This is a genomic window from Pseudoduganella rivuli, from assembly GCF_009674485.1.
Lineage (GTDB): Bacteria > Pseudomonadota > Gammaproteobacteria > Burkholderiales > Burkholderiaceae_D > Rugamonas > Rugamonas rivuli_B.
On sequence record NZ_WKJJ01000033.1, the window covers coordinates 1 to 57,671 of the forward strand.

A 57,671-nucleotide genomic window follows, 5' to 3' on the forward strand; every position below is an offset into this window, starting at 1 on the left:
TGCAAAACGTCAACGCCTACCACAGCCGTTTCCGGGCCTGGCTGCACCGTTTCCACGGCGTCGCCACGCGCTACCTGCCGAACTACCTGGGCTGGCGCTGCATCCTTGATGCACATCGCATCGATACCGCGGAATCTCTGCTCAAGGCGGCAATTGGACACTTTCCACGGTTTGCGGTGACATAGCCAAAAATAACGACTTCCGCAGCCGGCGGGTCGCGTCAATGCGCCGATGCCGGCCCTGCCGCCTTGTCGATGGCGTAACTTTCCATGAGTTGCCGGGTTTCGCCCGAGGCCGCCATCTTGCGCAATTGCCCATCGACCGCGTCGCGCAAGGCGGTCAGGTTGCGGCCCTTGGCGAATGCGATATGGGTTGGCACGTGGTCGATTGGCGTCGGCACGCGGTCGATTTGACCGGCTTCGGCGCGCAGTGCCGGCGTATCGAGGGTGCTGAGCGCCGTGTAGCCATTGCTGACCACCAGGTCGATGCGCCCGAGCGCAAGCTTCTTGAAGTTGAGTTCAAGGGTTGCCGCCGCTTCGGTGGCGAGGCTGGGCCGCATTTGTTCGAATTTCGGTCCATAGTTGACGCCCAGCGCGGTGCCGATCCGCATGCCCTTCACGGCTTCCAGGTCGCCGTCGAAATGGATCGCCCGTCCGCGCCGCGCATAAAAATAAATGGGCTGGAACAGCAGCGATTCGTTGCTGAAATCAAGGTAGCTGTCGCGTTCGGCGCTGCGGAAGATCGTGAAAATGCAGTCCGCCTCGCCCGCGCGGATCATCGCGTGCGCCCGGTTCCATGGATAGATTTCCACCGTCAGCGTGTGTCCCAGTTGCTGGAAGGCGCGCTGGACGATGCCATAGGCCACCCCCGCAGGCTGATGCTGGCTGTCGTGATAAATCAGCGGCGGGTAGTGCAGGGCGACGCATTTGTACGTGGCGGCACTGGCCGCCAAAGGAAGGAGCAAGCCAGCCAGCGCTGCCAACATCGGCACTGAAGCGGATTTCATGGAATTCCCGCGCGCAATCAATTGGATGAGCCATCTTAGCGGATTTGCATGGTGGAAAGGTGAAGACCTGTGTCGGCCGTGCCACATTACTATCCGGCAGGAATGATCGTTCGTCGCGCACGGGTGAAAATTACTTTGTAAATTGTCACGCCTTCGACTATGCTTCGCAGCTACGTGATATCGGGAGAGACTGCCCGCGTAACAGCAGGACAGCGCCGAAGGAGCAACCGCCCCGGAAACTCTCAGGCAAAAGGACCGATATCGCATGTGAACTCTGAAGAGCTGCCGGAATTCGTCACCCGGTGCACCGAAGGAGCAAGCATCGAACTGCCATCGGCAGGGGCATGCGAAATCTCTCAGGTCCAGAACAGAGGGGGTGTCCTTGCGTATCCGCGCAGGGACTCCCTTTATGACATCTGGAGTCTTGAGCATCATGAAAACTATTGCTGTTATCGGTGGCGGTGTCACCGGGATCACGACCGCCTATGCACTGGCGAAACGCGGCTTTGCCGTCACGGTCTTCGAGCGCCATCGCTATCCCGCCATGGAAACCTCGTTCGCCAACGGTGGCCAGCTGTCGGCCTCCAACGCCGAAGTCTGGAACCACTGGTCGACCATATTCAAAGGATTGAAGTGGATGCTGCGCAGCGATGCGCCGCTGCTGGTCAACCCCAAACCTTCATGGCACAAGCTGAGCTGGTTCGCTGAATTCATGGCGGCGATTCCCCGCTATCGCGACAACACCGTCACCACGGCCCGCATGGCCATCGCGGCGCGCGAACACCTGTTCGCCTGGGCAAAAGCCGAGCGCATCGATTTCGACGTCAAGCATGAAGGCATCCTGCACATTTACCGCGACCGCGCCGGCTTCGAGCACGCGCGCGCCGTGTCGGCCATGCTGGCCGAAGGCGGCCTGCAACGCCGGGCCGTGACGCCGCAAGAGATGCGCCAGATCGAGCCCACGCTGCAGGGCGACTATTACGGTGGGTTCTATACCGACAGCGACGCCACCGGCGATATCCACAAATTCACCACCGGGCTGTCCGAGGCTTGCGTGCGCCGGGGCGTCGCCATCCGGCTCGGCCAGGACGTGCGTGCCCTGGCCAGCAGCGGCGAATCGGTGCAGGTCGTGACGGCAGAGGGCGGTGGTGATGCCGTGCACACGTTCGACGGTGTCGTGGTCTGCGCCGGGACGGCCAGCCGCGCTTTTGCCCGCATGCTGGGCGACCGCATCAATATCTATCCGGTCAAGGGTTACTCCATCACCGTGCACCTCGACGACGAGCGCAGCCGCGCTGCCGCCCCCCAGGTCAGCCTGCTCGACGACGCCACCAAACTGGTCACCAGCCGCCTTGGCGCCGACCGCTTCCGCGTGGCCGGCACGGCGGAATTCAATGGTTTCAACCGCGACATCCGCGCCGACCGCATCCGCCCGTTGACGGACTGGGTGGCGCAATGCTTCCCCGACGTGAAAACCAGCCGCGTCGTGCCGTGGGCCGGCCTGCGTCCCATGATGCCGGACATGCTGCCGCGCGTGGGGCCGGGCCGTGCGCGCGGCGTGTTCTACAACACGGGACACGGCCACCTGGGCTGGACACTGTGCGCCGTGACGGCCGACATGGTCGCCGGCATGGTGGCGCAAGCACGGGAACAGCAACGTCCCGTGTCGCACTATATTCCGGGCCATGCCTGAAACATTCCGGCCGGCGGCACTACCCGCGCTGCCGGCTTTCACACCCCAACCTTATTGAAAGAATCCGGCTATGGACATGAGTGTGTTTGACCTCTTCAAAATCGGCATCGGGCCGTCCAGTTCCCACACCGTCGGACCGATGGTGGCCGCGCGCCGCTTCCTGATGGAATGCGGCTGCCTGGAAAAAGCCGTGGGCATCGAAGCGGCGCTGTATGGTTCGCTGGCGCTGACCGGCGTGGGGCACGCCACCGACAAGGCGGTAATCCTGGGCTTGCTGGGCGAAACGCCGCCGGGCGTGGATCCGGACGCGGTGGACGGCTTGCTGGCGCACATCGAAGCCGAGGGCCGGATTAATTTACTGGGCAAGTACCCGGTGCGTTTCACCGCCGGCAGCAACCTGCTGTTCCACAAAACCGAAAGCTTGCCGGAGCACCCGAACGGCATTCGTTTCACGCTGACCCTGGACGATGGCAGCTTCGTCGAGCGCACTTTTTTTTCCGTGGGCGGGGGCTTCATCCGTGAAGCCGGTGCACCGCCGGACCAGCTGAACGGCAGCAGCGACGCGGCGCCATTGCCATTCCCGTTCCAGACCATGGCCGAATTGCTGCAACACGGGCAACGCACCGGCTGGACGATTCCCCGCATGTTGCGGGCAAACGAATGCACCCGGATCGACGAGGCGGCGCTGGACGCGGGGCTGGACGGCATCTGGCAAGTCATGGCGGACTGCATCGCGCATGGCCTGGTGACGGAGGGGCCATTGCCCGGTGGCCTGAACGTCAAGCGCCGCGCCGCCAAACTGTGGAAGCAGGCTACGCAAGCCGCCAAAGCGGGCGAGGGCGGCAGCGCCCATGAACCGCCGCACGACGCAATGCACCAGGTCAGCCTGTATGCAATGGCGGTCAACGAGGAAAATGCGGCCGGCGGACGTGTCGTGACGGCGCCGACCAATGGCGCGGCCGGCATTATCCCGGCGGTGCTGCGCTATTACGTCGAATCGTGCAAGCCTTCCGACCCGGTGCAAGGCGTGCGGGTCTTCCTGCTGACAGCGGCCGCCATCGGCATGCTGTGCAAGCGCAACGCATCGATTTCCGGCGCGGAAATCGGTTGCCAGGGTGAAGTCGGCGTGGCTTGCGCCATGGCGGCGGCGGGGCTGGTGGCGGCACTGGGCGGCACCAACGAGCAAATTGAAAATGCCGCGGAAATCGGCATCGAACACCACTTGGGCATGACGTGCGATCCGATCGGCGGCCTGGTGCAGATTCCCTGCATCGAACGCAACGGCATGGGCGCGATCAAGGCCATCACGGCGGCATGCCTGGCGCTCAAGGGCGATGGCACGCACTTCGTCAGCCTGGACGACGTGATTGAAACCATGCGCCAGACCGGGGCGGACATGCACAACAAGTACAAGGAAACATCGCTGGGCGGACTGGCGATCCACGTGGTGACGGTGAACCACGCGGCTTGCTAGGTGCCCGGCGGGCCGCCGTACGGTTTAACCGGGGGCGGACAATGGCAGTTCAATGGCGAACGTTGCACCTTTGCCTGCCTCGCTGCGGCAGGTAATCCGCCCGCCCAGCAAGCCGGTCACGATATTGTGGGCGATATTCAAGCCCAGGCCGCAGCAGCCGCTGCCCAGTTTCGTCGTGAAAAACGGGTCGAATACGCGGTCGAGGATGCGCGCTTCGATGCCGGCGCCATTGTCCGTGACCGTGATCAGCATGCCGCCCCGGCCATCCGGGTGCGCGGCGATGTGGATCGCGCCGCTGTCGCGACCGTCGAACGCGTGGATCCGGCAGTTGGTCAGCAGATTGGCCAGCACCTGTCCCAGGGCGCCCGGATAGCTGTCCAGTTCCAGCGCCGCGGCGATATCGGACTGCACGTCGATATGGAATTCTCCGGGAGCGCGGGCGGCGTGCGCCGCTTCGCGCACTACGTCGGCCAGCACAAACCTGCGCCGGTGCGCACCGGCCGGGTCCACCGCGATTTGCTTGAAGCTGCCGATCAGGCCGGCCGCACGCTCCAGGTTGCGCAACATGACCGCGTTGGCCAGCTGTGAATCGGCCATGAACCGCTCGAGTTCGGACTTGCGCAACGCCTGCCCCTGCGACTGGTAGCGTTCGGACAGGGAGTCGGTTTGCGTGGCCAGCGTGGACGCCATGGTCATGCAGTTGCCGATCGGCGTGTTGAGTTCGTGCGCGATGCCGACCACGATCGAGTTCAGCGCGATGAGCTTCTTGCTGCGCACCAGTTCGTCCTGCGCCAGTTTCAGCGCACTTAGCGTCTCGGCCAACTCGTGGTTGGATTGGGTCAGTGCGCGCACCGCGTCTTCCGCGCGCTCCTTGGCGACATTGAGTTCACTGGTGCGCTGGTCGACCAGTTCCCGCAAGTGCATCCGATGCAGTTCAAGTTCCGCCTCGCGCTGCGCACGGTCGATGGCGATGCTGGCGATGTGGGTCGCCACGTCGAGCAACGCCAGGTCGTCGGGCGTGGCGCTGCGCACTTCGCGGTAATACATCGCGAACGTACCCAGCACCTTGCCGCTGTCCAGGATGATCGGGCGCGACCAGCAGGCCCGGAATCCATACGGCGCCAGCAGTCCTTTATAGGGTTGCCATAACGGATCGGTCTCGATGTCCGACACGATGATACTCTGCTTGCGGTACATGGCCGACCCGCATGAACCCACGTTCGGTCCGATCTCGAAGCCATCGAGCGCTTGCAGGTACGCGGCCGGCAAGTTCGGACCCGCGCCAAGCCGGATGGTTTTGCCATCGGCGTCGAGCAACAGTACCGAGCAATACAGTCCTTGCTGCTGCGCTTCAATCAGCAGCGCCAGCTCGTTCAGTATCTTGTGCAGCAGTGCGCCGCGCGCAATCAATTCCAACAGGCGTTTTTGACCAAGATGTAAGCTTTCTTCGGCCACGATCACGTCATCTCTCCGCTTTGGTGGAATTGTCGAAATAAACCGGGCCGGCGCACCTTACGTTGTTCTTGATTTCGGGCAATGTGCTGGCCGTTCTCATCTTCGCGCGATCCCATGCAGCGGTCAAACGCGGTACCGGCGCGGCGATTAATTTGTTGCCTGTGTGCCACTTAATAAAAAATATGTAGTGGTTATTACAGAATTTGTCTTAATAGCTAGTAGCACGCTAGGATACCGGCATGAGTAATAACACTTCAGCCTGGCTCCTGTTGATTGTGAGCCTGCCAACCACCGCCACGTCGGCGCGCATGCGCATCTGGCGCAACCTGAAAGCATGCGGTTGCGCCGCGTTGCGGGATGGCGCGTACCTGTTGCCGGACAGTGGCGACCATCAATATGTTTTGCGGCAGCTGCTCGACGACGCCGAAAGGGAAGGTGGCAGCGGCTGGCTGCTGCCCGTCGCGCCCAAATCCGCCCGTGAAATCCTGCGTTTGCAAGCGCTGTTCGACCGCTCCGGCGACTACCAGGCATTCATTTCCAGTCTGGAAGCGGCACGGCCCGGCTTGGCATCAACGGCGGCGCCTGACTTGCAGCGGCAACTGCGCAAATTGCGCAAGGAATTCGATACCTTGCGCAGCGTCGATTTCTTTCCCAACGATGCGAGCCGCCGCGCCGACGCCGTGTGGCTGGACTTTGTGCATCTTGCGGAAACGCTGCTGTCGCCCGGGGAGCCGCAGACCGCCGATGGCACTATCCCGCTGCGCGACCTGGCCGAATACCAGGGCCGCATATGGGCCACGCGGCGGGGACTGTGGGTGGACCGGGTGGCATCGGCCTGGCTGATCAAGCGTTTCATTGACCCGGATGCGCGGTTCCTCTGGCTGGCGACGCCGGCCGATTGTCCGCCCCATGCGCTGGGCTTTGACTTCGATAACGCCAGTTTTACCCATGTCGGTGAACGGGTGAGTTTCGAAGTCCTGATGGCCAGCTTCGGCCTGGAGCACGATGCCGGGTTGCGCCGGCTGGGCGCCATGGTCCACGCGCTGGATGTCGGCGGCGCGTTCGTGGCGGAAGCGGCGGGATTCGAAGCGATGCTGAGCGGCGCGCGGCGCCGGGCAAAAAATGACGACCAGCTCCTTGCCGAGATGAGCGCCGTGCTCGACGCGTTGCACGCGCATTTCTCGGAGCATGCCGCGCCGGATGGCGACTGATCACTACATACCATTTTTACAGGACGATCTATGAGCAATGCTTCGACCCAGGCCACACCGCTGTACACACTATGGCAACTGGTGCTGTACATGCTGCGGCTGGGAACCTTCGGCTTTGGCGGTCCCGTTGCGCTGGCCGGCTATATGCACCGCGACCTGGTAGAGCGGCGCGGCTGGATCACGGAGGCCGACTACAAGGAAGGTGTCGCGCTGGCGCAGCTTGCCCCCGGGCCGATGGCCGCGCAATTGGCGATTTACCTGGGGTATGTGCATTACCGCGTGACGGGCGCGACACTGGTCGGCGTGGCCTTTGTCATGCCGTCGTTCCTGATGGTGGTGGCGCTGGGCTGGGCTTATGTCCGCTTTGGCGGCATCCCGTGGATGCAAGCCGTGTTCTATGGCGTGGGCGCCGCCGTGGTCGGCATCATCGCCATGAGCGCAAAGAAGCTGACGGAAAAAAGCGTCGGCAAGGATAAGCTGCTGTGGGCGATTTACCTGTTGCTGGGCGCGGTCACGGTCATCACCGAATCGGAAATTGCGTGGCTGTTCATTGCGGCCGGCGTGCTGGTCTGGCTGCTGCGCGCACCGCCGCAATGGTTCCGCAAACCCGGCGTCAACGGCGTGGCGCTGGCTCAATTGCCATGGCTCGGCAGCCTGCTGGGCGGCGCCGACGCGCCGGTGCTGTTGCAGATTGCCGTGTTCTTCGCCAAGGCGGGGGCGTTCGTGTTCGGCTCCGGCCTGGCCATCGTCCCGTTCCTGTACAGCGGCGTCGTCACGGAACTGCACTGGCTCAACGAGCGGCAATTTGTCGACGCGGTGGCGGTCGCCATGATCACGCCGGGACCGGTGGTCATCACGGTCGGCTTTATCGGTTACCTGGTGCAGGGATTTTCCGGCGCGGCCGTGGCGGCGCTGGCGACGTTCCTGCCGTGCTACCTGTTCACCGTGATCCCCGCGCCGTACTTCAAGAAATACGGCAGGCTGCCCGGCGTCATTGCCTTCGTCGACGGCATCACGGCCGCAGCGGTCGGCGCCATCACGGGTTCCGTGATCGTCATCGCCAAGCGTTCGATCGTCGATATCCCGACCGCCGTCATTGCACTCGCGACGGTGGGCTTGCTGTGGAAATTCAAGAAGTTGCAGGAACCGATCGTCATCGCCGTGGCGGCGGCCATCGGGTTGGTGCTGTACCCGCTGTTGCACCCGTAAATTCCTGAAGGAGGAGGGAACATCATGAAATGGATTACCCGTGAACGCCCGAAGATCGACCGAATCGCGTGTCCCTGGCTGATCGCCCGGTTCATCGACAAGGAGCCGGAGTTCCTTTATGTTCCCGCGCGCGATGTGCTGCGTGTGGCAGAAGAGCAGGGCGCCATACCCTACGATGTACCGGACGTCGAACTGACGCACGTCGGCGATTTGTGCAGCTTCGATGCCTTCCTGGCGAAGTACGCGCTCAGCGATCCGGCGTTGGACCAGCTGGCGTCGATCGTGCGCGGCGCCGACACCGCACGCCTGGACCTGACACCGCAATCGGCGGGGTTGTATGCGCTGTCGCTCGGGTTGTCGCGCAGCTTTGCGGATGACCACGAGATGCTGCGGCATGGGATGGTCATGTATGACGCGTTGTATGCGTGGTGCCGGGAGTGTCAGGGCGAGACGCATCATTGGCCGCCGGTGATGGCATAAATGAATTTATATTATCCACAGAAAGGAGTCACTTTTTGACTTCAGCGCCACCGCGCGGCGGCAATCGACGCACGGCGCCGGGTTATTGGGTTCGTGGCGTCGACATTGGCAGACTAGTACGCTTCACGCAACCTACGTTAGTTAGATTTCGGAAGCTCCCAAATTGACGCCGCTCTCGTCAAGATGGAGATTGCCAAATATAAGTGGGTAAACTGCTTGGCGGTATCCCAACGATTACAGTGATCTCTCTTTTATCTAAAAGCTCAATATCCTTGGGGTTTCCAAAATATCTTACTGGGCCATCGCCATCTGTTAGATATATTAAAAAATTGACATCATGAAACTCGGCAATGACCTTTGAATCAAGCGCTTTTCCCCAAACAGCGAAAAATTGTCCCAACGTGAATTTCTTATACTTACTGGTCTCCACATGAATTACGCCTGATTTGTCGTGGGTATGTAGTTCATAAGCACAACCTTGCAAGCCTATGTTTGCGGGAACGGCCAAGTATGTCTGATCTCTGATAATGGTAAGGTGGCTATGGATATGATAATCTTCGCTAGTTAAACATGTGACATTATCGAAAATAATATCCTTTCCACCGGCCACTGCAGACCCATTTTGCCAATAATCTACTCCATTTACTAAAGTGCTGACAATCGCAATTGGCTCTTTACTCGTTGATATAGTAGTGCTTGTGGGCGGATAACCTCCGCCACCACATGCCGAAAAAAGTGCGGCGACGGAAGTCGACATGATAAATTTACTCAATTTCTTCATTGAATTTACTTTCTGCTAATTTTTTTTAGAACTTCCCGTTCGTAAGAATGCGTCGTGGCCCACTGATGAATTTTGCTTAAAAGAAGATCTGAATTATTATCGTCCTGGGTTTTGTTTTTGCCCGTGAAGAGATAGGTATTTAATATTGGGGACTTTTCGCAAGAGACCCTTGATTTTAATCTATTTTCGCCTTTTTCTGTGCTTTTCTTGCAGTGAAAATTAATTAACCCCGCTGCAGCTATCCTTTTTTTCTCAAAATCAACTATGACCGCAGCTTTCTCGGTACAACTTTGCACTCTGCAACCATAAATCATCATATAATTCCCAAAAGCCTCTGGACTTTCATTTATTGATGGACCAAGTAACTCCAAGAGCGCTGAGGAAATCTTTACATCTGGAAGATATATATCCTCTTTCATTTCTCCAAACGCTGGTTTGGCGTCCTGACGTACCAACTCCAGAATTTCATCGGCCGGAACACTTGTTGCTGCCAATACTGGTGAAGAAAAAAGGCAAGTCAGTGAGAGAAAAACACCATTCATCATTTTCATAAAAATCTCCTTATGTAAGAAAAAATGTGAGAATGGTACCTTGCCATTCCCACTTAATCACGTTTCGTTTAATGGCAGATATTGTTAGGTAGTAACCTGCTTTCGACCCTGTCTGACTCTATTAAGTTAGCCTCATCGTTGCGCCGAGTCGGATATGCATCATGAAAATTCTGCAACTCGTTTATAGCCCCCGGCCAGTCTTGTGCGGTTATTTTGCTCCAAAAAACTGGTGTGGCCGCAGCCAAATTTTCATACTGGAAAGCAACATCGGCAATGGCGGTTTGTGTGCGTGCAGGAAGTCCGTAGAATGCTCCAGGCTTATTGAGAGTGTTATCGTACGACGTCACCAACCTTGCAAGAGTTTCGGAGTGAGCTGCAGCACTAATTGCGGCGGACTCTTCATGAGAGATACTTAACGGATGCGAACTCAAGAAATTGACTGCGTTACTTCCTTTCAGCCCAAGGTAAGGTGAAAGCTTGGTGGCTAAAGAACTTGACAAACCTAGTTTTCCCAAATCATCGTAGTTATGCTGCCCTAGATCAAAACCAAACGAGATGGTGGTGCCTGAATGGCCTAATGGTACGCCATTATTATCTTTAGGGACATAGCCATTTAATCGTTCACCTTCGTGCTGATTAATGAAATTCCAGTCGACTTGTTGACTACCGTTAGAGCAATGGTTTACGGACGACGAAACGCCGCCACCACCTCCCCCAGTGAGAACAACATAGTTGTTATACGTAAATGGTGCGCCTTCTCCATTCCAGTAGGTCCAATTGGAATAAGGGGGTAGTTTTTTTCCAACTATAATTACTGTGGTAAATCCGGTGCTCGGGGCCCCCCCACCTAAGGAGAATCCAAAATTCCCACTTTCAAGCTCTTCGGGCCAATAAACTACATCTGGGCTTGCGGGCGGATCTGGGTTTTCCGGTTGAATATCAATTGTACGTCCTTCCGAGTGGCCAGAATGCAGAATCACAGGTAGGACAGCAGTAGCGAGTTCGGATTCTAAATGCATACTTTCTCCTTAATTTAGTAAATAGGAAGTGTCTTAAAAGATCACACCCCTATACAAATTATTTCATAAGGAATAGATCTCAAAACTCACGGATTGTAACAATATTAAGATTGTTATTTATATCATAAAGAAAGTCGATCGCGGCGGGCCTGGTTTGACTGCCCAATCGCGTCAGGACGAAGCTGTTCTGCACCGCAAAGAACAAACATCAACTGACGTTCCTGAAGGAACGGGGCGATCAATGACAAGGTTCGCCTTCTATTCATGGATCGGCTAAGCGCATGTGTACGTCGGCGCCGCTGGTTAATATGTCAGCGCCGCTGGTTATCCGGCGCTGAGGGCCACGATTTACCTCTCCCTGCTGGCGTTCTTTCCAGGCATGGCGGGCACAGGACAACCCCTGACGGCGATCAGAGAACAGATCCAGCTGCACCCCCAAACCACCTCAACCACCCGCTTTCCCGCCACGGTTGCCGGCAAGCGCCCTGCGGCGCTCTTGTCTATCCCGGGGGGGGAAGGACACGGCATGGACTTCAGCGCCGTCAGCGCAGCGGCAATCGACGCGCGGCGCCGGGGCATTGAATTCGTGAGGGCGATATTGACGGCGCGATAAGAACCGCGCGGCAACGGGAGTCGGACTCGCCGGACGCATGTCTATTGTATGCCGCAGTGCCGCAGTGCCGCAGTGACAGGCGGCATCACATGCTGTACATTGCGAGACCTGACGAATGCCGCCCCACCGGCGTGCGGCAGGATCGGCGCTGTTCGACCATCCAACTTTTATCTATATGCACGCGTTATATTCAAAGGCACTGCTTCGGCTGGTCCTGCTTCTCGGTATGAGTATCCTGATCGGGTATCTGTGCGTTAGCCGCAGCTATCACCGCGTCTCCTTGTTTGAGCAAGAAGATTTTTCCTGGCAGTTGCGCAAGGCGCACAACGGCGACGACGCGACCAACCCCTTGAACGCGAAAGTCGATGGCACGCGCCTGATCATGGAATACGTCCTGTCAGGCAGTACTCCCTATTCCTTTGCATCGGCCAGCCTGTTCTTCATGGACCGCAGTGGCAAACCGGCATTGTTCGACTGGTCCCGCTTCGACAAGATCAGTTTCGAGGCACGCTGCTTCCCTGCCGGCACCATCCGGGTCGGCCTGACCACCTTCGATGACAAGCTGTCCAAACCGGATCAGCTGCACACCTACCGCCCGCCATCGGCTTACATCAAATGCAATCAGGACGGGGACCGTGCCGAACTCGATCTGGCGCATTTGACCATTCCGGAATGGTGGCTCACCCTGAACAAAATCAACCCATCCGACCAGGGCTACTCGCTGGCCAAGGTCGCGCAGATCGAAGTCGGCACCACCAATGCCAGCCGCGTCGGCATCCCGTCGCGTATCGAAATCGCAAGTATCGAAATGCACGAGCGGAAATACGGCTACCTGTATTTTCTCGCTGCGTTCCTGGTACTGGTCTGGGCTGGCTTCGGGATCTGGTTCGTCAAGCAGTACGCGGTGGCCTTGGCCGATAACTTGCACGCGCGGATGCAGAAAGACCTGCCGCTGGTGGCGTACCAGCAACTGGCGCTGGAGCCGCACCGGGAAAGGGAGAAATCCGCCATTTTGAGATTGCTGGCGACGCGTTATGCGGATTCGGAACTGGATCTGGAAACCGTGGTCTCGGAAACCGGCGTCAACCGCAACAAGGTCAACGACATATTAAAGGCTGAAATGGGGTACACCTTTATCGGCTACCTGAACAAGCTCAGATTGACGGAAGCGTCGCGCCTGTTGGTGGAAAACAGCACCGCCAGTATCGCGGAAATCGCCTATTCGGTCGGCTACAAAAATTCCTCGTATTTCAATAAGCTGTTCAAGGAAGAATACGAATGCACGCCCAAGGCATTCCGGGAATTATGCAAGAAAGAGGCGCGCAAGCCGGCGCCATAAAACCCCATCGTTCGCCGGCGCGGCCACCCGCGCCCGGCTCAGCAAGCGTGCGCGGATAGCGCCACAGTTCATCCTTGTTCCCCCGTCAACCCGGCCAGGCTTCGCGCCTTGCTGCCGGGTTCAAACATGGCATCCGCACGTGGAAGCCGATCCGCCCTCAGCGTCGCCTGATTGCATAGGGCAACTCCCAATCCAGCATGCGTCGCTCCGTCTCCATTCGGCGACGACGGGCGCCGCGACCCCGCATCATTGCAATGCGATACGGCGCCCTATGACGCCAACTCGCGCATCGCCGGCACGGGCCTGCCGTGCCGCAAAAGGGCACCACGGTTAAGCACCGAAATAGCGCGAATGGTGAAGATATTACAAGGTGCAGATAATCGCATAGATACTGCACTTCCTTGCATCCGGCGCGCGGCGCCGGCGGCGCACAGCTGCAAGCCGCATCGCACAGCGGACTGTTAAGCGATCAATAGCAAAATCTGCACGCGTAACGATATCGGCCGTGCAGAATTTTCGGCCGAGCCCCTTATGGCCGGCGGCAGCGCATTTCCGCGTGTTTTTTTGCCCCGAAATTTGGAATAGACTCGGCCCGTTTTGTCAGGCGGGGGGCCTGCTTTCCGTCCTGCAAACGAAAGCCATCCAACAAGATGCGGTCAAGCCCGTGCCGTTCGCAGCGAAGGCCGTCGATGGCAGTTGAGCCTGAAGATCCCGGCCAAGGCAGCGGTGGCGGCCGCGGTCGGGGGCTAAGACACACCTCGCGTTCTGCGCACGCCGGTGCCCAGGCGGAGGCGAATTTCACCGTTGTAGTAAACGCAACAGAGAGGAAGCATAAATCATGAGGGGACAACAAAAAATGAGATTCCAGCTTACGGCTGTCGGACTGGCCTGCGCCACGCTGCTGGCGGGCTGCGGAGGCGGGGGCGGTGGCGGAGGTAGCGGTGGCGAAGGCGGGATGGCGCAATCGGTGTCCTTCCCGTTCCCGGGCGGGGAGACGGTCGCAGTACCGCCGTCCATCGCGACCATCACGCTGAAGGCAACGGCCAGTTCGGGCGGGCCGATTACCTACGTGTCGAACACGCCGGGCACCTGCACCGTCAGCGGCGCCACGCTGTCGCTGCTGAAAGCGGGCGAGTGCTCGGTGAACGCCAACCAGGCCGGCGGGAATGGCTACGCCGCGGCCACGCAACGCCAGCTCTTTGTTATTCCCAAGCGGCCGGCGGCAATCTTCTTCCGCAACCCAGGGCCGCAACCCCTGGACACGCAGCCGTTGCAACTGGTGGCGGAGTCCACTGTGGCCGGTATCTCCCCCGTCTTTAGCAGCAGCACGCCAACGGTGTGCTCGGTCAGCGGAACCACGCTGCAAAAGCTCGCCGATGGGCTGTGCACCGTTACCGCCACGATGGACGGCGGCGATATCTACGAGTCGGCGAAAGTGGTCAAGACCATGCCGATCGGCAACGCATTGGCGCCCGAGATCAAGTTCTTGAGCGGCTACAAGAATACAACGACCACCAACGAGGACGGGAAGGTTGATCCGCACGGTGGCAGCAGTGAGACCGGTTGGTGGTGTAACGGCTGGTGCGATGCCAGCGTGACGGCGGATGGCAGCAGCATCAGCGATACCTACACCTACAAGAACGCCCCCTACACCGACGGACGCTGGTGGCGGGTTTGGGCGGAAATGGACGTGTACGCGCCCCACGTGTCGAATTTGTTGGACACCAAGGACACGCCGGACGGCGTGCGGATCGATGCCCAGGCGGCGCTGAAGTTCAACTTCTCGCAGAACCAGGAATGGTTCGCCACCGGCGACAACCAGGTCGAAGTCGACTTGATCCTCGGCCACTTCAACCGCAAAGCGAACAACGACAAATGCAACGTGCGTTTGCGGGCGACGTTCAAGCCAAGCTCCCCGGCCCCGGCGAACTACAACCTCAAGCTCAGGGACTTTGCAGTCTCGGAGGCGTGCGAGTTGAAGGATCTGAACCCCTGGTATGAGCTGCAGGATTACCCGGTCGTCGCGATACGGTTTGCCTCACCAGTCGGCAACTTCAAGGTGCCGAATCCGGCCGCGCCGGCGCCGAATTACCAGACCACGATCACGCTGACCGGACCAATCACCTTCCAGTGATGGCGCACGACGATTTACTGCTCCCGCGCGGCGCGGCGGGCAGCCAAAGAAAAATATGATTTCAAGAGGATAGAGACAATGAGGACAATCGGAACAATGACCAAGCGGAAACCCTTGCGGATGACCGCGCTGGCGTTCGCGGCGGCGCAGCTCGCGGCGCTCCATAGCGGCGCCGCGCAGGCGCAAACGGCGCCCGCGGCGCCAGCTTCCAAGGATCAGGAGCCCGTGAGCGTGGTCGTGACCGGCCAGCGCGCGGCGATGCAGTCGGCCGCCAAGCTCAAACAGAATGCCGAGGAAGTCATCGACGGCGTCGTCGCCGAAGAGGCCGGCAAGCTGCCGGACAAGTCGATCACGGAGGTGCTGCAGCGTGTCGTCGGCGTGACGATGGACCGCAACCGTTCGCGCGGCGACCCGGAGCATTTCTCGGTCGAGGGTTCCGGCATTTCGGTGCGCGGCTTGACCTGGGGTTCGTCCACCTTGAACGGTCGCGAATCGTTCTCGGCCGGCTGGCCGGGGCGCGAGTTGAGCTGGGGTGACATCCCGGCGGAACTGATGTCCGCGGTGATCGTGCACAAGAATCCGCCGGCCGAATTGATCGAAGGTGGCGTGAGCGGCCAGGTCGACTTGCGCACCGCGCTGCCGTTCGACTACAAGGGCGATAAATTCGCGGCCTCGACCTATGTGAACTACAACGAGCTCGGCGCGAAAACCTCGCCCGCGCTGTCCGGCCTGGTCTCGAAACGCTGGGAAAACGACTTCGGCCAGTGGGGCGCGCTGCTCAATCTGTCCGCCAACGAGACCAATTCCCACAACGACACGGTGCAAGTGGACGGCTACTTCCCGCGCACCAACGTCGTCGCCGGACAAACCGTGTGGGTGCCCAAATCGGCCTCGTGGCGCACCAACCTCAGCCAGACCGACCGTGTCGGCGCCTACGCCGCGCTGCAGTGGAAGAAGGGCGGGGCCTCGTCCGCGCTGACCTATTTCCACTCAGGCTACAAGGAAACCGGCACCGAGAACGCCCTGTACACGGGTGTGGAGGACGCCTACAAGTCCACGCTCATCAATCCGGTATTCGACAGCAAGGGCGTCTTGCAGTCGGCCAGGTACACCTATCCGATCGGCGGCCGGGGCGCGAATAATTTCGTGGACGGCGGACTGGGTTTCAATTCCAATCAAACCTATAACGAAAGGCGCTCGCAGACCCGCGAGATCGCCTGGAACGCCAAGTGGACCATCAACGAGCGCTGGTCGCTCCAGAACGACCTGCAATGGGTCCATGCCACCAACAAGAATAGTGGCAACAACATGACCCTGGCCACCTTCGTGCCGAGCATGAATATCGACCTCTCCAAAAATATCGGGGAGATCACCTTCGACGACAAGGCGCAAGCGTTCCTGCGCAATCCGGCCAACTATTACCTGGAGATGTTCGGGCCGGTCAGGGAGAAGGCGGATGCCGACCTGTATGCGTGGAAGACCGACGCGCGCTACAACTTCGACCATCCAGTCCTGCGCGACCTGCGCTTCGGCGTGCGCGTGACCAAGCGCACGGCGAACCGCGTCGAAGCGAGCGGTTCTAATTGGTACAGCATCTCCAGGCCATGGGAAGTCAGGAATTCGTCCACACCGGGGCAACCGGCCTCCAAGACGGACGAACCGACCTGGGGGGCGCGTGCCAATTTCACTTACCTGAGCGATCCGAGGGTCGCGGCCCTGGTGCCGACCAACCTTTATACCTTCGACAACTTCTTCAACGGCAAAATCCCCAACCCGGGCGCCCTGGTGGCGCCGAGCCTCGCCGCGGTCAAGGACTATCCCAACGCCTATGCGGCGGCGGCGAACCCGATCCTGAAGATCCAATGCGAGCAGGGCAACGTGCAATCGGGCACCAACAACGACTGCTCGAACATGCCCGACCCCTGGAAGCCGTTGGTCTACGACGGCGACCCGGCCAAAACCTCGCGCCAGTCGGAGAGGACGGAGGCCGCCTATCTGATGACGCGCTTCGGCTTCGATGAACTGCGCTTCCCCGTCGAGGGCAGCGCCGGCGTGCGCGTGGTCCACACCGACACCCGGGCCCGCGGCTACACCGTGTTCAAGCCGGTCTACGGCACCGGCTCGGTACCGTCGGTGCCGAGGTTTGGACAGATCGACGAGCCGATCGTCGAAGGCCGCAGCGCTGTCGACGTGCTGCCGAGTGTTAACTTGAAGATGGAAATTACACCCCAGCTGCAAGCGCGCTTCGCGTTCGCGAAGTCGATGTATCGGCCCAGCTTTGCCGACCTGAATGAATACGTGAAGCTGGATCAGCAGATCATTTTTGATCAAGCCACCAGCACCGTGCAGAACGTCAACTACCGGGGTGAAAACAAGGGCAACGTCCATTTGAAGCCCACCAAGGCCAACAGCTTTGACGCGACGCTCGAATGGTACCCGGGCAACGGCTCGTCGCTGACGGGCGCCCTGTTCCACAAGCAAGTGCGTGACATCATCATGCGCTCGGCCTATACCCGCGACTACAATGACCTGGCTGGCAACCCGCAAACCTTCGTGATCACCGCGCCGGACAATGCGGCGGACGGCAAGGTGACCGGACTGGAGCTTGCTGGCCAGACCTACCTCAACAATGTACCGGCGTTGGCGGAAGTGTTGCCGGATTGGGTCAAGGGCTTCGGCGTCTCGGCGAACTACACCTACATCAAGAGCAAACAGACGCTGCACCATCCGTACAATCTGAAGTACTGCCCGGCCGCCAATTCGTTCAACAACAGTTCCTTGAACTTGCTTGGCTGCGATACCAATGGCATGCCGTTCACCGATATGCCCCTGCAGTATTTGTCGAAGAACGCCTACAACCTCATGTTCTTCTACGACCGGGGGCCGATGTCGATGCGCCTGGCCTACAGCTGGCGAGGCCGTTTCCTGCAGGGCGTGTCCGTCAACGGCACGCAGGGCCAGGATGCCACCAGCGCCGATCCGACGCGGGCCACGGTTGTCGACGGCCAGACAGTCTATCCGCGCGACGTGGGCTGGGGCTTGCCGACCTGGCAGGAAGCGGCCGGACAGCTGGACTTCGGGTTCGACTATCGGTTCAACGATCATGTCCAGGCCAGCTTCAACGCCAGCAACATCCTGGATACCGTTGTTAAGCAGACCCAACAGCAAGGTATCGGCAACATGGTCCGTTCCTGGTTCGAGCCCGGCCGCAGTTACCGCCTGGCGCTGCGTTACACGTACTAAGTCGCTCGCGCTGTCGCGACATCAGGTCCATCGCCACGCAGGCGCAATGGACCTCCTGTAGTCTCCTTTCTGCTGCTTCGGCTGCAGTTTCAGAGGCGGCTCCGGCCGCCTCTTTTTTTATATGGGCTGTCCATGTCTGACAAAGCTATTCGAGCGTCAAGGACTGGGGCCATGTCAGCAACCGTTTCTTCCACGGCTTCGGCGATTTCTGAATCGCCACGAGTATTGTCGACACTCCTGAGCCATAATTTAGGGCAAACCAGCAGCAGGGCGCCGCCAAGGCTGGCAGCCTGGAGGCGGCGCGCTGCCATCTGGCCGAAGCCATCCGTGCCGACCCAGCCTCGACCGAAGCCGCTTACGCCATGCAGCGCCCGATGGGAGAACGGCGGAAAGCCAGCCTGAAGACGATCATCGAGAGCATGGCGCTGCCGCCGCCGCAGGAGAGCGAATGGCTGGCGCGGCTGGCCAAGGTCACGCTGGTCGACGATCTGTACTGACGGTACGAAAAAAAACCACCGCGACGGTGGTTTGATTCGACGTCAGGCGCTTGGCGCAGCACCGTCAGCGGTTCTTAGGGGCCGCCGACGTTGCCGGTTCAGCGCCCCAGCATGAGGCGCAGGAAAGCTTCGTGGGTGGGCATGCTCGCCACGACAGCGGCGTAATGGTCGCGCCGCTGGTGCAGGGCTTGCAACGCTTCGGCGACCGGCACTTCGGCCAGCACGGGGTCGGCGTGCTCGGGCCAGTTCCCCATGCCGGCATGGATGGCCAGCCAGCTGGTGGCCTCGAAACCTTCTTCCCCGTTCATGTTCAGCCAGCCGGTCTGGCGCCAGGCGTGCAGCTTGAAGGCCAGCGTTTCCGGCAATTCCATGCTGGCCATGTCCCGCCACAGCGCGCTGTCGCGGCGCTCGGTGAGGCAATAGTGCAGGATGATGAAGTCGCGGATGCGCTCGAACACCCTGGTCATGCCCGTGTTGTAGTTGGCCACCGCGGCCGCGGCGGGCCGCGCATCTGGCCGCAGCAGTGCGATCATTTTTTCCAGGCCGCGCTGGATCAGGAGGATGCTGGTCGATTCGAGCGGCTCCAAAAAGCCCGACGACAGGCCCAGGCCGACCACGTTGTGGACCCAGAAGCGCTCGCGGTGGCCGGTAGTGAAGCGCAACAGGCGCGGTTCGGCCAGGGCAGGGCCGTCCAGCAGTTCGAGCAATCGGGCGCACGCACGCTCCTCGTCGATGTAGCGGGTGGAGAACACGTGGCCGTTGCCGACCCGGTTTTGCAGCGGAATCCGCCAGGCCCAGCCCGCTTCGAGCGCGGTGGCGACGGTGTGCGGCGTGAGCCCGGGTCCGCCCGGTTCGCTGGGCACGGCCCAGGCCCGGTCGACCGGCAGCCAGCGGCTGAAATCGACGAATGGCTCTTCCAGGGCGCGGCCCAGCAGCAGGGAAACAAAGCCGGAACAGTCGATAAACAGGTCGCCTGCCACCACGCGGCCATCGTCGAGCTTGAGCTGGTCGACGCCGCCGTCGGCGCGGCGCCTGACGTCGACGATGCGCCCTTCGGTGCGCCGCGCGCCCCTGCTGAGCGCGATGCCGCGCAGGAAGCCAGCGTACAGGGAGGCATCGAAATGGTAAGCGTAACTATACAGATTGGGGTGTTCCCTGGGCGGCGTGGCGAAGCGGCCCTGGCTGGCCATCACGCTCGGCAGGCATTGCTCGCCCAGCGCGCCGAGCGCGGCATCGTTGACGCGGCGGTACTGGCCCCATAGACATGCGGGGCCGGCCAGATCGTCGAAATTGCCAAAGGTATGGAAGAAACGGTGGCCCTTGGCGCGCCAGTCCCGGAACTCGATGCCAAGCTTGTAAGTGCCATTGGTGGCGCGCAGGAACGCGGCCTCATCAATGCCGTTCGCCTTGTGAAAATCGCGCAGCATGGGAAACGTTGCCTCGCCCACGCCGACAATGCCGATCTCTTCCGATTCGACCAGTTCGACCGTGCTGCCGGGCAGCGCCGTCGCCAGTGACGTGGCCGCCATCCAGCCGGCTGTACCGCCGCCAACGACGACAATGCGTTTGTATGCGGTGTTCATGTCTATCTCCTTGCCGGGCGGCGCTCAGTGGGCGCCGCCGTTTTGACCGATACGGTAGTAGTCAAAGTCGACACGGCCACCGGCGATCTTGGTCGAATAAAAGAACAGGGCGTAGCGGTAACCCATGAAGTGCGGGAAGGTGTAGGCAAGGCGCGACGGACGGCCGATGGGGGTCCAGGATTTACCGTCGAGGCTGTAGGAGAAGCGGGCCACTTCAGGCTTGCCTGGTATGCCGTAGACCTTGGCGCCCCCCTCGTCGAGGCCGAAGCGGGCGTCCTCAGGGGCGGACTGAAATTCGCATTCGACCTTGAGGTGAACGGTATTGCCGGAGAGTGGAACGGAGGCGATCTCCTCGGGTTTGTCCGAGTCGGCGCTCACCATGACGAGTGATTTGGCGCCATTGCTCATCTTTACGCCAACAAAACCATACTTTGCCTGAAAAGCGGCGATGCCGGTCCAGTCGCCATCTTTCATGCCGCTCACGTCGACGCTGGTGGTGGCGAAACTGTCAGGGCCAAAGGTGCGTTGGGTGAGCGTGTTCCTGGCATCAAGCAGGCTGGAATCGACCCGGCTGGTGACGAAGCTCAGGTAGCCCGGGCGCCTGGTGAGCGACCAGTTGCGCGGATCGGGATTGTGATTCCATTGCCAGGCGAGGGGCAGGGCCGGGACGCCAGGCAGGCGGTCGAATTCGTCGGAGGCGACGATGCCGGAGGCGCCGGAAGCGCCCTGTGCGCCGGCGGGTATGTCGAGCGTCATCGGCACTTCGCCATCTTTGCCGAGCACCGGCCAGCCGTCCTTCCAGGTCACGGGCACGAGGTAGGGCACGCGACCGACGGCGCCGTTGTCCTTGAAGAGATAGGCATACCATTTGCCTTCCGGGGTGTCGACCAGGCCGCCCTGGGCGATACCGCGATCATCGAGCACGATGCGGCCCTCGTAGGGACCGTCGATGGCGTCGGCGCGGTGGACGATGACCGTGCGTGCCCAGCGGGTTTTGGGCGAGGCGATGTTGAACAGGTAGTAGCGGCCGTTGATCTTGGAAAGCTGCGAACCCTCGCCACAGAGTCCGCCCTGCTCGGCGCCGAAGAGGGCGTTGACGTGGTCAATGATGGGCTTGTTCACGCCGCCGGGCTTGACGCCGGAGAGATCGGATTTCAGCTCGGTGAGCATGATTTTATTGCACCCCCACACCATGTAAGCGCGGCCATTGTCGAAAAACAGGCTGTGGTCATTCATCAAGGGCTCGAAATTGGTCTCTTTCCACGGGCCGCGTTCCGGATCGCGCGTGGTGTAGACATGGGTGCGCCCCCCTGTGGTGGCGGCAAAAGTCGTGGCATGGAACACGCCATCGTGGTACCGGATGCTGCTGGCCCAAGAGCCGGCGCCGTAGGCGTTCTTGCCGTTTTCGAGGCGGAACGCTTCGTTGTCGGCCAGGGTGTCATAGGTATAGGAGGCCATGCTCCAGTTGACCAGGTCGGTCGACTTCATAATCGGCAGGCCCGGGCTCATGTGCATCGTCGTACTGCTCATGTAGTAGGTTTTTCCTACCCGGATCAGTGAGATGTCCGGGACGTCGGCCCAGATAAGGGGATTATGGGCAGGATTCGCCAGTGCCTTTGGTACAGGCTGGGACGCGTCGGCGTTCGGGGAAAATTGCCAGAAATCGAACTTGAACAGTTCTTCGCCGGCCGCACCGCGGAACACGAAGAAGACATCCTGGACGCCGGCGGCGCCGGAGACCCGGGTAGACTGCGGCTTCCATTGGCCGCCGGTTCCCACCACCGGCAGCGTGCCGATCAACTTGCCGTCGACCTTGCCTAAACGAATCTCGATCGTCGCCCCGGTGGCCTGCCGCGGCAGGGCCGTGCTGGACAGGCTGGCCATGAACGCGCGCGCGCCGGTCGCGCCGAAATCGACATTGCGCACCTGGACGTAAGCCCCGTCATGGATGTCACGCAGATTCTGGCCGCCGGCGCTGCTGGGCTCGATCTTGACTCCGGAAGACCAGGCGATGGTCTCGGCTTCGACGCGCCGGTAAGGATCGAGGGTGGCGGCCGGCGCCGGCCCTTCCCTGGTCGGCTGCACCATCGGGACCGAGCCATCCGGGTTGAACTTCAACTCATCGACGGCCACGGAACGCTTGAAGCCGTCGCCTCCCGGAAGGTCGGCGGTGTGGTAGAAGAGGTAGGTCTTGCCCTTGTAATCGACCACGCCCGGGTGGTTGGTGAAGGCGCTTTGCGGGGCCATGACGACGCCGCCGTAGGTCCACGGGCCTTCGGCTGTGGGGCCGGTGGAATAGGCAAGATGCTCGGGGATGGGACCAGCGGCAAAAAAGAGGTAATGCAGATTCTTGCGCTTGTAGAGCCAGGGACCCTCTTCGTAGGACGTGCCGCGCAGCGCGGGCTTCGGCTTCGTAACGCCTACCGTGTCCGGCGGGGTTCGCTCGCCGAGGGCCTTGACGGTCATCGGATGGCCAATGATGCCATTCTCCCCGACGCTGGTGTCGTAGGAAATCATGTCCTTGTTCAGCTTCACCGACCACAGGTTGGGATTGCCCCAGGCCAGATAGGCCTGGCCCTTGTCGTCGATGTAGACGGTCGGATCGATGCTGTCATACAGGCCGCCGGCGTGGCCGGCGATCAGCGGTTTTTTGAGGGGATCGACGTAGGGCCCGAGGGGATTATCGGCCACCAGCACGCCAATGCCGCGGCCTTGCACCGGGGCATAGAGATACCATTTCCCATCCCGCTCGATCGCCTGCGGTGCCCAGGCGCCATTGTCAAAACCATCCCAGCCGGAGATCTCCTTGGCGGCCCAGGGGAAATCCCGCAGCGAGGCGATCGCGCCGTGCTGGGTCCAGTTCACCATATCCGTCGTGGTGGAGAGCACCCAGTTCTTCATGTTGAAATTGTTCTTTTCCCCGACATCCTCGTCGTGGCTGGAAAACAGGTAGAGCGTCCCTTTATGCACCATGGGGGCCGGATCGGCGGTATACATCGTTTGAATAACCGGATTGAGCGCGTATGACGGCGCGGGCAGCGACGCCAGCACGGACAATACAACGAGAGCGGAGCGGGGTGTTTTTTTCATGAGATGGTGCGGCTAAGCGATAAAAAGTCACTAAAAAGCCGGCTTCTTTTACGAAGCCGGCTGTAAGGTGGAAATTTGATGGAGTTTATTTAATAGTTGCTCTTTTAATGGTAACGGAACCTGCCGATCCAACGAATTGGATACCTACCGCCTCCGCATTCTGGACACTAAAATCAGAGCACGTGAACTCTGTATCCTGATCTGCAACCAATGCTTTATTCGCAGTCCAGCACTTCCATTCATTCGTAACCCAACCGGCGGAATAGGTAAAGAACTGGAACAAGCCATCCATTCCGCCATTTCGATTTGAAACAAATGCCTGATCAAAATTAAGGACCACTTTCAGGGTTTTGCCACCCCAATTAACCGGATGGTCAAAAGTATAAGCAGCAGCGGCCCCCGCCTGGTTGAGGGTAAATCGCATATACGCAGTTGAACTATTATTTGTAGCCCCGGCACTCAAGGTCCAACTATTTGGGCGATTACTCAATCCGGTGACTTTTCCAGCGCCGACCAACATTGCGTCAAGCACTTGTGGATCACCGACGGCCGGTGTTGTACGGTCAAACAACAGGCCTTCAGCCATCCCGATCTCCCATGCGAATGGCAAGAGGCCATGGGCAAGCGCAGATTTGGTGACAACTTGATAGAAGTGTTCCCGCGAAGCGAGATGCAGATCAAGGTCAGCGCAAACCGACTGGGCACGCTTCATGGCGGCGAATTCCCCCAGCACCACCGGGATCCCTTGGTCCACAAATTTTGTTTTCATTTTGGCGAACTGCGCATCGGTATAAGCCTCTTCCATGAGCGGAAGCTTCCCCGGCGAGTTGCGATAAGTGTCGGTGAGCGACTTGTAGCCGTCGCCCCAATAACAGTGCATCTGTGACCAGTCATTATCTTCCCCGTGGTTCGAAAAAGCCCCCGGGTAATAGTGAACTTCAGCCATTTGGCGACCCGTCACCGAGTCGGACGGCATACCATTCCAATCATTGAAAGTCATATCGATATCGGTTCTCAGGCCTTGGAGCACCAGCACGCGATAGGCGTTTCTGCCACCCGTCGAACGAACCGCATCGACAAATGTCTGGTGATAGCTGTCTAGCACACTTACCTGGTCTGGAAAGATGGCATCGGGCTCGTTGGCGCTGGCAAACAGGACATGCTCGTCAAAGTCACGCAGCTTGGTGGCAATTTGCTGCCAGTAGGCTTTCTGTTTGGCGTTGACGGCGACTTTACTTGCGTCGTTAATATTCCGCTCCAGCCAGCCACCATCCCAATGGATGTTGACGATCGCGTAGAGCCCGTTATTTACCGCGTACTGCACCACTTGCTTGACGCGGTCGAGCCAGGCGTCACTGATTTGTCCAGTGGTCTGATCGGCATACTGATCCCAGGATACGGGGATCCGGATCGCATCAAAACCGCAGTCCTTTACCAATTTGACGTAAGCGGCGGAAATCATCGGATTGCCCCAGCAAGTCTCGGACGCCGGGCTGCAACCATAAGCGTCCATCGTGTTGCCAATGTTAGTCCCCAGCTTAATTTTCGCAGCCAACTGAGCCGCGTTACTGCTCATGCCGGCCGCATTCGGGGCGATCGGATTGGTGTTGTAGTCAGGATAAGCTGTAATCGCAAAGGATTGCGTGGTTTGCGCGCCGCAACTATTGGTGTAGACAGCTGTTGCAGTACAGCTGGCACTGGGCGTTACGAATTGTTCGCGCGAAGAACCTGATGTTCCGCAGCCGCTCCATGACCAGGACCCGCCGTTGATTGGCTGCGGCCCAAATACGATCTGATTTCCAGTATTAATTGCCGCAGCGGCTGTTATATTCCAGGCGCCGGACGAATAAATATAGGGAGTTACTGCGGTTGGTGTGCACGTCTGAGCCTGAGCGCTTATAGCGCTTCCGGATAAAGCTATAACAAGGGATGTAATAATTAAAGGACTTTTGTTCATTTCAATTATCTCCACATTATTAATAGTACAGCCCAACGACAGGCTGGCTTGTGATTGCGGGATGGAGAATTGGCCCCATCTGCAGCGGCGCGACGGCGCCGGTCACTCCTTCTGCTGGATCTGCGGCAGCGAGCCGGCGGGCGGTCGCCCGATCAGGCTGCGCGGCACGTAGCTGTAATCGGCCGCGCCGGGCTTTTTCCAGGCAAGCATTAATGCGAGGTCCGGACCTGGCCCCTGGAAATAGCGCACACGGAAATTGCGCAAGCCCTTCTCCAGCTTGACCCTGGTCGCCACGGGTGTTGGGGCGTGGATGCCATCGTTGTCGATCACGTTTTCATCGTCGATGCTGAGAATGGCGCCATCGTCGGCCAACAGCATCAGTTCCCACGTGGCGGTTTCCGCAATATTGACGGTGAAGCGAATATCCATCCCGAACCATTCGACCGTCGAGCCCATGCCGGGAAAGCCTTCGCGGAAGGAGCGCGGCGTGATATCGAGCTGGGTCAGGCAAACGCGCTTGATTGGCTTGCGCCGGCGCATTTCGGACACCGATTGGTTGCCGACAGTGAGACGATAGACGTCGGCGACCATATGCCGATCCGACGCCTCGGCGCATTCTTCGAACAGCTTGGGAGGTGTGCTGGCCACCTCTTTGGCGACGGGCGGCGGCGGTGGCGGAGGAGGGGGCGCGGCGACCACCGGCGCCGGCGGAGGCGCCGGGATGGCATCGACCACGGGCTTCGCGGGCGCAGGATTGTCGGGAACCTTGGCGGGTGGCAGATCCGGCATGGGCGGGATCTCCGCCATCGGAGGCTGGACTTCCTTTGGCTCGAGCGGGGGGGTGGGAAGCTCTTTCTCCGGCACTTTCGCCTCGAAGATCACGACGTCGACATTGCGCGGCTCCGGTTTGGGTGGGGGCCGTCGAAAGTTCGACAGCATCACGAATAATCCCAGCGCCAGATGAAGGAGAATCACAAGGCCGATGGCGTAACGATTGTTCTTGCGCTGCCAGTGGGGCTCACGGTCAGGTTCGGACTGGGGCAAACTGGTTTCTGGCGGTATTGGACACATACGTTTCTACAGACAATCAAATCAAGTGAATTAAAAAGCCGGCTTCTTTTACGAAGTCGACTTTCAGGTGGAAATAGGAGAACGAGCAGGCCCATCTGCCCGGCTATTCGGCCGAGTCTATCCCAAATATTTCGGCAAAAATACACGCTAAAATGCCTCGCCGCCTGCCATAACGGTGTCTGGCAAAAAATCTGCACGGCCTGTATTGGTATTTGTGCAGATTTTTCTATTGGTCGCATTAGACTCCGCTACGCGACCCGGCCACCATCAGCGACCGCGCCGCCGCCGCATGGTCGATACAAGGAAGTGCAGTATCTATGCAATTATCTGCACCTTGTAATATCTTCACCATTCGCGTTATTTCGGGTGCACTCATCCAGAGTCGTGGTGCTCATAATCCCCGGATCGAAACAGGGCCGCGAATGCTGAATTGGGAGTTGCCTATATAACCAGGGGGTACTAAATGCATATGGGCGCAAAGTTAATCGCCATCGACCATTGGCATCTTCGCCGGACGCACCATCCTTCACGCTTGTTTAGAACTCTTGCTTAAAGTAGTAAAACTATCTGCATACGGATAATTTATAGAGGCATAAATACCATTGTCCCCCTTGATCTCCCCATAGACTCGCCATTACCCGTGATAACGGTTTTAAACGGGTCCTGCCGCCGGTGCCAATGCCGGTGGAAATGGTAGGCATACATTAAAAATGGGGACAGTAATGGATGTGAGAAGAACGTTGATGGCCGGCCTGGTTGCCGGCGCACTGGTGTCGCTGAGTGCAGCGGCTGAAAACTACAAATGGGACAACGTCCCAATTGGCGGCGGCGGCTTCGTTTCGGGTATCGTGCCCAGCAAGAGCGAGCGCGGTGTCGTCTACGCGCGCACCGATGTAGGCGGCGCCTACCGCTACGACAGCCAGACCGGCCGCTGGGTCGCGCTGACAGACTGGCTGTCCCAGGCCGATGTGGGCCTGTTGGGCGTGGAGTCGCTGGCGGTCGACCCGCGCAACGCGGCCAATGTGTACATGTTGGCTGGCACCGAATACTTCAACGGCGGCAAGACCGCCGTCTTGCGTTCGACCGACTATGGCAAGAGCTTCACCGTCACCGACGTGACCAGCCAGTTCAAGGCGCACGGCAACGGCATGGGCCGCGGGACCGGCGAGCGGCTGCAAGTCGACCCGGGTTCGAGCAATGTGCTGTTCGTGGGCACGCGCCACAATGGCCTGTTCAAGAGCATCGACTCGGGCGCGACCTGGAGCCGCGTCAATGGGCTCAACGTCAACGACACGCCCAACGGCGTTGGCATCAGCTTCGTGCTGCTCGATCCCACCAGTGTCACGCAAGGCACGGCCAAGCGCATCTTTGTCGGCGTGTCGCGTTACGGCTCGGTCGGCCCCAGTCTATATATGAGCAAGGATGGCGGCGCCACCTTCGCCCCCGTGGCCGGCGCGCCGGCAGGCCTGATACCGCAGCGCGCGGCTCTCACGTCCAAGGGCCGCCTGTACCTGACCTACGGCAACGGCGCGGGGCCGCACGGGGGATCGGCGAGCGAGCCTTTGGACCACGGCCAGATATGGGAATACAACACCGTCGGCGGCGCCTGGACCAATGTGACGCCGGCCGGCAAAAATATGGCGTTCGGCGGCATCAGCGTCGACCCGACCAATCCCAAGCGCCTGGTCGCCTCGACCGTCAACACCTGGTGGCTACAGAGGCAGGAGCCGGCACAAACCTGGGGCGACCGCATCTTCACTTCGGTCGATGCCGGCCGCACCTGGACCGACCTGATGGACCGCGGCATGACGGTCGACCCGAACGGCATCGACTGGATCTCCAGGCAGGCGATCCATTGGGCCTCTTCGATCGAGTTCGACCCCTTCGATCCAAAGAGCGCGTGGGTGGTGTCGGGCAACGGGCTGTTCAAGACCAGCGACATCGACGCTCCCAAGAGCAGCTGGAACTTCGACGTGCGCGGGATCGAAGAGACCGTCGCATTCTCCGCCGAGAGCATCCCGAACGGGCCGCTGGTATCGGTCCTCGGCGACTTCGACGGCTTCATCCAGGACGCGCCGGACCAGTACGGCGCACAACACAGCCCGGCGATGGGAACCACCACCGGCCTGGCGGTTGCCGCCCAGGCGCCGCATGTGATGGCGCGGGTGGGCAATTCGCTCTTCACGTCGGCCAATATGGGGGCGAGCTGGGCGCAGGCGCCGTCCATCATGGCGGCAAAGGGCAACCTGGCCCTGTCGGCCGACGGCCTGGTGCTGCTGCACAGCCCGGAAAATTCGACCACCACCTACCGTTCGACCAATGCCGGCGGCAGTTGGACGGCCGTCACCGGCCTCGCCGTGAAAAACGCGCGCCCGGTGGCCGACCCGGTCAACCCGGCCAAGTTTTACGTCTACGACCGCGACACCGGAAAACTGCTGGTGAGCATCGATGGCGGCGTCTCGTTCAGCCCCGCAGCCCAGCTGGCCGCCGGCGGCTCGACGATCTTGCGCGCCACGCCCGGCGTCGAGGGCGACCTGTGGGCATGCCTGAATTCGGGCGGCCTGTCCCACTCGACCGATTCGGGCGCCACCTTCGCCAAGGTGAGCACGATCGGCTCCTGCGAGGCTTTGGGGCTGGGCAAGGAAGCGCCGGGCGCCAGCCATCCGACCCTGTACATGTGGGGCGCGGTAAGCGCCGGGCGCGGCCTGCTGCGCTCGATCGACCAGGGCGCCAGCTGGGCGCGCGTCAACGACGATGGCCACCAATATGGCGGCCCGCAGATGGGCTGGGTCACCGGCGACATGAACACCTACGGCACGGTCTACATGAGCACCGCCGGCCGCGGTATCGCCTACGGCAAGATCGACCCGGCCGGCGACGTTCCTGTGACACCGCAGGCGTATGAACCGCCGCCCAAGTACGCCGAATGCAAGTACGTTCTGACTCCCTTCATCTGGTGGGGCGGCGGCGCCGCCGACGTGCAAATCACCAACAAAGGCAGCTCGGCCATCAACGGCTGGTCGGTGAACTGGACCTCTGAAGACGACACCCAGGTGAATGCAATCTATGGCGGGACGATCACGGGCAGCAATCCGACCTACACGGCGACGCCCGACAACAACAGCCTGATCGCCCCTGGCCAAACCGTGTCGTTCCGCGTCCTGTTCAGCCAGTTTTCGGAGAAACCGGGCCCGGTACCGCTGGTGTTCGGCGACATCTGCAATACACAGGCCCCTCCGCCTCCGGCTCCTCTTTATCCGAGCTACAACACCACTCCAGTTGCGCCGAATGCGGCTGGCATGAGCAGTAACGCTACCCAGTTGGCTGCCAAGATAAAGATGGGAACTAACATCGGCAATACATTGGAAGCTTATGGTTGCAACCCGGCGTCAGAGACTTGCTGGGGCAATCCGGAGGTTTCCGCCGCTTACGTCAAATTGGTGAAGGACAGCGGTTTCGACGCGATCCGGATCCCCGTATCCTGGGATCAGTATGCCGATCAGACCACTGGAAAAATCAGTGACGCCTGGCTCGACCGCGTGAAGCAAGTGGTGCAGTACGCGGTGGATAACGGGCTCTACGCGATCGTTAACATCCATTGGGACGGTGGCTGGCTCGAGCGGAATATTAACTTTGCAAGTAAAGCCGCTGTCAACGCCAAACAGAAAGCCTACTGGGAGCAAATTGCCACCAAGCTGCGTGACTTTGACGAGCATGTCCTGTTTGCCAGCGCCAATGAGCCCGATGCCATCTTCCCAGACCAGGTAAAGGTTCTTGACAGCTATCACCAAACATTTGTCAATGCGGTTCGTTCGACGGGTGGCAGAAACGCCTATCGCGTGCTGGTGCTCCAAGGCCTGAGAACCGATATCGATATGACGTTCGATAATTGGAATGGCATGCCCGCCGACACTGTACCAGGTCGCCAAATGGCTGAAGTTCATTATTACCCGGGGGCTTTTTCGAACCACGGGGAAGATAATGACTGGTCACAGATGCATTGTTATTGGGGCGACGGCTACAAGTCGCTCACCGACACTTATCGCAACTCGCCGGGGAAGCTTCCGCTCATGGAAGAGGCTTATACCGATGCGCAGTTCGCCAAAATGAAAACAAAATTTGTGGACCAAGGGATTCCGGTGGTGCTGGGGGAATTCGCCGCCATGAAGCGTGACCAGTCGGTTTGCGCTGACCTTGATCTGCATCTCGCTTCGCGGGAACACTTCTATCAAGTTGTCACCAAATCGGCGCTTGCCCATGGCATCTTGCCATTCGCATGGGAGATCGGGATGGCTGAAGGCCTGTTGTTTGACCGTACAACACCGGCCGTCGGTGATCCACAAGTGCTTGATGCAATGTTGGTCGGCGCTGGAAAAGTCACCGGATTGAGTAATCGCCCACATAGCTGGACTGTGAGTAATGAGGCGACGGATATCGATTCTACTGCGTATATGCAACTATCGCTGAACCAGGCGGGGGCGGCTGCCACCTATCGCTTCGCGAATCCAATCAATTGGAGTGGCGCAACCTTGAAAGTGGTCCTTAATTTTGACCAGGCGTTTGTTTCGGATCGAAATGGCGGAATGGATGGCTTGTTCCAGTTCTATACCTACTCCGACGGTTGGACTGCTTCTGAGTGGAATTGCTGGACTGGCTATAAAGCGCTGGTTGCAGGTCAAGATACAGAATTCACGTGTTCTGCTTTGGGCGTCCCGAATGCGGTGGGGTTAGGTATCCAATTCTTCGCAAAAACAGGTTCCGTGACCATTAAACGGGCAACTATTAAATTCCCTAAATAAATAAGCCCCGGCTTGAAGGCCGGGGTTTCAACCGGAGTGAGATTAAGATGAAAAAAATTCTTTGCGCATTGTTCGCGGGCGCCAGCCTGATGCTGGCCGGCGGCGCCCATGCTGCTGTGATCGGGTTCGAAGATGTCAGCACCGACGGCGACTTCACCAGCCTCTCCGACGCCAGCCCTTACGCGAGCCTCTCCTGGGGTGAAGGCTGGTTCGCGGGTGACAGCAGCATCGGCGGCTACGCCAACGCCGCCCATTCCGGCGCCAATTTCGCCGTCAATGGCTTTGGCGACGACCAGATCAGCGTCAGCAGCGCCGCTGGCTTCAATTTTGCCGGCGCCTGGTTCGCCACGCCGGAAGGCGCCAGTGACAAGGCCAGCTGGATCAACATCACCGCCTACGACGCACTCAACCAGCTGATCGGCACTACCGGCAATATCGCCATTGGCGACAGTTACCAGTGGATAACCGGCGGCTTCGCCAACGTGGCGACGCTGACCATCACGCGCGACAGTGGCTGGTATGTGATGGATGACTTCACCACCACCGTCGCCTCCGGTACGGTGCCAGTGCCCGCCACGCCGCTGTTGCTGGGGATCGGCATGCTTGCACTGGTCCTGGCCCGGCGCATGCCGCAACGCGGCTAGCGGTTGGGCTACATGCGCCGGGCGAGGTCGGGCGCGCCCTAGGGTTTCGCCGGGCTGGTCAGGCGCAGCATCAGCACGCTGTGCGGCGCCAGGCGCGCTTCCAGTTTGGCGCTGGTGTCGCCCGTCTTCTTGCTCCACAGGTCCGACCAGCGGTAGACGGTCTGCTTGAAATCGACCGACCGCTTGCTCAGGTCATCGGTCAGGAGGTGCGCCTTCCAGTCATGGCGCACGTCGACCGCCTGGTTCGAGCGGTTCAGGAACATCAGGGCCCATTGGTCGCCTTCGAGTGGCTTGGCATAGATCTCCAGCGGACCGTCGGCCAGGATGCGCAGCGCCTGCACACCCAGTTTGTCCTGGCTCACCGCGATCACGCCGGGGTTGGTCAGGATGCGGCGGGTCGCCTCGGTCATGGAACGCAGGTCGTTGCCCAGGATAAGAGGCGAGGCCATCATGGCCCAGATCGACAGATGGGCGCGGTCTTCATCCTCGCTCATGCCGTTGCCCACTTCGAGCATATCCATATCGTTCCAGTGGCCTGGGCCTGCGAACTTGCGCAGATTCGCCTGCTTGTCGAGGATACGCAACACGCCCAGGCCAGTCGAGAAACCGGGACTGTATTCGCAGTCGAAGCAATTATAAATATCGGGCGTGGTGCGCCAGGAATGGCCGACATGGCCTGCCCACTCCCATGGCTTGCTCATGCCCCATTCACATATGCTGAACACCATCGGACGGCCCGCCTTGGCGATCGCGTCGCGCATCGTGGTGTAGGCCGCTTCGGCGTTCAAGCCCGGGGTGTCGCACCAGTCGTACTTGACGTAATCGATGCCCCAGCGCGCATAGGTCCGCGCATCCTGATACTCGTGGCCGCGGCTGCCGGGGCGGCCGCCGCAAGTGGTCGCGCCGGCGTCCGAGTAGATGCCCAGCTTGAGTCCCTTGCCATGCACATAGTCCGCCAGCGCCTTCATGCCGGATGGGAAGCGCTTGGGGTCGGGCTGGATGTTGCCGTCGGCGTCGCGCTGGCCTTGCCAGCAATCGTCAATATTCACGTACTGGAATCCGACGTCCTTCAAGCCCTGCCTGACCATGGCGTCGGCGGTCTCGCGGATCAGGCGCTCGTCGATATCGCAGGCAAATTTGTTCCAGCTGTTCCAGCCCATTTGCGGGGTGCTGGCCAAGCCTTCAGCCTTTTGAGCCCAGCAATTGCCTGTCGCGCCAATGAATACGGTCATCGCCGCGGCGGCTGCCGTCATTGCCGAGTTCAGGAACAGCGGCTTGTGTGTTACGTGCTTTGTTTTCATCTCTAAATCACTCGCAAAAAAGGTGGCGTCGTCCCATGTCGGCCGACAGCCCGAGCATAAATAGAGGGGCCAAGTGAATCTAACGGTACTAGCGAAACCTCTATAAAACTGTAGAAATTGCGATCGGTACTGTCAGGAGTGGAAGAGGTCAGGGCGGAGAGTCAGCGGCTGACTTCACTGGTAAATCCCCGAGCGGCGCAGATTGTTGTGCCGAAATCGATCGAAACACTTTCGGGGTGCAGCCATATTCTTCCTTGAACAACTTATTGAAATAGGAAACATTGGCATAACCAACGGAATACGCAATCTCCAGGATCGCGGCGCCGCTATTTTCGGACAGTAAGCGGGCCGCTTCCGTCAGCCGCAATTTATTCACATAGCCGGTGAAAGTCATGCCCAGTTCTGATTTCAATAGATCATTGACTTTGGTTCGGTTGACCCCGGTCGCGGTAACAACCGACTCCAGGAGCAGGCCGGGATCGGTGTAATTGGTGGCAATATATTTCAGCAGACCCGCCTTCTCCTTATCCTTATACGGTTCCAGGGTTAATTGACGGTAGGCAGCCAGGGGAACATCTTTTCTCAGGCTGGTTGCGACGCTGGCAACCAGCGCGCGGGAATGGGCCCGGAAAAACCAGACCGCAAATACGGCCCAGCTGGCCAACAGCGCCAGGGCCAGCCATGCAAAAGAGTGATAGTCGCGACCATGCAGCACCAGTTCGCTGATTTCCACTTGGGAATCGACGTCCGGGGGACTATTCAAATTGGCGCCAAAGGAAATCTTTGCCACCTTGTCGAGGGCATAACCCTGGCTTGACAAGTCCAGCTTCATCTTGTTGAGCCACCAGTCGGGCAGGGCGAGCCGGGTCAAGTCCAGGGAAACCGGCACCCCATTCTTATTGCAGGAGAAATAGGTGGCCGGAACCCGGTAGGTTTGGAAGTCCCCCTTCTTCGAGATCTTTTCGTCGAAGGTGGTAAGGGAAAATACCATCGAATTCGACGGAGTGCATTTGGCGAGGAAGGTGATGCTGGTGTACTTCGACCAGTCCGCCAGCACCAGCTGTCCTTTCGCGTCGATGAGTATCAGGTCGGCAATGGCGGATGGGAATGCCACCGCTTTCGTCAGTTTCATGCCGAAACGCAGTTTGTCCGGCTGGTCATCGTGGATGCGGACGATCGAGGTACCGCCCATCCCGCTATCCGTCCAACCGGCGGCCTTCAGGCGGACCCCGCCTCCCGCCCAAGGCAACAGGGAAAGGGAGCGATAGCTCTGATAAGTGAAAAAGGACACCATCAGCGCATTCGCGGCCACGAGGAGGATAAGTGCGAGGAGCGCCTTCTTGTATATCTCTTGCATTAGGCACAACGCTTTCTGAACTATCATGTCGCGCCAACGCTTGCCAGGCACCCGGTTGCCCTCATAGGGAAGGCGTGCATGGTGAAGGTGATCAGAAAGCGATGGCGCGTGAGGGGCTTACTCCTCCAATGCGACCACCATCACGGCCTTGGCAGGCACCTTGATCGCCAGCTTGCCGCCTGCGGCACGCGCGCTGAACGCCGCCGGCTTGATGACCTGCGGATTCTGGAACGTATTGTGCGCATCCATCGTGGCCGAAGTCAGCACCTTGCCTGCCGCGCCTTTTACCATCGTGCCGGCGACGTTGACGGCGACGTCGACCGCCTTGGACGGATCGGTGTTGACCAGCGCCAGGTACACCTTGCCGTCCTTGGCCCGCGCCGCCGAAGCGCTCACGCCTGGAATGGTGGTTGCGCCCAGGGTATAGCTGGTGTTGTCCTTGATTGCCAGCGGCAGCGACCTGGCATCCTGGAACGGCACATACATCTGGAACGTGTAATAGGTCGGGGTCAGGACCATCTTCTCCTTGTCGGTCAGGATCATCGCCTGCAGGACATTGACCATCTGGGCGATGGTGGTCATGGGCACCCGCTCCGCGTGCTCGTGGAAGATGTGGAAGCTGAGCGCCGCCACGAGCGCGTCGCGCAGGGAGTTCTGCTGGAACAAGGCGCTTCTTGCGCCCGCTTCGTCATACCAGGTGCCCCACTCGTCGACCATCAGCCCGATCTTCTTCTCTGGATCGTGCTTGTCCAGCACGGCCACGTGATTTTTGACGAGCTGATCCATTTTCAGGGTATTGGCAAGCGTCGACATCCACTCGTCTTCCTTGAAGCCGAGGTCCTTGCCCTTGACCTCCCAGCTGCTGCCCGGGATGGTGTACTGGTGGACGCTGATGCCGACCGTGCGGCCCTTCAGTTCCTTGCTCAGGACATCGGTCCAGGCGGTGTCGAAGCCATTGCCGCCGCTGGCAATCATTTTCGGCCTGGACTTTTCAGGCGCCCTCAGGAAATTCTCGTAATTGCTGTACAGGTTCGCATAGTAGTCGGGCTTCATATTGCCGCCGCAGCCCCACAACTCATTGCCGATACCGAAGTAGGCGACTTTGAACGGCTTTTCGTGCCCGTTCTGCGCGCGCAGCCTGGCCAGGGGCGAACCGCCGTCCGAAGTCATGTACTCGACCCAATCGGACATCTCCTGCACGCTGCCGGTACCGACGTTGCCGTTGACGTAAGCGTCGGCGCCCAGCATGTCGATCAGGTCGAAGAATTCGTGGGTGCCGACGGCGTTGATTTCCTCTATGGCGCCATTGGCGTGGACGTTGCCCGGGCGTTTGTCCTGCGGGCCTACGCCGTCACGCCAATGGTAGGTGTCGGCGAAGCAGCCGCCCGGCCAGCGCACCAGCGGCACATGCAGCTCCTTGAGCGCGCCGACCACGTCATTGCGCCAGCCCCGGGTGTTGGGGATGTTCGACTTCAAGCCGACGTACATGCCTTCGTAGATGCCGGTGCCGAGGTGTTCGGCGAACTGGCCGTACACATTTTTGTTGATGACCGGGCCGGGTTTGCCGGCATCGATGCTGATGGTGACCTGGCCGGCGGCAAAAGCCGGCGCCGCGATCATGCCGAGAACGGCGAGGCTATGTTTGATGATGTTCATGCGGGATTTCCAGACAGTTGTGATTTAAAGATTGCTACAAGGCCGCCATGCGGCCTGATCGTGAGGGCGGCCTTGCCGTCGGCCGCCACGGGCGTATCGCCGGAGCGGTTCCCAGTGGATGACGCGCCGGATCAGCGGCAGAGTGCGCTTACTGGATTTACACCCTTTGCCGTGATCACCCCTAACCGGTACGGAATTTTGATGTAATCGTCGGTACGCACCGCCGGATCATTCCCCTGGAAGAGGTATTCGAGCGGCCGGCAAGCATCGATGGTCATGGTTTGATCGGGATTGGTCCGCACCATTTCGCCGTGAGAAATCCCTTCGGACCAAATCTGTTCAACATTGTCGCGCGTCGCGAACGCGTTCATGGGCGCGGAAGAGAAGGGTTCCCATTTGCCGTCCAAGCCATTGCTCTTCCAGATCCGGAAGTAACGTCCTTTGGGAGAAATTGCCTCCACCAGCGTAATGTAGGTATTCGTGTTGGCAATCTTGTAGGTATTGCTCGCTTCGAACACGTCTTCCTTTTTTGCGGTCATGACCGCAACCGTGTTATGGAAGCCGTTCGGGAATTGGCTTAATTCGGTTTCCGACCGAAGCAAACGTCCGTTATCATCGGTACCGAACATATAGCATTTTTTATCATCGCAGATCACCCAAAAATCCAGCCAGCCGACTCCTTGCGGGGCCTTGACGATGTCGGGTACGACTGGAAAGAACGGTTTCGGCACGCTCCATGACATCGGGTCGCCGATATCTTTCGAGGTTGAATAAAGCGGATCGGCGCCTTGGTAGACGAGATACCATGTTTTCTGCGGAGCGAAATAAAATACCTGCGGGGCGGCGCGATAACCCGGCCCCATAGGGGACTTGTCCAGCGGGACAATTTTCGCGGCCGGTGCGTTCGACCACTTGTCAAAGCTCGTGTACCCAAGCCCCCAGCCGGCAGATCCGGCCGTTGTGAGAAATACGTGGTATTTTCCATCCACATAAACAATCGAAGGATCTTTCACGCCGTAAATTGTCTGATGTGGATCCGGTTGCGGTGCGACCAGCGGCGGGCTGGAAGTCCAGTTAAACGCCAGTTTGGCAAGTGGAGCATCAGGTTCGGCAGCGTTGTTGGCAATTGCATTGTTTCCGTCGCAACCGCACACTGCCAAGGCAGCCCACAGCGTAATCCCCAGACCGCATTTTTTCAATTTCATTACCATCTTCCTTTAGTATTTGATTCTAAACCAATCGAAATCAACATAACCGCCCGGCGTCTTTGTGGCGTAATTGAATAAGCCAAAACGATAGCCCATAAAATGCGGGATGGTGTATTTCATTTTTAATGTTACACCTATCGGCTTCCAAATTTTTCCATCCAAACTGTAGAGGAAATTCGCTTCGTCTTTTTTATCAGAGAAATCGCAATCGATTCTTAAATAAATTTGGTTTTGATGTAATGGAATTCGCTGCACTTCAACGGGTTTGTCTTTGTCAGTAGTGATCATTACTACTGATTTTTTATTCCCTTCTACTTTTACCCCAACCAGTCCGTACTCTTTTTGCAGAGCGGATAATCCGGAAAAATCGCCTTCTTTCATTTTGGATACGTCCATCGCTACAGACGCCGAGCTGGTTGGCCCGATAGTGCGCTGGGTCAGTGTGTTCCTGGCCTGAAGGAAATCAGTGTCTATTCTTCCGGTTTTGAGACGCAGGAATCCTTTTCTATCCGTTACCGACCAAAGCGCATTATCCGGATTATGGTTCCATTGCCAAACCAGCGGTAATGCCGCCTCTCCGTTCTTGCGATAGAATTCATCAGAGGCAACCAAACTCGGAATCAAACCTGTGCTGGGGGGCAGGTCTAACTTTTCCGGAGCTTTGCCATTTTCTCCCAGTACGGGCCAGCCGTTTTCCCACTTTACAGGAATGAGATAGGGAATTCGGCCCACTTCGCCATAATCACGAAAAAGATAAGAAAACCAGCGCCCATCGGGAGTGTCTATCAATCCTCCTTGCGCAATACCCAGGTCTTGAAAAGCAATTTTTCCTTCCCAAGGGCCGTTGATATGATCCGCCCTATGGATGATGGCAGTTCGCATTCCCCAGTTGTCCGGAGCGCAAATATTAAATAAATAATATTTGCCTTTTTCTTTGAATAATTGAGATCCTTCAGCCCCAAGGCTTGGATTCTTTCCGCAGGGCGAGCTGGCATTCTGAATGAGAATTTTCTCGGGGACGCCTTGTTTGACTCCTGTCAGATCCTCATTCAACTCGATAATTTTTAGCTTATCAGCGCCATGTATCAAATAGGTCTTGCCATCATCATCAAAAAACAAGGAATGATCGTGATAGGATGGCTTAAAAGAAACTCTTTGCCAGTTTCCTTTTTCTATGTCTTTTGTTTTAAAAATATAGGTTTCACCTGGCGTATCGTGTGCGAAAGTGGTTACATAATACGTACCATTGTGGTAGCGCAAGCTACTTGCCCATGAACCCTTGCTATAAATACTTTTCCCTTCCGCCAAATTTTGCTCCGGCATATCCGTCAAGGTTTCATAGGCATAGTTGATGATTTTCCAATTAACGAGATCCGTCGATTTCATAATCGGAACACCCGGGTTCATGTGCATCGTGGTACTGCTCATATAATAATTTTCGCCAACCCTGATCATGGCCACATCAGGCACATCAGCAAAAATTATCGGGTTTTCAGCTTGAGTTAAAGCAATGCCAGGGACCATAAAAACAAAGAAGGCGAAAATGGCCTTGATGATTCCATATACAACAGGTGCCGGCCTTCTTGTTACTTCAGTCGTGCTTAACGGTTTCATTTAGAGAGTATTTTGGTTGGTTTTATTTTCGAGATCATTGATCTCATGATTTCTGTGCTTGGTCATTGAACAACACCTCGCGCCCGCTGCCGCCGCGATCATCGGAGCGGAACACGCCCCGCACGCCGTTGATGACGCCGGTCACGGGAGTAGCGATGCCGGTCCAGGTGGCGCCGCCGTCGGTGGTCTTGTACGTGCTGTCCGCTGGCCCCGCCACCTCGGCGCAGTGCGGCGCGGCGGTCGTGTCGATAGTCTGGGTAGCGCTACCAACACCCTTGCTCGAAGTGTCGAAGATCACTTGCTCGACACCGACCACGCCACTCCGAGAGACAGCTTCGATTTGCGCCTTGCTCATCTTGTGCGATGACAGCGAAGCCACCTGCTGCCAGGTCTGGCCGCAGTCGGTGGATACCAAGCCTGGTACGTAGCCGCCGCCGAGCTTCACATTGGTCCAGCTGCCCGCGCCGGGCGCCGGCTGGGTGGGGAGGGCGGACTCGGCAGGAGCTGTCGGCTGGGCAGGTGCCGGCGGCAGGGGAGTGGGGCCTACTGCGGTGCCGCTACCGCCGCCACAGCCGGCCATCAAGGTCGGCAGCGGCGCTGACAGGGCTAAGAGTCGCTCTATTTTCATTATCTATTCCTGGATCAAGGTGCTGGTCGCGGCCAGCCCGCATTGCTGGCCGCGCTCAGGCGTCCAGGTCGGGTATGCTGTCCGATGACAGGCTGGTTTCCGCTTGCGGGACGGGAAGCCGGCCCCGCCTGTCCCGCAATCCGGCGGAGTCTATCCGAAATATTGCGGCAGAAATACACCCTGTAATGTGCGGCAGCCGGCCGTGACGCCCTCGGGCAAAAATTCTGCACCCCTGGTATCGGTACTCGTGCAGATTTTGTTATTGATCGCTCGACAGTCTGCGGTTCGATCCGGCCGCAACCCGTGCGCGCGCGGCCTCGCCGCCTTCGCCGCACGTCGAATGCACGAAAGTGCAGTATCAATGCGATTATCTGCACCCTTGTAATATCTTCTCCATTCGCGTTATTTCGGTGCTTACCCTTTCGTCTCCTTTTGCTGCGCGTCTGCGTGCCGGCCATGTCCAATGTGGCGCGCTATCGCGTTGCACCGATCCCCAGCAGCCCAACCGGCAAGCGAAAATCATTAGTCCCGTTGGTGATTCTGATGATTGTCTGTTCGTTTTTCTTGAATCACTATCGTTCGCTTACGGGGGGCGGCCCCCGATTCAATAAAGAGATGATGCGACTACTTCCAATCATGGCGATGTTCTCGGCGTTACTGGCTTGCATGCCAGCCCTTGGTCACGCCGAACCCAAACAACGCCTCATTGTCCTCACGGATATCGAGGCCGATCCCGATGACAGCCAGTCGCTCGTGCGCTTGCTTCTGTACGCGAACCAGATCGATATCGAAGGCATCGTCGCCACGACCTCTACGCATCAGAAGTCGCGTATCGCACCGGCATCCATCCATGCGATCATCGACGCCTATGGCCTGGTACAACCCAATCTGTTGAAGCACGAACCGGGTTTTCCGAAAGCGGGGGCGCTGAAAGCGGTGGTGCGCTCTGGCTCGCAACTCTATGGCATGCAAGGTGTCGGCGACGGCAAGGACACGCCGGGATCGGACGCCATCATCAAGGCCCTGGAGAAGAACGATACGCGGCCACTGTGGGTTTCTGTGTGGGGCGGAGCCAATACGCTTGCGCAAGCGTTGTATCGCATTGGCCACGACCGGACGCCGGAGCAGACCGCCCGTCTGCTGAGCAAGCTGCGCGTCTACACCATCTCCGACCAGGACGATTCCGGTATCTGGATACGCACCCGGTTTCCCGATCTGTTCTACATCGTCAGCCCCGGCGGGTATGGCAATGGCACTTGGACCGGCATGCACTCGACCGAGCCGGGCTTCGACAGTACGGAAGTGAGCAACAACTGGATCGCCGCGCATATTCAACAGGGGCATGGCCCGCTGGGCGCGGTGTATCCAGACGTCTCGTTTGGCGTGGAGGGCGATACGCCAGCCTTCCTGTCTTTGATACCAAACGGCCTGAACGCACCCGAGCATCCGGACTGGGGCGGCTGGGGTGGGCGCTACGAGTTCTACACGCCAGCGTTGGAGACGACCAATCCGGACGGCTTCACCGGGGGCGTACCTGTATTACAAGAGCCGCATGCCATCTGGACCAACGCCGTGGATAGTTACACACCGACGGTCTACAACGAATTTGGCCGCAGTGTGCGTGCCCACGACAAGGTCTCCACGGGATACAGGACCACCATCTGGCGCTGGCGCAAAGACTTTCAGAACGATTTCGCGGCGCGCATGGATTGGAGCACCAAGCCATACAAGGGGGCGAATCATCCACCAGTAGTAAAGCTCAGCCCTGGCGAACGCCTGACCGTCAAATCCGGCGAGGGCTTCATGCTGAGCGCCGCCGGCAGCTCCGACCCCGATGGGGATAGCTTGAGCTACCTGTGGTTTCAGTATCCCGAAGCTGGCACCTACAAGGAGCCGATCAAGCTGGGGTATGCGGAAAATCATCATACCGTTTGGGGGCAGGCGCCAGTGGTCACCAAACGGGAGACCGCGCACTTCATCGTAAAGGTCATCGACAAGGGTAGTCCGGCGCTGACGCGCTACGGACGCGTCATCGTGACTTTCATGCCGTCCGCGCCCTGAACAAGCCGGCACGCGTCGAGGGGACGCGGTGCGTGTCTGCCGGTTAAACTGCAAGAGGAGGAGGGGGCTCGGCCACGAAAGTGTCGAATAGCGACGCGTCGTACGAACACGAACTTGTCGAGCATCTGGCCGGCCGACGTAAATAGCACTGATGCTCCACGCGTCGCCTGGGCAAAACGCGTACACAACGCCGTTGCTGGCTAAGGTTGGCGGTTACTGGAGCGCTTCAAATTTCCCGGCTGCCAAGCGATGAATGCTCGCAGGCCGCGCTTACGTAACGATTTGAGATATATCCGTGATGCGTAACGGAAAGTCGCGGCAAGAATCCGGAATTCGTTGGCACTCCAAACTAATCGACATTACTGACGAAATTATCGATTAGATAATATTGAGGGAATGATAGTAAAATAGCAGACTCTGCCATACCCGGCAACCGGTTTACCCTTCTTACTATCCATCAGGCTGCAACGTGCGCACTTTTAAAACGATTTTGGTCATGTGTCTCTCCCTGCTGGCGTTCGCGCCGGGCAGGGCGGACACCGGACAACCCCTGGCTCCGATCAGCGAACGGATCCAGCTGCATACCCAAACCATTTCAACCACCCGCTTTCCCGCCACCGTTCCCGGCAAGCGCCCCGCAGCGATCTTGTTGCACGGTTATCAGTGCCTTGAGGCATGCAGCGAAGCCTATGCTCGCTACGCCCGTTCACTGGCGGCGGCCGGCATCGACGCCTATGTCGTCAATTATTACAACGAATCCGATTTGGCGGCATTAAAGGCCGGCACGCTCGATGCCGCCGGATACGCTGGCCGGTTCAAGCGCTGGGCCGTGGCTGTGCGTGAATTGATGGCGCGTATCGGTGCACAGAACCAGTCGAATGGACGAATCGCGGTGGTCGGCTTTTCCCAGGGCGGCCGCTTGGCCGTTGCCGTTGCCGCCGATAATCCGGCCGCAACGGCGCTGGTGGCGCTGTATGCACGGTTGCCGGATCCGGTCGAACTGGACGCGGACCTGAAAGCATTGCCGCCAACGCTGTTACTGCATGGCGACGCGGATACCGTTGTCCCATTGCGCGGCGGCGAAGCGATTCTGGCCAAGGCACGCGAATTGGGAACGCCTTCGGACCTGGTGATTTATCCGGGAGAAGGACACGGCTTCGACTTCAGCGCCGACAGCGCAGCGGCAATCGACGCCCGGCGCAGGGTTATTGAATTCCTGAGGTCGGTAATGGCGGTGCGATAAGCTGCGCCGCGCAGCTTCCGTTTGATAGGGAGGCTGCGCGGATTCAGTCAAGTTGGGTGGAAGCGCATATTGGGTCGTTCTATGTAAACTTCGCATTTGACATAATATAGATTATGCGAAGTTATTCCATAAAATGGCCCATCACCATGTAATGACGATCTTCCCGAATTCCGGCCCGCTCAATTGCCGTTCAAACGCGCCTTTTGCGTCGTCAAAGGAAAACCGGTGCCCGATGACGGGATGAAGATTTTTGTGGGCGATAAACGCGTTCATCTCTTCAAACAATTCGCGCGAGCCGACACGCACGCCCCGTACCGTCACGGTGCCGCCGAGGATCAGCATCGGGTCGATGCGTCCGGCCGGATTGATCAGCCCAACCAGATGCACGACGCCTTCGCGCCGTGTTGCCTGGATCGAACGTTCCAGCGTGTCGGGACCGACGGCGTCCACCACGTGGTCGACACCGTGGCCGGATGTCAGCGCGCGCACAGCGTGGTGCCAGTCCGGATCGCGCTGGTAATTGATGACGTGATCCGCGCCCGCTTCGCTGGCGCGCGCCAGTTTCGCGTCGCTGGACGACGTCACGATGGTCCGCGCCCCCAGCGCTTTGGCAAACTGCAGCGCAAACAACGCCACACCACCCGTGCCCAAAATCAGCACCGTTTGCCCGGCCCGGACGCCGCGCACCGCATTCCACGCCGTCAAGGCCGCGCATGGCAGCGTCGCCCCTTCTTCAAACGACAGGTTTTCAGGCAGCTTCACCAATCCCTCCTGGTTGAAAAGACGGTATTCGGCCAGCGTGCCATCGATGCCATGGCCCAGCGTCGTGCTGGAATCGGCCGCATGGTCCGCGATCGGTCCATACAGCCAGTCCTGTACGAACACCCCCGCCACGCGGTCGCCCACGTTGAAGCGCCCTGCACCGGCGCCCACCGCCACGACTTCGCCGGCGCCGTCGGACAAAGGAATGGTCGGGCGCGGCAAGCGGATGCCCTGGTCGCCCGCCAGATAGAAATTGTCCTTGTAGTTCAGCGATGCCGCGCGCATCCGCACCAGTACTTCATAGGCGGCGGGAACCGGGATGGTTTCCGTTACCTGCTGCAGCGATTCCAGGCTGGGGCCGGCCAGCCGGTAGGCTTTGAATGTGTTCATACTGCCTCCATCAGTGATTGTTGCGAGATCGGGTAATCCGTATAGCCCCGTTCGCCGGGGGTATACAATGTGGAAAAATCGGGCGAATTCAGCGCGATGCCTGCTTGCAGGCGCGCCACCAGGTCGGGATTGGCGATGAATGGCCGGCCAAAACTGATGAAATCCGCGTCGCCCGTAGCCAGCGCGCGTTGCGCCCTGCTCGAATCGAAACCGCCGGCAAACAGCAGCGGACCATCGAATGCGGCGCGCATGGCCTCGCGCAATGACGCTGGCAAGGCCGGCAGCCCCATAGCCGCATAATCGGCCAGGTGCAGATACATCAATCCACGGTCCGACAGTTGCCGCGCCAGCGCGATGAATTGCGCATCCATCCCATCGAAAGGCAGCGCGCCATTGGCGGCGCAATGGGGCGTGAAGCGAATGCCCAGGCGTGATGCGCCGATGGCGCCTGCCACCGCGTCGACCACTTCCAGCACGAAGCGGTTGCGCGCTGCGGAACTGCCGCCATAGGCGTCCGTACGCTGGTTGATATGGGCGTTGAAAAACGATTCAATCAGGTAACCGCCGCCGCCGTGCAATTCCACGCCATCGAAACCGGCTTCCATGGCCAGCGCTGCGGAACGGGCAAATTCCGCGACCGCTGCCGCGATATCCGAATCGTCCATCGCGCGAGGCATGCCGGGCGCCTGCATGCCGTGCGCGTCGGTATGGATTTCACCGGGTGCGGGACTGGCTCCGGGGCTGAGCAATTCGCCATTCTCGGGCAGGTTCGCCTGGTGTCCCACGCGGCCGGCATGCATCAACTGGACGACGATCTTGCCGCCTTCCGCGTGTACGGCGTCCGTCACCTGTTTCCAGCCCGCGACATGGTCCGCTGTAAACAAGCCGGGCATGCGCGCATAGCCCAGGCCATTGGCCGAAGGCGACGTGCCTTCCGCGATGATCAGGCCGGCCCCGGCACGCTGCGCGTAGTACCGCGCCATCAGCGCGTTGGCCGTGTTGGCGCCCGTGGCGCGGCTGCGCGTCATGGGCGCCATGACGATGCGGTTTTTCAGTGTCAGATGGCCAAGCTGCGCCGGTTCAAATAGCGCGGGGTTCATTACCAGTGCTCCTGTACAAAAAGGGTGTGGCAATGGTAGGCTGCGCCCTATTCCTTTACTAGATGAATCAATGGCATGCACTCGTGCATATATGGAAGGATGATGCGTGGACTTGAATGACATCGCGCTGTTCGTGCAGGTGGTCCGTGCCGGCAGCTTTGCGGAAGCGGCGCGCCAACTCGGCATTCCGCCCAGCACCGCGAGCCGCCGATTGCAAGCGCTGGAGCGCGCAGGCGGCGTGCGCCTGTTGCAGCGTTCGACACGGCGCCTGGCGCTGACCGACGCCGGGCAAGCGTTTTTTGCGCAGTGCGCCGAACAGATCGATGCGCTGAGCCAGTCGGCGCAAGACCTGGCCGACAGCGGCAAAGCCCTGACGGGACGGGTGCGGGTTGCCGCGGGTGTCGATTTCCTGAACTGGTTCCCGCTGGATCAGGTGGCGGCTTTCATGGCCCGCCATCCCGGCATCCGCGTTGAATTCGTGCTGGCCGATGCGCGGGCGGACTTGCTGGCCGAAGGTATCGACGTGGCGTTACGGGCGGGAGACATGGTGGAACCGGCGCTGGTGGCGAAGCAAATCGGTACCGTGCAGTGGCAACTGGTCGCCAGCCCGGACTACCTGTCATCCCACGGCGTACCGGATTGCCCGGGCGACTTGGCCCGCCACGATTGCATTGCGGCCCCTGCCCGCTCCGGCGTTGCGCAACGCTGGCAATTGCGCCACCAGGGTGAACTTCACGACGTCGCCGTCGGCGGCCGATTTCAAGTCAACTCGCTGCAAGCGCAATTGAATGGGGCACTGGCAGGACTGGGCATCGCGCTGGCGCCGACGCTGACGACCAGGCAGTTGGTGCGGCAAGGGTTGCTGCACGAGGTCTTGCCGGACTATCACTGGGAAGCCGGCGTGTATTTCGTTTATCCGAGCAGGCGGCACATTCCCCGTGCCGTGCGCACTTTCACGGAATTCGCCACGGCTGTGTTGCTGGAGCGCGGTTTGGTGGCGGCCCCCGCGCCCCGGCGGTAAAGCCGGTTATGGTGGCCGCCATCGTCCGGATCCTGTTCAATGCCCCATCAAGTCATTCCACTGCGGCAGCAGCACGATGCTGTTCGGATTCAAGCCCGCGTTTTTCAGCGTATCCATGCTGGCCACCACCGATCCGCTCTGCAAGTCAATGACCGTGACGGCGCCATCGCTCATGCCCGGCAAATTCAACAGCGCATTCTGTACAAACGCATACTTGCCATCCTTGGTGAAGGCCACGTGGTGCGCGCCCTCGGCGGCCGGAATCGACTTCATCAGTTTTGGTTCGGTTGCCTTGGCGGAGATGTCGAAGATATGCAGGTGGCCCGGTTTTGCCGTCGTCACGTACATGCGTGTGCCGTTCTGGTTGAAATACATTTCCAGCGGCACGCCCACTTTCAGGTCGGCAAAATCATATGCCTGCGCCACGTCAAAGTCTTTCTTTTCCGGCCGCCAGCTGGCGGTCCACAACGTGCCGCCGAACATGTTGGTGACATAGGCCACAGCGGGTTTGGCATTCGGCACAAACAGGATTTCCACCGGCGCCACGCCGGAGGGCGACGGCTTGGCCGACATCTTGTACGTGCCCAGCACCTTGCCGGTGCTCGCTTCCACCGCGCTGATCACTTCACCCGCGTCGCCCAGGTCCGTGGCGCGTACGGTCGACGTCAGCAGGATGCGGTCGGCGCCGCCATGCACGGCCAACCCATGGGGATACGGCGCCGCCACTTTAATAGTCGACAATACCTTGTCGCTGCGCGCATCCCCCACCACCATGCTTTGCGTGCCCATGCAGCTTAAATACCAGTGCTTGTGGTCCGGCGAAAACACGATGTCTTCACCGACGCTGCACGTGGGGACGCTGATGGTGCGCATCGCATAGTCTTTCGACTTCATGTCCATCACGCGCAATTCCGTCTTGCCGAGCGCGGTGACGTACGCCTTGCTCATGTCGTGGTTATAGAACAGGTGGTGCGCCACCAGGTCGGCTGGCAGCGGGATATCCTTGACGATCTTGCCGAAGGTTTTGGACGTGGGATCGACATCGATGATGGCAATGCCTTCCTTGCGCGCCATCGGGCCGACGGGGTTTTTCAAGACCTTGAGCGAATCGGCCGACTTGGTCTCGTAATTCATCATCGCCAGGATTGCCGCGCCGGCGATGGCGGGGATGCAGAGGGAAACGGCAAACGGAAGTAACAGTCGCGTATTCATATTCACCACCTTCTTCGCAGTTTGAGCAACGGGAGAAATCGTGTGAAATCTGGGACAGTCAGACAACAGATATTACGCTCATTCGCAGTAATATCCCTGAATGCCACGATTCTTTTGCTCCTTGCTATGTGCAATGCTTGTCGCATGGGCGCCCCTGTGGGCGACGGAGTTGCGCGCGGGCTATGAAATCAAGCAAGGGCGGATCGCCAGCCCGGCGCCGACGCTGCGCATCGCGCAGGGCGACACGCTGGTGCTGTTACTGAATAGCGACACGGCGCTCGATCTGCACTTGCACGGCTATGACGTGCAACTGGCGCTGAAACCCCGCACACCGGGGCGGTTGCAACTGGTGGCCCACACGCTGGGACGCTTTCCGCTGGCCACCCACGGCAAAGGCCATCACCACGGCCCCGCCCTGCTCTACCTGGAAGTCGTTCCCAAATGAAGCGCTGGCTGCTGGCAGCCATACCGCTTCCCGCCCAGGCCCACGGTTTCGGGCAGCGCTTCGATTTACCTTTACCGCTGTGGATGTTCATGGCCGGCGCGGGCGCAACGGTGGCGCTGACGTTTGCCCTGCTCGCGGTCCAGCGCCATGCGCGGGCACGCGCGCCGGGCCAGGCACACACCGTGTTGGCCCGGATTCCCATGGCGGGCCCGCTGGCTCTCGCGTTGCGCGCCGCCGTGCTGGCGCTGTACCTGCTGGTCATCGTGGCCGGTTACCTGGGGCCGCAAAATCCCGTCAAAAATATCGCGCCAGCCATGGTCTGGGCCATCTGGTGGGTCGGCATGGCGTATGTATCGGCCTTGCTGGGAGACCTGTGGGCGCTCGTCAATCCACTCGACACGCTGTACCAGTGGACGGTGGGCGACCGCCCGGCCCGGCTGGCCTGGCCCCGCTGGCTGGGGGTATGGCCGGCCACCCTGCTGTTTTTCGCCTTCGTCAACATGGAACTGAACTGGGAAGACAGCGAGCATCCCGCCAGCCTGGCCACCGCCATGCTGTTGTATTCGTGCGCAACCTGGCTTGGCATGCGGGTGTTCGGCCGCCGCACCTGGCTGGCGCATGGCGAAGTGTTTGCCGTGGTGTTTGGCTTGCTGGCGCGCTTCGCGCCCAACCAGGTGCGGGACGGACGCTGGCAAGTCCGGCCGTTTGGCGCCGGGTTGCTGGTGGAGGCGCCGTTGCAGTGGTCGCATATCGCGTTGCTGATGCTGATGCTGGCGTCCGTCAGCTTTGACGGCTTGATGGAGACGCAGGGCTGGCTGGACTTGCAAGGCAGCGTTGGCCTGCCGCCGGCGTGGGCGCGCACGGCGGCGCTGTTGGTGCTGCCGCTGCTGTTCCTGCTGGTCTATCTGGGCGCCTGCCGCGCCATCGCATGGTGTGGTGGCGGCGCGTCGCTGGAGGCGACGGCGGGATGGTATGTCCTGACGTTGGTCCCGATCGCCATCGCCTATCACATCGCCCACTACCTGTCGTTCCTGGCCATGGCGGCGCAATACCTGATTCCACTGGCGTCCGATCCGCTGGGCCTGGGCTGGGATTTGTTTGGCACGCGCCTGTATTTCATCCGTCTTGGCATCGTCGACGCCCGCATGGTGTGGTACGTGTCGCTGGGCGCCATCATTGCCGGACACGTCGCCGCGGTCTGGCTCGGCCACCAGACCGCGCTGCGCCAGTTCGGCGCCCGCGCCGCTGTCAGCCAATTACCGATGCTGGCGCTGATGGTCGGCTACACGCTGCTGAGCCTGTGGATCATTGCGCAACCGATCGTCAACGGCTGAGGGGGATTCGGTTATTATCCGTGACGCGTCACGGATAACTGGAGCCAACCCATGCCTTTACCCGTTGAACGCGTCACAAAAAACAGCACAGTGCTACCCTGAGCATTCCATTCCAGGCCGCACTGGAAAAGGGCTGAATCCGCACGGCGATTCGATGTATAGTGAATTAGTTCCCTAAAGCAAGGGTTATCTCATCATGCAGATAATTACTGGCATTCTAAAGAGACAAGTTCAGGCTTTTCTGCTGTGTTTGACCATGCTGGGAACGCTTCCGTCCGCGCTGGCCGACCCGGCGCCGCCCCGGTGGAGCGGGATGGCCGCGACGGTATTCAAGCACATGCTCGCGCCGCTGACCAATTCGATGGCCCAGGATCGCCGTGGCTTCATGTGGTTGGGCACGCAGTCAGGCCTGGTTCGCTGGGATGGCTATACATCGCGACTTTATACGGCCAACAGCAAGCGCCCGCGCGCCCTTCCGGACAATTTTGTGCGCACCGTGTATGTGGACAGCCGCGGCAACCTGTGGATCGGCACGAGTTCGGGGGGCATGGCCCTCTATGACCCGGTCCGCGACGATTTTACCGTCATCGGGACTGGGCCCAAGGGCGTCAGCGACGCGCACGTGGCTGCCTTCGCCGACGACGGCGCCGGCGGCTTGTGGATCGGCACCGCCAACGGGCTCGATTATATGGATGCTTCCGGCAAGCTGAGCGCCTCGTCCGACACCGTGCTCCCGCCCTCCGCACGCGGATCAGCCATCCGCACCATTGAAGCGCTGTTGCGCGACCGCGCGGGCGGCTTGTGGATCGGTACACGGGAAGGTTTGCTCTACCGTGCGCCGAACGCGGCGGCCGCCATGGCTTTCGGGCTGGACGCTCCCATCAACGCCCTGTTTCAGGACACGAATGGCCGTATCTGGATCGGTACGCGCGATCAGGGCGCCTTCTTGATTCCAGCGGGAGAACTGCACGCCGTTCCCGTGGCGGAAAGTGGCCCCAATCCCGCCTTGCACAAGCAACGCGTGTTTGCCATCGCAGAAGTATCGCCCGATGAAATCTGGTTCGGCACCGAAGCGGGCGGCATCGTCTCGCTGACCCCGGGCAACGGTTTCACACGCCGCATCCGCCACGTGCCCGACACGCCGGACAGTCTGAGAGACAACGATATCTATACCCTGTTTCGGGAACGCAGCGGGCTCGTCATGGTCGGCACCACCGAGGCGAACAGCGTGCACGACCCGCGTCCACAAGCGGTGGTTACCATACGCGACACAGGATTGCCCCTGGACGGCAAGTTCACGGCGCCCAGCCTCCTGGCACGCCCGGATGGGCAAGTATGGGTCGGCGTGGGCGGCGGCGGCATCGCCATCCTCGATCCCGTCGCCGGCGGCATTGGCCTGATCGAGGCGGGCAAGCCTGGCGGCCTGCCCACCGGGCGGGTCCTGACCATGGCCAACGGCCCGGACGGCAGCGTGTACGTCGGCACCCAGCTGGGCCTGTACCGGATTGACGCCCAGGGCAAGCTGGTCGAACAAATACGCATACCGGGCCGCAGCGCCAGGGCGGCGTCGTGGGCCGTAGCGTTTCAGAACGGCGTCATGTGGCTGGGCGGACTCGACGGCCTGTGGGCGCTCAAGCCGGGCACGGGCGCGACAGCGACGGTGCTGCGGCACGAGGATGCCGGGCTGGGTGACAGCCGTGTCTCGTCGCTGCTTGCGCTGCCCGACGGCGGCTTGTGGATCGGCACACGCGCCGGCCTCGTTTTTTTGCCGTCGGCCGAAGGCAGCTTGGAAGTCGTGCCCACCGACGCAGCCACCGGCGACCGGCTGCTGCCCGGTTTTACGTCCTCGCTCGCGCTGGACCAGCAGGGCCGCCTGTGGAGCTCAACCTTCGGACGGGGCGTGCAAATGCTCGAACGCACCGACGCCGACGGACGGCGGCGCTTTCGCCGCATCGAAACCGCGCATGGCTTGCCGGATAATAGCGTCAATGCCGTGTTGGCGGATCGCCAGGGCGCGATGTGGGCCAGCACCGACAAGGGGTTGGCGCGCATTGATACCGCCACGCTGGCCGTCAAGGCGCTTAGCGAGGCAGACGGCGTGAACATCATCCAGTACTGGACCAATTCGGCCGCGCTGACCGACCAAGGCGAGTTGGTCTTTGGCGGCGTTGCCGGGCTCACCGTGCTACGCCCGGACAAGCTGGCCGCCATCGACTACCGCGCTCCCGTTGTGGTCACCGATCTGGCCGTTGGCGATCAGCCGGTGGCGCCGGCCCGCTACCTCTGGGGATCCGACGTTCCCGCCGCCGCCGCGCTGGAAATCACGCCAGAGTGGAAAGAGCGCGGCTTCTCGCTGGAATTCGCCGCGCTCGATTACTCGGCATCCGAACGCGCGCAGTATGCCTACCGGCTGGTCGGATTCGACAGCGGCTGGATCCCGACCGCGCCCGGCTCACGCCGCCTTGCTTACACCAACCTGCCGCCGGGTAACTACACGCTGCAGTTGCGGGCGGCAACGCGCCCGGGTGAATGGATGGAACCGCTCAGCCTGCCCGTGCACGCCTTGCCGTCGTGGCACCAGATGGCATGGGTGCGTGCGTTGGCAGTGCTGCTCGCCGCCGGCGCGATCGCCTGGCTGGTGCGCTGGCGTATCGGCTGGTACCGGCGCCGGCAGGCGGAGTTGGAATCGATGGTCGAGCAGCGCACGTCCGAATTGCGCGCCAGCCAGGTGATGCTGGAACAGCTCGCCTACGCCGACGCGCTGACCGGCCTGCCCAACCGCCGGCTGTTCAACGACGAACTGCGCCACATGCGCGCGCAAGCCGCGCGCGACAAGACGCCGTTCACCTTGCTGCTGATCGACCTCGATCACTTCAAGCAGGTTAACGACACGCTTGGCCACGACGCCGGCGATGCGCTGCTGGTGGAAGTGGCGCGCCGTCTCCACCTGTGCGTACGGGAGACGGATCGCCTGGCCCGGCTGGGCGGCGACGAGTTCGCGGCCTTGCTCAGCAATACGGGAGATGAGCACGACGTCGAGCAGGTGGCGCGCCGCATCATCGACAGCATTGCCGAGCCGATTCCTTTCGGTGTCCATCAGATGCGGGTCGGCGCCAGCATCGGCGCCGCCGCATTCCATGGCGCCCAGGCCAGCGAGGAAGCGCTGTACAAGCAGGCCGACCTGGCGCTGTATCAAGCCAAGAGCGCGGGGCGCAACACCTGGGTATGGTACTGGGCCAGGGAGCACGCGGAGTTTGCCAGCACTTGAGCCATGCTCAATTATCTGTGACGCGTCACAGATAATTGAGTGGCAATTTTAAAGTTCAACGATAAAGGCCGGGTCAAACCTGGTGTTTTCATTCCCGCCGCCGCGCCTCACGTACCCACACGGATTGCATACCACGCGCGCGGCGCCGATGCGGTAATCGTTGGAATCGTGCATGTGGCCGTGCACCCAGACATCCGCTTTTTCCACCAGGTTGTCCAGCGGCGATGCAAAGGCCGCCGAAGTCAGGTCGGCCGCATACTTGGGCGCCACCGAACGTAGCGATGGCGCCATATGGGTGATCGCCACCGTCGTGCCGTCGAATGGCTGCGCCAGCTGGTTCGCCAGCCAGGTCCGGTGTTCCCGGTGCAGTTGCAACGTATCGGCGGCCTGCAAGCAGCGGTTGTCCGGCGCCGCGATGCGGATGTGGCGGTAATCCTTCATGATTTCTTCCGCCTGTTGCATGGCGGCGGCCTGCTCCGGCGCGCCAAACAGGGCGAAGTCGGTCCACAGTGTCGCGCCGATAAACCGCACGTGGCCGATGCTGTGCGCATCGCAATTGAGGAAATGCACGTTGTCCGTGGCGGCGCACGCTTGCCGGATTTCCCGCTCCACGGCGTGCAAGTCGTGTCCGTAGGCTTCGTGGTTGCCGGCCACATACAGGACTGTCCGCCCGGGGAACGTTTGCGCGGCCCATGGCACCGCATTGGCGCCGGTGTCGATATCGCCGGCCAGGATCACCACGTCCGGGCGGCTGGCGTCGAGGTCGAAGCGTAGTGGGTCGTGACGGTGTATTTCAAGATGTAAGTCAGATAGGATCAATAGCCGCATAGAATGTGATCAATGAATAACAAACTCAATAGCGCGACTGTATCACCTTCCAACGCGGATCTTCGCCCAGCTTGCGTATCGCCGGCGCCAGTTGTTCGTACACGCCGCGCATAGATTTCGGCACCAGGAAGCGGCGGTCGCTGGGCTTGCCCGGCAGCGCTTCGGAAATCACGCCACCCTGCACGCGGTGCACACGCATGTAGTAGCGGAACACGGAATCGGTGACCACCACCATGTCCACCCGCCCCAACAGCAGCTTGTCGAGGTTGCGTTCTTCCGTGGCGGCGTTGTCGCGCACGAAGCGGTTTTGTTCGATCCAGTCATCCACGCCCGGATACACGTAGCCCAAGGTCACGCCGACGCGCGCGTTGGGGGCGGACGGCTGGCCAAAGAAAAACGGATTGGTGTCGCGCGAGACCAGCACGAAGGCATCGTGGGCGAACGGTTCCGTCCACAGGAATTTTTCCTGCGCCCCGTCACCCACCCACTGCGGCATCATGCCGATGACGATGCCGTCCAGCGTGCCTTTTTCCAGTTCCGCCTGCAGCCGCTTGCGGGGCATCGTGGCCAGGTGAAAGTCCAGGCCATCGAGCTTCAACTGGTTCAGGTACGCCACCAGTTCCGGGTACAGGCCGGTTTTCTCGTCGATAACCAGCGGCGCGACCGTGGCATTGGTGTACACGGTCACGCGCGCCGCGTCGGCCGGCAAGGCGGCGGACAGTGACAACAGGCACGCCAGCACCCATTGCCGCCAATACCGCCAACGCATGGAATGGCTATTTATAGACGCCGCAGCCGACATAGAGGTTGTCGACCTTTTCCACATACGACTGCTTGGTTTCCATGGCCTGCGTCACCGTGTTCGACCACTTGTATTCGGGCGCCCAGCCCTTGCCCTTGGTATCGCCCAGCTCGAGGAAATTCTTGATGAAGAACTTGCCGTCGGCGTCCTTCAGCTGCATGACGTTTTTCCCGACCAGGCGCTGGTTGACACCGTTGGCCAGGGTCACGCCATCCTTGTCGAGCACGAAGATATAGAGGTCGCGGTCGATGAAGGCGCCCTTGGGATTATTGAATTCCGCCAGCGCCGCATCGCGCCCTTTGGCCTTGATCAGCGCCACCGCCTTTTTCACCATGGCGACGGCTTCATCCTGCGTACCTTTGTCCGCGGCGAAGGCCGCGCCCATGCCGGCCAGCGCCAGCATTACACCGAACAAGAATTTTTTCATGCCCCCACCCTCCCATGAAGAATGCCGACAGGAAAAGGTTACGGCTTCGCGCCCGCGTTGTCACGTTTTTCGGATGGCGACACGGGCAGCAAACCACATGGACCAATAGTAGTAACTTTTCAATCAATATTACCTGTTGTTTAATTTTTCATGCGGATGTGGTTTCTGTCTCATTCCGCGTTTTTTTTGACTCCGCCAGGCGGGTTTATTTATGTTCGCGCTTGCGTTATCAAATCAGCAAGTTCAACCCCTGAATTCAACCCACTGGAGGACCCATGACGCTTCAAAAAAACCTGCTTGCCTTGTCCATCGCCGCTATCTGCGTATCAGCCGGCGCGGCGCCCACCATGATGGCGGCGCCGTTCGCCAAATCGTCGGCGCAGGACAGCGCCGCGCTGGCGCAAAAACTGTCCGCCGCCCACGGCAGCACGGGACTGGACAACGACCACGGCTACGCGCCGGCCCGCGAACACCCGGGTGAAGGCGGTACCCGCGTGGTGCGCCTGGCCCATACCTATAAAGGCATCCGTGTGCTGGGTTCCGACTCGGTGGTCGTAACCGATGGCCGGGGCAACGTGGTCAACGCATCGGCCTCGGAGCGCCGCAACGGCCTGGGCCAGGGCGCCGCCAATACGCTGGCGGCCACGCGTGCATTCAGCGTGACACCAGCCGTGGCCATGCAGACGGCCATCGATGCGGCGGCCGGCGCCACGTCGACGCAAGGCGTGCACCGCACGGCGCCCCAGGCGGAACTGGTGATTTATCCCGTGGTCAAGCGGGTGCGCGTGCCCGGCAAGGAAAACAAGGCCGAATCGCTGCTCAACGCGCTGGACGTCGAAGACAAGGTCACGGGCTATGCGCTGGCATGGCTGGTGCAGACCCGCATGGCCGAAGGCGGCAAACTGCTGTTCCGCGACACCGTCATCAGTGCGCAGGACGGCAGCGTGCTGGCGCAGTGGAACGCGCTGCAAACCGTCATCGGCACCGGCCACAGCCTGTATTCCGGCGACGTGCCGATCCAGACCACGCTGGCCAACGGCGTCTACAAGATGCTCGATCCCGCGCGCGGCACGGGCGGCGCGTATGGCGGCGTGGCGGTCACCAACGCGGCCAACAGTTCCGCGTCGAATCCGGTCCCGGGCGCCGTGTTTACCAATACCACCAATGTCTGGGGCGACGGCTTGCCATACACCGGCGGCGGCGCCACCAGCGCCAATGGCCAGACCGTCGCCGTCGATGCGCTGTGGGGCTTGATGAACACCTACGACTTGCTGAAGAACACGCAGGGCTGGTCGTCGCTGGATGGCATGAACACGGCCACCTACGCGGCCGTCCACGTCGATACCAACTACGACAACGGCTACTATGACCCGGCCTGCAAGTGCCTGTACCTGGGCGACGGCGCCAACGGGCGCGGCATCGCGTCGCTGGACGTGATCGGCCACGAACTGGGCCATGGCATCACGGACGCCACGTCCAACCTCAATTACACTGGCGAATCGGGCGGGCTGAATGAATCGTTCTCCGATATCACGGGCGAAATGGTGGAAGCCTATGCGCGGAGCGGCGCCACGGGCAGCACGATTCCCGCGTCGGGCAACGATTGGATGGTGGGCAAGGACTTGTCGCCGACGGGCACGCCGCTGCGCTGGATGTGGAAACCGTCCAAGGATGGCGCATCGAAGGATGCCTGGTCCAGCACGCTCAATACGCTGAACACGCACTATTCGTCCGGCCCCAGCAACCGCATGTTTTATTTCCTGTCGCAGGGCTCCAGCGGCAGCACGTCCAGCGAAATGTACAGCCCTTACCTGACCCAGCCGCCGCAAGCCATGACGGGGATCGGCAATGACAAGGCCTACCGCATCTGGTTCCGCGCCGCCACCACCAAGTTCACGTCGTCGACCAATTATGGCGATGCGCGCGCAAAGATGATCCAGGCCGCGACAGAACTGTATGGCGCCGGTTCGCGGGAAGTCGTTGCCGTCACCCGCGCCTACGCCGCCATCAATGTCGGTACCGACCTGGGCGAAGGCGGCGGCGCGCTGGCCATCGCCACCCAGCCGCAATCAACCACGGTGGTGGTCGGCGGCACGGCAACCTTCTCCGTGGTGGCCGCCAGCGGCATCGCGCCCTATAAGTACCAGTGGCTGCGCAATGGCGCCACGATCGCCGGCGCAACGCAGCCGACCTATTCGTTCACGGCGCAGGCATCCGACGCCAATTCGGTGTTTGCCGTCAAGGTCACGGATTCGTCGACCACGCCGCAAACCGTGCAATCGAACAATGCGGTGCTGATGGTCAGCACCGGCCCGGAAATGCTGGATTTGATCAAGAACGGTTCGTTCGAAAGCGGCGCCACCAGCTGGGGCGGCACGGCCAACGTCATCGGTTCCTGGCCGAATCAGCCAGCCTATGACGGCAGCAAGTATGCCTACCTGGGCGGCAACGGCGTGACGTCGACGGAAACCCTGACGCAAACCGTGACGATCCCGTCCAGCGCCAGCGCGGCGACGCTGTCGTTCGCGCTGCACATCGACAGTGCGGAAACCACGACCGGCACGGCGTATGACAAGCTGGCCGTCACCGTGAAAAACAGCGCGGGTGCCGTGCTGGGCACGCTGGCGACGTATTCCAACCTGAACAAGGCGGCCGGCTACACGGTGAAATCGTTCAACCTGCTGCCATATAAAGGCCAGACCGTGACGCTGTCGTTTGCCTCCACCGAGGATTCGTCGATGCAGACGTCGTTCGTGGTCGACAAGGTGCGCCTGATCGTGAATTAACAGGGGTCAGAAAGCGGCGCCGGTCTCAGGCCGGCACCGTTTTCGATTGCAGCCCCAATATCCCTTCCTGCAATTCCCGCATCGAATACGGCTTGCGCAAGACGCGGAATTCCGTCTGCAGCGTATCGGTCTCGTCCCGGGAAAACCCGGTCGCCAGCAACACGCCGATCCCCGGATAACGCTGGCGCAACGTGCGCGCCAGCCCGATACCGTCCATCTGGCCCGGCATGACGATATCGGACAGCACGATGGCTGGCTTGCATTGCCCCGTCGCCAGCACTTCCAGCGCTTCGTCCGCGCTCTCCGCGATGGTCACCAGGTAGCCCAGCTGTTCCAGCAATGCGCGGCTGCTTTCGGCCACCGCCTTGTTGTCGTCCAC

The 57,671-nt window shown here is 60.2% G+C and carries 40 protein-coding genes, 1 pseudogene and 2 riboswitches (1 of these 43 running past the window's edge); of the genes and pseudogenes, 19 read left to right on the forward strand and 22 right to left on the reverse strand.

What is annotated here, in order from left to right:
* A pseudogene (locus tag GJ700_RS32570) lies at positions 1–185 on the forward strand (IS1595-like element ISJsp4 family transposase); the annotation flags it as partial.
* A gap of 35 nt (positions 186–220) precedes the next feature.
* On the opposite strand, the gene GJ700_RS32575 reads toward GJ700_RS32570, so the two are convergent.
* Positions 221–1,006 carry a substrate-binding periplasmic protein gene (locus GJ700_RS32575; protein WP_195764082.1) on the reverse strand — a complete coding sequence of 262 codons (786 nt, stop codon included), beginning with the start codon at positions 1,004–1,006 and terminating at the stop codon, positions 221–223.
* A gap of 171 nt (positions 1,007–1,177) precedes the next feature.
* A riboswitch (glycine riboswitch) is annotated at positions 1,178–1,274 on the forward strand.
* Positions 1,275–1,278: 4 nt separating this feature from the next.
* A riboswitch (glycine riboswitch) is annotated at positions 1,279–1,379 on the forward strand.
* Positions 1,380–1,439: 60 nt separating this feature from the next.
* On the opposite strand from GJ700_RS32575, the gene GJ700_RS32580 reads away from it, so the two are divergent.
* Positions 1,440–2,699 carry a D-amino acid dehydrogenase gene (locus GJ700_RS32580; RefSeq protein WP_154381988.1) on the forward strand — a complete coding sequence of 420 codons (1,260 nt, stop codon included), beginning with the start codon at positions 1,440–1,442 and terminating at the stop codon, positions 2,697–2,699.
* A gap of 70 nt (positions 2,700–2,769) precedes the next feature.
* The gene (locus GJ700_RS32585; protein WP_154381990.1) at positions 2,770–4,173 is read left to right on the forward strand and encodes an L-serine ammonia-lyase; all 1,404 of its coding nucleotides are present in this window, start codon (positions 2,770–2,772) and stop codon (positions 4,171–4,173) included.
* Positions 4,174–4,197: 24 nt separating this feature from the next.
* Here GJ700_RS32585 and GJ700_RS32590 read toward each other — a convergent pair whose 3' ends face one another.
* A complete protein-coding gene (locus GJ700_RS32590) occupies positions 4,198–5,634 on the reverse strand; it encodes an ATP-binding protein (protein WP_154381992.1) in 1,437 nt (478 codons plus the stop codon).
* A 233-nt stretch (positions 5,635–5,867) separates the two neighbouring features.
* Here GJ700_RS32590 and GJ700_RS32595 point away from each other — a divergent pair, with 233 nt between their 5' ends.
* From GJ700_RS32595 to GJ700_RS32605, 3 genes are read left to right on the forward strand one after another with little or no spacing between them, the layout of a single operon-like run.
* A complete protein-coding gene (locus tag GJ700_RS32595; RefSeq protein ID WP_154381994.1) occupies positions 5,868–6,839 on the forward strand; it encodes a chromate resistance protein ChrB domain-containing protein in 972 nt (323 codons plus the stop codon).
* Between the two features lie 30 nt (positions 6,840–6,869).
* Entirely contained in the window at positions 6,870–8,048 is a 1,179-nt protein-coding gene (locus GJ700_RS32600) for a chromate transporter (RefSeq protein ID WP_154381996.1), read from the forward strand.
* 24 nt (positions 8,049–8,072) lie between these two features.
* The gene (locus GJ700_RS32605) at positions 8,073–8,528 is read left to right on the forward strand and encodes a chromate resistance protein ChrB domain-containing protein (RefSeq protein ID WP_154381998.1); all 456 of its coding nucleotides are present in this window, start codon (positions 8,073–8,075) and stop codon (positions 8,526–8,528) included.
* Between the two features lie 178 nt (positions 8,529–8,706).
* Here the strand turns inward: GJ700_RS32605 and GJ700_RS32610 are convergent, their stop codons facing one another.
* From GJ700_RS32610 to GJ700_RS32620, 3 genes are all read right to left on the reverse strand, one after another.
* Positions 8,707–9,309 (reverse strand): hypothetical protein, encoded by a 603-nt coding sequence (locus GJ700_RS32610; protein ID WP_154382000.1) that lies wholly within the window; start codon positions 9,307–9,309, stop codon positions 8,707–8,709.
* 5 nt (positions 9,310–9,314) lie between these two features.
* Complete coding sequence (locus tag GJ700_RS32615) at positions 9,315–9,860, reverse strand: hypothetical protein (protein ID WP_154382002.1); 546 nt, start codon at positions 9,858–9,860, stop codon at positions 9,315–9,317.
* A gap of 68 nt (positions 9,861–9,928) precedes the next feature.
* Entirely contained in the window at positions 9,929–10,879 is a 951-nt protein-coding gene (locus tag GJ700_RS32620) for a pesticin C-terminus-like muramidase (protein ID WP_154382003.1), read from the reverse strand.
* A gap of 893 nt (positions 10,880–11,772) precedes the next feature.
* Here GJ700_RS32620 and GJ700_RS32625 point away from each other — a divergent pair.
* The 4 genes from GJ700_RS32625 to GJ700_RS35965 all read left to right on the forward strand — a co-directional run bounded on the left by GJ700_RS32625 (position 11,773) and on the right by GJ700_RS35965 (position 18,705).
* A complete protein-coding gene (locus GJ700_RS32625) occupies positions 11,773–12,831 on the forward strand; it encodes a helix-turn-helix domain-containing protein (RefSeq protein WP_195764083.1) in 1,059 nt (352 codons plus the stop codon).
* 838 nt (positions 12,832–13,669) lie between these two features.
* The gene (locus tag GJ700_RS32630) at positions 13,670–14,965 is read left to right on the forward strand and encodes a hypothetical protein (RefSeq protein ID WP_154382007.1); all 1,296 of its coding nucleotides are present in this window, start codon (positions 13,670–13,672) and stop codon (positions 14,963–14,965) included.
* 96 nt (positions 14,966–15,061) lie between these two features.
* Entirely contained in the window at positions 15,062–18,208 is a 3,147-nt protein-coding gene (locus GJ700_RS32635) for a TonB-dependent receptor (RefSeq protein ID WP_195764084.1), read from the forward strand.
* Between the two features lie 374 nt (positions 18,209–18,582).
* Entirely contained in the window at positions 18,583–18,705 is a 123-nt protein-coding gene (locus GJ700_RS35965) for a hypothetical protein (RefSeq protein ID WP_260117404.1), read from the forward strand.
* 98 nt (positions 18,706–18,803) lie between these two features.
* Here GJ700_RS35965 and GJ700_RS32640 read toward each other — a convergent pair whose 3' ends face one another.
* The 4 genes from GJ700_RS32640 to GJ700_RS32660 all read right to left on the reverse strand — a co-directional run bounded on the left by GJ700_RS32640 (position 18,804) and on the right by GJ700_RS32660 (position 26,379).
* Positions 18,804–20,288: a tryptophan halogenase family protein gene (locus GJ700_RS32640; RefSeq protein WP_154382011.1), complete on the reverse strand. Its 1,485-nt coding sequence runs from the start codon at positions 20,286–20,288 to the stop codon at positions 18,804–18,806.
* A 24-nt stretch (positions 20,289–20,312) separates the two neighbouring features.
* Positions 20,313–23,378 carry a family 43 glycosylhydrolase gene (locus tag GJ700_RS35790; protein ID WP_229507378.1) on the reverse strand — a complete coding sequence of 1,022 codons (3,066 nt, stop codon included), beginning with the start codon at positions 23,376–23,378 and terminating at the stop codon, positions 20,313–20,315.
* 85 nt (positions 23,379–23,463) lie between these two features.
* Positions 23,464–25,335, reverse strand: coding sequence for a cellulase family glycosylhydrolase (locus GJ700_RS32655; RefSeq protein ID WP_154382013.1), 1,872 nt, complete (start codon positions 25,333–25,335; stop codon positions 23,464–23,466).
* A gap of 102 nt (positions 25,336–25,437) precedes the next feature.
* The gene (locus GJ700_RS32660; RefSeq protein ID WP_154382015.1) at positions 25,438–26,379 is read right to left on the reverse strand and encodes a PA14 domain-containing protein; all 942 of its coding nucleotides are present in this window, start codon (positions 26,377–26,379) and stop codon (positions 25,438–25,440) included.
* 770 nt (positions 26,380–27,149) lie between these two features.
* Here GJ700_RS32660 and GJ700_RS32665 point away from each other — a divergent pair.
* Positions 27,150–31,205, forward strand: coding sequence for a cellulase family glycosylhydrolase (locus tag GJ700_RS32665; RefSeq protein ID WP_195764085.1), 4,056 nt, complete (start codon positions 27,150–27,152; stop codon positions 31,203–31,205).
* A 47-nt stretch (positions 31,206–31,252) separates the two neighbouring features.
* The gene (locus tag GJ700_RS32670) at positions 31,253–31,849 is read left to right on the forward strand and encodes a PEP-CTERM sorting domain-containing protein (RefSeq protein WP_154382019.1); all 597 of its coding nucleotides are present in this window, start codon (positions 31,253–31,255) and stop codon (positions 31,847–31,849) included.
* A gap of 38 nt (positions 31,850–31,887) precedes the next feature.
* On the opposite strand, the gene GJ700_RS32675 is transcribed toward GJ700_RS32670, so the two are convergent.
* The 6 genes from GJ700_RS32675 to GJ700_RS32700 all read right to left on the reverse strand — a co-directional run bounded on the left by GJ700_RS32675 (position 31,888) and on the right by GJ700_RS32700 (position 39,613).
* Positions 31,888–33,150 carry a glycoside hydrolase family 27 protein gene (locus GJ700_RS32675; protein WP_229507379.1) on the reverse strand — a complete coding sequence of 421 codons (1,263 nt, stop codon included), beginning with the start codon at positions 33,148–33,150 and terminating at the stop codon, positions 31,888–31,890.
* A gap of 148 nt (positions 33,151–33,298) precedes the next feature.
* Complete coding sequence (locus GJ700_RS32680) at positions 33,299–34,534, reverse strand: AraC family transcriptional regulator (protein WP_154382021.1); 1,236 nt, start codon at positions 34,532–34,534, stop codon at positions 33,299–33,301.
* A 90-nt stretch (positions 34,535–34,624) separates the two neighbouring features.
* On the reverse strand, positions 34,625–36,163 hold the full coding sequence (locus GJ700_RS32685; RefSeq protein ID WP_154382023.1) for an alpha-N-arabinofuranosidase: 1,539 nt from the start codon (positions 36,161–36,163) through the stop codon (positions 34,625–34,627).
* Between the two features lie 131 nt (positions 36,164–36,294).
* Positions 36,295–37,368 carry a glycoside hydrolase family 62 protein gene (locus tag GJ700_RS32690; protein WP_154382025.1) on the reverse strand — a complete coding sequence of 358 codons (1,074 nt, stop codon included), beginning with the start codon at positions 37,366–37,368 and terminating at the stop codon, positions 36,295–36,297.
* Between the two features lie 12 nt (positions 37,369–37,380).
* Positions 37,381–38,985: a glycoside hydrolase family 43 protein gene (locus GJ700_RS32695; RefSeq protein WP_229507380.1), complete on the reverse strand. Its 1,605-nt coding sequence runs from the start codon at positions 38,983–38,985 to the stop codon at positions 37,381–37,383.
* Between the two features lie 43 nt (positions 38,986–39,028).
* The gene (locus tag GJ700_RS32700; RefSeq protein ID WP_154382027.1) at positions 39,029–39,613 is read right to left on the reverse strand and encodes a beta propeller repeat protein; all 585 of its coding nucleotides are present in this window, start codon (positions 39,611–39,613) and stop codon (positions 39,029–39,031) included.
* Between the two features lie 456 nt (positions 39,614–40,069).
* Here GJ700_RS32700 and GJ700_RS32705 point away from each other — a divergent pair, with 456 nt between their 5' ends.
* Together GJ700_RS32705 and GJ700_RS32710 are read left to right on the forward strand one after the other, a co-directional pair.
* Positions 40,070–41,674, forward strand: a complete 1,605-nt coding sequence (locus GJ700_RS32705) for a nucleoside hydrolase-like domain-containing protein (RefSeq protein WP_229507381.1) — start codon at positions 40,070–40,072, stop codon at positions 41,672–41,674.
* A gap of 469 nt (positions 41,675–42,143) precedes the next feature.
* Positions 42,144–42,917: a dienelactone hydrolase family protein gene (locus tag GJ700_RS32710; RefSeq protein ID WP_154382029.1), complete on the forward strand. Its 774-nt coding sequence runs from the start codon at positions 42,144–42,146 to the stop codon at positions 42,915–42,917.
* 141 nt (positions 42,918–43,058) lie between these two features.
* On the opposite strand, the gene GJ700_RS32715 is transcribed toward GJ700_RS32710, so the two are convergent.
* Positions 43,059–44,069, reverse strand: a complete 1,011-nt coding sequence (locus GJ700_RS32715; RefSeq protein ID WP_154382031.1) for a zinc-dependent alcohol dehydrogenase family protein — start codon at positions 44,067–44,069, stop codon at positions 43,059–43,061.
* Positions 44,066–45,169 (reverse strand): alkene reductase, encoded by a 1,104-nt coding sequence (locus GJ700_RS32720; RefSeq protein WP_154382033.1) that lies wholly within the window; start codon positions 45,167–45,169, stop codon positions 44,066–44,068. The genes GJ700_RS32715 and GJ700_RS32720 overlap by 4 nt, the downstream gene beginning before the upstream one ends.
* Positions 45,170–45,275: 106 nt before the next feature.
* On the opposite strand from GJ700_RS32720, the gene GJ700_RS32725 reads away from it, so the two are divergent.
* Entirely contained in the window at positions 45,276–46,190 is a 915-nt protein-coding gene (locus tag GJ700_RS32725) for a LysR family transcriptional regulator (protein ID WP_371868234.1), read from the forward strand.
* A gap of 36 nt (positions 46,191–46,226) precedes the next feature.
* Here GJ700_RS32725 and GJ700_RS32730 read toward each other — a convergent pair whose 3' ends face one another.
* Positions 46,227–47,402: a YncE family protein gene (locus GJ700_RS32730; RefSeq protein WP_154382035.1), complete on the reverse strand. Its 1,176-nt coding sequence runs from the start codon at positions 47,400–47,402 to the stop codon at positions 46,227–46,229.
* A 133-nt stretch (positions 47,403–47,535) separates the two neighbouring features.
* On the opposite strand from GJ700_RS32730, the gene GJ700_RS32735 reads away from it, so the two are divergent.
* The 3 genes from GJ700_RS32735 to GJ700_RS32745 all read left to right on the forward strand — a co-directional run bounded on the left by GJ700_RS32735 (position 47,536) and on the right by GJ700_RS32745 (position 52,449).
* Entirely contained in the window at positions 47,536–47,847 is a 312-nt protein-coding gene (locus tag GJ700_RS32735; protein ID WP_154382037.1) for a hypothetical protein, read from the forward strand.
* Complete coding sequence (locus GJ700_RS32740) at positions 47,844–49,181, forward strand: hypothetical protein (RefSeq protein ID WP_154382038.1); 1,338 nt, start codon at positions 47,844–47,846, stop codon at positions 49,179–49,181. The genes GJ700_RS32735 and GJ700_RS32740 overlap by 4 nt, the downstream gene beginning before the upstream one ends.
* Before the next feature lie 196 nt (positions 49,182–49,377).
* Positions 49,378–52,449 carry a ligand-binding sensor domain-containing diguanylate cyclase gene (locus GJ700_RS32745; RefSeq protein ID WP_154382040.1) on the forward strand — a complete coding sequence of 1,024 codons (3,072 nt, stop codon included), beginning with the start codon at positions 49,378–49,380 and terminating at the stop codon, positions 52,447–52,449.
* 48 nt (positions 52,450–52,497) lie between these two features.
* Here the strand turns inward: GJ700_RS32745 and GJ700_RS32750 are convergent, their stop codons facing one another.
* Genes GJ700_RS32750 through GJ700_RS32760 form a run of 3 tightly spaced genes read right to left on the reverse strand, consistent with a single transcriptional unit; the run spans position 52,498 to position 54,506 of the window.
* On the reverse strand, positions 52,498–53,277 hold the full coding sequence (locus GJ700_RS32750; RefSeq protein WP_154382042.1) for a metallophosphoesterase family protein: 780 nt from the start codon (positions 53,275–53,277) through the stop codon (positions 52,498–52,500).
* A gap of 25 nt (positions 53,278–53,302) precedes the next feature.
* Positions 53,303–54,046, reverse strand: coding sequence for a substrate-binding periplasmic protein (locus GJ700_RS32755; RefSeq protein WP_195764086.1), 744 nt, complete (start codon positions 54,044–54,046; stop codon positions 53,303–53,305).
* A 7-nt stretch (positions 54,047–54,053) separates the two neighbouring features.
* Positions 54,054–54,506, reverse strand: a complete 453-nt coding sequence (locus GJ700_RS32760; RefSeq protein ID WP_154382046.1) for a cache domain-containing protein — start codon at positions 54,504–54,506, stop codon at positions 54,054–54,056.
* A 275-nt stretch (positions 54,507–54,781) separates the two neighbouring features.
* Here GJ700_RS32760 and GJ700_RS32765 point away from each other — a divergent pair, with 275 nt between their 5' ends.
* Positions 54,782–57,292 (forward strand): M4 family metallopeptidase, encoded by a 2,511-nt coding sequence (locus GJ700_RS32765; RefSeq protein WP_154382048.1) that lies wholly within the window; start codon positions 54,782–54,784, stop codon positions 57,290–57,292.
* Between the two features lie 25 nt (positions 57,293–57,317).
* On the opposite strand, the gene GJ700_RS32770 is transcribed toward GJ700_RS32765, so the two are convergent.
* On the reverse strand, positions 57,318–57,671 hold the end of the coding sequence (locus GJ700_RS32770; RefSeq protein WP_154382050.1) for an MASE4 domain-containing protein. The gene runs 1,695 nt beyond the window's last position; only the last 354 of its 2,049 coding nucleotides appear in the window; the start codon falls outside the window, past its right edge — the gene reads right to left on this strand; the stop codon is at positions 57,318–57,320.

What these genes read in the sequence shown, in the direction of transcription:
- GJ700_RS32575 (WP_195764082.1), bottom strand. Translation starts at nt 1,006, where the DNA reads ATGAAATCCGCTTCAGTGCCGATGTTGGCAGCGCTGGCTGGCTTGCTC.
- GJ700_RS32580 (WP_154381988.1), top strand. Translation starts at nt 1,440, where the DNA reads ATGAAAACTATTGCTGTTATCGGTGGCGGTGTCACCGGGATCACGACC.
- GJ700_RS32585 (WP_154381990.1), top strand. Translation starts at nt 2,770, where the DNA reads ATGGACATGAGTGTGTTTGACCTCTTCAAAATCGGCATCGGGCCGTCC.
- GJ700_RS32595 (WP_154381994.1), top strand. Translation starts at nt 5,868, where the DNA reads ATGAGTAATAACACTTCAGCCTGGCTCCTGTTGATTGTGAGCCTGCCA.
- GJ700_RS32600 (WP_154381996.1), top strand. Translation starts at nt 6,870, where the DNA reads ATGAGCAATGCTTCGACCCAGGCCACACCGCTGTACACACTATGGCAA.
- GJ700_RS32605 (WP_154381998.1), top strand. Translation starts at nt 8,073, where the DNA reads ATGAAATGGATTACCCGTGAACGCCCGAAGATCGACCGAATCGCGTGT.
- GJ700_RS32610 (WP_154382000.1), bottom strand. Translation starts at nt 9,309, where the DNA reads ATGAAGAAATTGAGTAAATTTATCATGTCGACTTCCGTCGCCGCACTT.
- GJ700_RS32615 (WP_154382002.1), bottom strand. Translation starts at nt 9,860, where the DNA reads ATGAAAATGATGAATGGTGTTTTTCTCTCACTGACTTGCCTTTTTTCT.
- GJ700_RS32620 (WP_154382003.1), bottom strand. Translation starts at nt 10,879, where the DNA reads ATGCATTTAGAATCCGAACTCGCTACTGCTGTCCTACCTGTGATTCTG.
- GJ700_RS32630 (WP_154382007.1), top strand. Translation starts at nt 13,670, where the DNA reads ATGAGGGGACAACAAAAAATGAGATTCCAGCTTACGGCTGTCGGACTG.
- GJ700_RS32635 (WP_195764084.1), top strand. Translation starts at nt 15,062, where the DNA reads ATGACCAAGCGGAAACCCTTGCGGATGACCGCGCTGGCGTTCGCGGCG.
- GJ700_RS35965 (WP_260117404.1), top strand. Translation starts at nt 18,583, where the DNA reads ATGGGAGAACGGCGGAAAGCCAGCCTGAAGACGATCATCGAGAGCATG.
- GJ700_RS32640 (WP_154382011.1), bottom strand. Translation starts at nt 20,288, where the DNA reads ATGAACACCGCATACAAACGCATTGTCGTCGTTGGCGGCGGTACAGCC.
- GJ700_RS35790 (WP_229507378.1), bottom strand. Translation starts at nt 23,378, where the DNA reads ATGAAAAAAACACCCCGCTCCGCTCTCGTTGTATTGTCCGTGCTGGCG.
- GJ700_RS32655 (WP_154382013.1), bottom strand. Translation starts at nt 25,335, where the DNA reads ATGAACAAAAGTCCTTTAATTATTACATCCCTTGTTATAGCTTTATCC.
- GJ700_RS32665 (WP_195764085.1), top strand. Translation starts at nt 27,150, where the DNA reads ATGGCCGGCCTGGTTGCCGGCGCACTGGTGTCGCTGAGTGCAGCGGCT.
- GJ700_RS32670 (WP_154382019.1), top strand. Translation starts at nt 31,253, where the DNA reads ATGAAAAAAATTCTTTGCGCATTGTTCGCGGGCGCCAGCCTGATGCTG.
- GJ700_RS32675 (WP_229507379.1), bottom strand. Translation starts at nt 33,150, where the DNA reads ATGAAAACAAAGCACGTAACACACAAGCCGCTGTTCCTGAACTCGGCA.
- GJ700_RS32680 (WP_154382021.1), bottom strand. Translation starts at nt 34,534, where the DNA reads ATGATAGTTCAGAAAGCGTTGTGCCTAATGCAAGAGATATACAAGAAG.
- GJ700_RS32685 (WP_154382023.1), bottom strand. Translation starts at nt 36,163, where the DNA reads ATGAACATCATCAAACATAGCCTCGCCGTTCTCGGCATGATCGCGGCG.
- GJ700_RS32690 (WP_154382025.1), bottom strand. Translation starts at nt 37,368, where the DNA reads ATGAAATTGAAAAAATGCGGTCTGGGGATTACGCTGTGGGCTGCCTTG.
- GJ700_RS32695 (WP_229507380.1), bottom strand. Translation starts at nt 38,985, where the DNA reads ATGAAACCGTTAAGCACGACTGAAGTAACAAGAAGGCCGGCACCTGTT.
- GJ700_RS32700 (WP_154382027.1), bottom strand. Translation starts at nt 39,613, where the DNA reads ATGAAAATAGAGCGACTCTTAGCCCTGTCAGCGCCGCTGCCGACCTTG.
- GJ700_RS32705 (WP_229507381.1), top strand. Translation starts at nt 40,070, where the DNA reads ATGTCCAATGTGGCGCGCTATCGCGTTGCACCGATCCCCAGCAGCCCA.
- GJ700_RS32715 (WP_154382031.1), bottom strand. Translation starts at nt 44,069, where the DNA reads ATGAACACATTCAAAGCCTACCGGCTGGCCGGCCCCAGCCTGGAATCG.
- GJ700_RS32720 (WP_154382033.1), bottom strand. Translation starts at nt 45,169, where the DNA reads ATGAACCCCGCGCTATTTGAACCGGCGCAGCTTGGCCATCTGACACTG.
- GJ700_RS32730 (WP_154382035.1), bottom strand. Translation starts at nt 47,402, where the DNA reads ATGAATACGCGACTGTTACTTCCGTTTGCCGTTTCCCTCTGCATCCCC.
- GJ700_RS32735 (WP_154382037.1), top strand. Translation starts at nt 47,536, where the DNA reads ATGCTTGTCGCATGGGCGCCCCTGTGGGCGACGGAGTTGCGCGCGGGC.
- GJ700_RS32740 (WP_154382038.1), top strand. Translation starts at nt 47,844, where the DNA reads ATGAAGCGCTGGCTGCTGGCAGCCATACCGCTTCCCGCCCAGGCCCAC.
- GJ700_RS32745 (WP_154382040.1), top strand. Translation starts at nt 49,378, where the DNA reads ATGCAGATAATTACTGGCATTCTAAAGAGACAAGTTCAGGCTTTTCTG.
- GJ700_RS32750 (WP_154382042.1), bottom strand. Translation starts at nt 53,277, where the DNA reads ATGCGGCTATTGATCCTATCTGACTTACATCTTGAAATACACCGTCAC.
- GJ700_RS32755 (WP_195764086.1), bottom strand. Translation starts at nt 54,046, where the DNA reads ATGCGTTGGCGGTATTGGCGGCAATGGGTGCTGGCGTGCCTGTTGTCA.
- GJ700_RS32760 (WP_154382046.1), bottom strand. Translation starts at nt 54,506, where the DNA reads ATGAAAAAATTCTTGTTCGGTGTAATGCTGGCGCTGGCCGGCATGGGC.
- GJ700_RS32765 (WP_154382048.1), top strand. Translation starts at nt 54,782, where the DNA reads ATGACGCTTCAAAAAAACCTGCTTGCCTTGTCCATCGCCGCTATCTGC.